The organism is Halobacillus sp. AWH4_228 (assembly GCF_056158365.1).
This window is the reverse complement of sequence record NZ_JBSWTE010000001.1, coordinates 1144048-1201718: the sequence shown is the minus strand read 5'-3', so window position 1 is coordinate 1201718 and position 57671 is coordinate 1144048. Positions and strand designations below refer to the sequence as shown.

The following is a 57671-nucleotide window of genomic DNA, read 5'->3' as shown; positions in this document are numbered from 1 at the left end:
TCACAAAGTGAAGGTTTTTCGGAGCGTTCTCCCCACGGTCATACCCATCAAAATCATCATTGGCAAATGTGCGGGACAGCTGGATGGCACGGTCAGGACGGAAGTTGAAAAAGATGATACTATCCTCGTCCTCCACTTTACCGATCGGCTGACCGTCATCATCCGTAAGAACGACAGGTTCTACGAATTCATCATAGACTTCCTGTTTGTAGGAATCATCAATCGCCTGAATCGGGTCCTGATACGTTAGACCTTCTCCGTAAGCGATCGCATCATAGGCCTTCTGTACGCGTTCCCAGCGATTGTCGCGGTCCATAGCGTAATAGCGGCCGGAAATCGTAGCCATACGGCCGATGCCGATTTCCTCCATAGCTTCCTGTGCCTGCTTCACATAGGTTTTGGCAGATTGCTGACCAACGTCACGTCCATCAAGGAAAGCGTGGAGGAATACTTGTTCCAATCCTTCCTGTTCGGCCAGTTTCAGCGTGCCTTTCATATGCTCGATATGGCTGTGAATTCCACCATCAGACAACAAGCCGAAGATGTGAAGGGCCTTACCTTTTTCCTTTGCTTTTTTAACAGCATCCTTGAGAACTTCATTATCAAAGAAGTCGCCTTCACGGATCGCAAGATTAATACGGGTTAAGCTTTGATAAACCACACGGCCGGCACCAATGTTCAAGTGACCTACTTCAGAGTTCCCCATCTGGCCTGCAGGAAGTCCAACAGCCTCTCCACTCGCCGTGAGCTGAGAATGAGGGAACTGGTTCCAGTAACGGTCAAAATTTGGCGTGTTGGCCTGCTTCACGGCATTTCCGAATTCTTCATCACGGATGGCATAGCCGTCAAGAATGATTAACGCAGCTAAGTTCTGATTACTCATGCTTACCTGCCTCCACAAGTTTTAGGAAAGAATCTGCTTCAAGGCTTGCGCCTCCCACAAGAGCTCCGTCAATGTCAGACTGGGAAAGCAGCTCATCCACGTTTGCAGGTTTTACACTTCCGCCGTACTGGATGCGGACCGCATCAGCAGCATCGGCATTCACGTACTCGCTGACAACTTTACGGATGTGTGTGCACACTTCATTGGCCTGCTCAGAAGTTGCTGTGCGGCCTGTACCAATCGCCCAGATCGGCTCATAGGCAATGATCGTTTCTGCACACTGCTCGTTTGTAAGTCCTTCAAGTGCTTTTTTCACTTGACCTTCTACAACATCCATCGTCTCATTGGCTTCACGCTGTTCAAGGGATTCACCGACACAGATGATTGGAGTCAGGCCGTGCTTGAAAGCGGCGTGGACTTTTTTGTTGACATCTTCATCTGTTTCCTTGAAGATTTCACGGCGTTCAGAGTGGCCGAGAACAACGTGGGACACTCCCAGCTCTTTCAACATAACAGGACTGACTTCACCTGTGAAAGCGCCGTTCTCTTCAAAGTGCATGTTCTGTGCACCGATTTTCAGACTCGTTCCTTCTGTTTCCTCTACAAGCTTTTGTAGAAAAGGGAATGGAGCTACAACGATGGATTCCACCTGTTCGGCAGATGGCACTTCGTTTTTAGCTGTCTGAATGAAATCTTCCGCTTCACGGTGCGTTTTGTTCATTTTCCAGTTACCTGCGATTACTTGTTTACGCATGACTGCTTCACCTCTCCTTTTTACTTATCGTTTAGTAGAGCAACCCCTGGAAGTTCTTTACCTTCCATAAATTCAAGGGAAGCACCGCCGCCGGTGGATACGTGGTTCATATCAGATGCATAGCCGAATTTCTCAACAGCTGCTGCTGAATCTCCACCGCCGATCACGCTGTAGCCTTCTGTCTCGGACAGAGCTTCAGCAACGGCTTTCGTACCATTGGCAAAGGATTCAATTTCAAATACGCCCATAGGTCCGTTCCAGATGATCAGGTTGGATTCCTTGATGACGTTGGCGTATTTTTCTCTCGTTTTCGGACCGATATCAAGCGCTTCCCAGTCTGCAGGGATGCTGTCAATCGCTACTTCTTTTTTATTGGCAGAATCAGAGAAGTCATCAGCAACGATAACGTCTTCCGGCATGTAGAAGTTCACGCCTTTTTCTTCTGCCTTCTTCATGTACTCTCTGGCAAGATCCATTTTGTCTTCTTCAAGAAGGGATTTACCGATTTCGTGGCCGAGGGCTTTTACGAATGTATAAGCCAGTCCACCGCCGATGATCAGATTGTCCACTTTATCAATCAGGTTATCAATCACGCCGATTTTGTCTTTCACTTTCGCTCCACCAACAATGGCTGTGAAAGGGCGCTCAGGGTTGGATAAAGCTTTGCCGAGTACATTGATTTCCTTTTCCATAAGGAAACCGGCAACGGCCGGGATATGTTCAGCTACACCCGCTGTTGACGCATGGGCACGGTGGGCAGCACCGAAGGCATCGTTAACGAAAAGATCAGCCATGTCTGCGAAAGCCTTCGCAAGTTCAGCATCGTTCTTTTCTTCACCAGGATGGAAGCGTACGTTTTCAATAAGAAGCACATCACCATTGTTCAATTCTGAAATGGCCTGATTGACTTCATTACCGAATACTTCATCTGTTTTAATAACCGTCTGTCCAAGAAGATCACTTAGACGGTCAGCTACAGGATCAAGTCGAAGCTCCTGTACCGCTTCTCCTTTAGGTCGTCCCAGGTGACTGGCAAGAATGACTTTCGCTCCGTTTCCAGTCAGGTGCTGGATTGTCGGAAGAGCAGCTTTAATTCTTGTGTCATCTGTTACCTCTCCATCGCTCATTGGTACGTTGAAGTCTACGCGGCAGAAGACCGTTTTTCCATTCACTTCAACGTCGCGAATCGTTTGTTTATTCATAGAATGACAACCTCCTTGGTTTTGGTCGTTAAACATCTGCCCTTATGTACGTTTCCACACCTTGAAGGAACAGAAACGCAGACAAGCAGAAAACAGAAAAACAAGGATAAAGGAGGAGGACATGAGACCTCCTCCTTTCCTTCTTTTCCTAGTATTTTCTAAAAAGACTCAGATATTACAAGCCTTGGTTTTTAAGGTATACAGCCAAGTCTACGCAACGGTTGGAGTAACCAGTTTCGTTGTCGTACCAAGTGACAACTTTAACCATGTTGTTTTCAAGAGTTGCTGTAGAAAGACCATCAATGATGGAAGAGTTCGTGTTGCCATTGTAGTCAGAAGATACAAGTGGCTCGTCGCTGTAAGCAAGAACACCTTTAAGGTCGCCTTCAGCAGCTTCACGAAGTGCTTCGTTTACTTCTTCAGCTGTTACGTCTTTTTCAAGTTCCGCAACGAAGTCAACGATAGATACGTTCATTGTTGGTACACGCATCGCCATTCCGCTTAGTTTACCATCAAGGTGTGGAAGTACTTTTGCAACAGCTTGTGCCGCACCAGTAGTTGTTGGGATAATGTTTTGACCTGCAGCACGCGCACGACGGTAGTCTTTGTGTGGAAGGTCAAGGATTTGCTGGTCGTTTGTGTAAGAGTGGATCGTTGTCATCATACCACGCTTAAGACCGAACTTCTCATCAAGAACTTTCGCTGCTGGAGACAGGCAGTTCGTTGTGCAGGAAGCGTTGGAAATAACGTGATGGGAATCCTTATCATACTGATCTTCGTTAACACCCATAACGATTGTAAGGTCTTCCTGCTTCGCTGGAGCAGAGATAATGACCTTCTTAGCACCGGCGTCGATGTGTTTCTTCGCATCTTCGCGCTGAGTGAAGCGTCCTGTAGATTCGATCACAACATCTACTCCAAGATCGCCCCAGCCAAGTTGTGCTGGATCTTTTTCAGATAGTACTTTGATTTCTTTGCCGCCAACAATCAGGTTGTCACCGTTTGTTGTTACTTTTTCAGAAAGAGCACCGTGTACAGTGTCATACTGAAGAAGGTGTGCAAGCATATTCGCATCTGTTAGATCGTTAACCGCCACTACTTCTACATCATTGTTGTTAAGTGCAGCACGGAATACGTTACGTCCAATACGTCCAAAACCATTAATACCAATTCTTACTGTCATGCAAAATTCCTCCTTGAATGATAAAAATCATTTTATTTAAAGGGAAAAATCCCTTATTAACTCTTGTGCAGCCCCTTCATCTGTGATGAGGACATTACTCTGTCCGGGCTGGAAATAAGAAGCGATTGCCTGAGCCTTTGACCGGCCTCCGGCAACGGCAATGACATGCCGGGATCTGTTCAGATCCTCAAGCTGCAGACCAACGGTGCGAACCTTATGAACGATTTCACCCATACGATTGAAATAGTATCCAAATGCTTCTCCCACGGCTTCATACTGCTGGATCAGCTCCAGCTGCTCCGGAGATGTCTTTCTCCGTTGTGCCATGGTCATTGCATCTCCAACACCATGGATAACGATGTCGGCATGACGGATAATGTCGAGAACTTCTTTGATGGAAGGCTCTTCTTTTATCGTTTTATAGGATTCCTCGCTCAGCGGGTCGGGTACATATAACAAACGGTAGTCGCCCTTTGCTTTTTTTGCCATCTCCGCACAAATCGTATTGGCCTGATTTTCCACTCTTTCACCCAGCCCGCCTCTGGCAGGTACGTACAGGCATTGATCGGCGCCCTTGAATGAGGTCATCATCTGGGCAACGGATGCCATCGTTGTTCCACCTGTAATGGCAATGGCCTGTTCAGGACTCATATGGCCTTTCAAATACTGGACACAAGCTTTTCCCATCTCTTGTTTTACCCAATTGAGCTCATCACTATCACCAGGAACAACAACAACGTAATCCAGATTTAATTTATCCTTTAACTGTTGCTCCAAAACCTTAATGCCTGTAACTTCCTTTATAAATTCAGCCAGCTGCTCAAGGATGTTCTGCCCCTCATAGCTGAGATGCATGCCTCTTGATGTAATTTCAACAGCTCCCTGCTGATTTAAGAAGTCCACCTCGCTGCGTACCGTCCGTTCGGCAAGATTGACGTTTTCAGCCAATGCTCTTCTTCCGACGGGCTGCATGATCTGGATGTAATGAAGCAGCTGATAGCGCCTCTGAATAACGTCCAGGACATCAGGGAATAATTTTTTTTGTAGATCGATGAACGCTCGCATGGAAAAAGCCCCTTCTTTGAAAAAACTGCCGACTGGGATGAATTACGTCCCAGGTAGTCATATTATGTCCCGCTAGGAGCAAAAAAATATCTCATTACATTTTTTATCTTAACAGTGAGGGGGTACGGGTGCAAGCAGAAAACCCATGGTTTTTTATTGTAAACGCTTTTGCAGCTCAAAGTAATCAATGGTCCGATAGTCCAGTTCCTCTTCATTGATCCTCACGACTGGTATTTCGAGAAAATACTTCTCATGGAGCTCCGGGTCTGTTTCGATATCTACTTCTGACACTTCCACAGAAAACAAAGACAACAGGGCCCTCACTTCATCACACAACGTGCATCCGTTCTTCCTATACAGAACGGCTGTCTGCATGCCATCCCCTCCCCTTATCCTATCTTTTTTGTACAGGACTTGTTCCTACCTCACAATAAAAAGGACACACATTCAAGATGCGTGCCCTTTTTTATCATAAAAGCCATTATCGATTTTGAGTTTTCTGCGATGTAAAAATTCCGCCAACCCTTCGCCTACATAGTTTTCCGGAGTTCTTTTCAGTAACTCGTAATTAAACGACAACTTCTGCTGCTTCTGCATATCAAACACGTGAATCCGCCGGTCTTCAGACACTTGTTCGGTCGCCAAGATTTTGTAACGGATTAGGTTTGTCATAGATACCCCTCTTCTAAATAAAGCGAAAAGTCCTACAGTACATAAAATAATCATAACATACGACGCCTCATTTAGAAACTACATTGGAATAACTTACCCAAATAAACGTTCGTATAACTGCCGTAAGATTACTGTTCATAAGATGTTTAAATAACATGCATGTAACTGTCTACTTTATCCTACTATTATTGTACCATAATAATAGAAGGAATAAAAAAATAGACCTTCCAAAAGGAAGGTCTATTTTAGACAGCGCGCCTGAGAGGATTCGAACCCCCGACTGACGTAGAACCGGAATCTACCGCTCTATCCGACTGAGCTACAGGCGCAGAAGCGACATGCAAATACTATTATAATGAATGACCACTGATTACGCAACCCGTTTTTGAAAAATAATTTCTTTTGGTACGTATACTTATGATAAAACGATCCGCCGGGACCCTGGAACTCCGCGGACCCTTCCTGCACAGTGACCAGGAAATGAGATCTTTAAACATGTACATAGAAGGTCATCGGATGTTCCACGGATTTTTATATCCTACGTTTATTACAGACAATTAAGGGTATGATGGTAGAAGGAATCCGTGTCTTCCGTCTGATTTAACGGCTGCGGATATCGTCGATTGTTTTTGTTTGACCTTTATTGACCTTAAAGGTATGATGAATGTATCTCAAAGATAATCAAGTGATGATAAGGAGGAACTTACAATGAATTTAGTCCCTACAGTTATTGAACAAACAAACCGGGGAGAGCGTGCTTATGACATCTACTCCCGCTTACTTAAAGACCGGATCATTATGCTCGGCAGCCCGATCGATGACAACATCTCGAACTCTGTTGTAGCTCAGCTGTTGTTCCTTGCAGCAGATGACCCTGAAAAAGATATTTCCCTATACATTAACTCACCAGGTGGTTCCATTACTGCAGGAATGGCGATCTACGATACGATGCAGTTCATCAAGCCGAACGTATCTACCATCTGCACAGGTATGGCAGCATCTATGGGTGCCTTCCTTCTGAACGCTGGTGAGCCTGGGAAGCGTTACGCTCTTCCAAACAGTGAAGTCATGATCCACCAGCCACTAGGCGGTACACAGGGTCAGGCCTCTGACATTGAAATCCACGCAAAGCGTATCATCAAAATGCGCGAGAAACTGAACCAGATTCTTGCCGAACGCACAGGTCAGCCGTATGAGGTCATCGAACGCGATACAGACCGTGACAACTTCATGTCTGCACACGAAGCTGTTGAGTACGGACTAATCGACAAAGTGATGGAAAAGAACGTTTAATGACATCTCTTGAAAATCCGCTGGAGTTCCAGCGGATTTTTTATGTTTTATATGAGAACGTTCTCTTATTCGACACGTTCATTGATTCACATAATGAAGCTTACGCAGGCTGCACAAATGCCGTTAACATTTGAATGGCCTGTTCTTCATCAGACCCGTCTGCGATAATTTTCACTTCTTCGTCGGTGCCTACCGCAAGACTCATTAACCCCATGATACTTTTTGCATTCACACGTTTTTCCTCTTTTTCAATGAAGATGTCCGCGGAAAATTTATTAGCTTCCTGAACAAACAAGGCAGCAGGTCTTGCCTGAAGGCCGGTTTCCAATTCGATTTTAATCGTTTTTTCCAACACTGGTCATTCTCCTTTCTTGTTCACACCACTTTTGTAAGCGTTATCAAATGGGTGAAAAAAGAACGCTCTCCTTACGAAAGCGTTATAATTGTCTTTTATTATAGCACGAATGAATCCGAAGATGAATCAGTTTCTGGACTTTTCTGTGACTTCACCTTTTCTAACCCGGTCAGCGAATTCATCAATTTTTCTCAGTCTGTGGTTAATGCCGGATTTACTGATTGTTCCGCCTGAAACGTATTCCCCTAGTTCCTTCAGTGAAACTTCCTGGTACTCAAGACGAAGGGAAGCAATCTCCTGAAGCTTATCCGGAAGAGCCTCCAGTCCTACTGTCCGTTTGATGAATTTTATATTCTCCACCTGGCGGAAAGCCGCCCCAATGGTTTTATTCAGATTGGCCGTCTCGCAGTTCACCAGACGGTTTACGGAATTTCTCATGTCTCTTACAATCCGGACATCTTCAAACTTGAATAACGCCTGATGGGCGCCGATGTTGCTGATCAGCTCTGTGATCTTATCGGCTTCTTTCAAGTAAGTGATGTATCCTTTTTTCCTGCTCAGCGTGCGGGCATGCAGGTCAAAGCTGTTCATCAGCTTACACAACGCCTCGTTGTGTTCCTCATCAGCAGAATAAATTTCCAGATGATAAGAAGAAGTTTCCGGATTATTGACAGAACCTCCGGCAAGAAAGGCCCCTCTCAAATACGCCCGTTTACAACTCGTATCTTTCAAATACTTCTGGGGAATATTGGGGTTTATGGATAACGGTCCTTTTAGTATTTCAAGGTCCTCCAAAACAACATCCGCCTTTTCCGCAAGTCTTACAATATATACATTATTCTTCTTCAAACGCATTTTTTTACGCACAAGAAGTTCAACAGGGTATGGGTAAATCTTCTTGATCAGTGTATAGATCCTGCGGGCAATAGCCGCGTTTTCCGTCTGCACATCCAGAATGTACTGGCGGTTCGATAAGGAGAACGTTCCATTCATCCGTACGAGCGCAGCCAGTTCCGCTTCCATCGATCCCATATCTGCTTCTACGTTGGTCAGCTCTTTCTTAATTTCTGATGCAAAGGACATTCCGATCCCCCCTTTCCTAACAACAATCTCTTTCTTAGAGCATGGAATGTAAAAGACGCGCCAATTTAGCTGTATCATGGCGCAGCATCACTTTATCATGATCAATAATATCTTCTTCAATCACTTGGACACCCATCGATTTGATCCGGTCAATATCATAAATCACCGGTTCAGCATTTTCTTCGGCATACTTTTTACGGACGTGCTGATCAATCGGTCTGTTGTGCACAATTACTGACTGTACCACGTCACGGCCGATATGATCAACCAGTGCCTGGATATGATCACCTGCAGAATAGCCGGATGTTTCGCCTTCCTGGGTCATAACGTTGCAGATATACGTTACTTTTGCCTTCGTTTCTTTCAGCGCATGACCGATTTCAGGAATGATAATGTTCGGCAGGATGCTCGTATATAGACTGCCCGGAGCGATGACAATTAAATCCGCCGATTGGATGGCTTCCACGGCTTCCGGAAGCGGCTGGACCGGTGTAGGACTGACAAACACCCGTTTTATTCGTTTTCCTTGTTTGGGTATGCTTGATTCGCCGGTTACGATCGTCCCGTCCTCCATTTCCGCGTGAAGGTTCATGCTGTGGTTGGCAATGGGATAGATATTTCCACGGACATTCAACACCCGGGAGATTTCCTTAATCCCTTTATAAAAATCCCCTGTCATGGACGCCATGGCTGCCAGAAGGAGATTTCCCATAGAATGGCCGGAAAGACCGTTGCCGTTGGAGAAGCGGTGCTGAAACAAGTCGAGCAGCATAGGCTCTGCATCTGACAGAGCAGCTACCACATTTCGGATATCTCCCGGAGCAGGGATGGCCATTTCCGTTCGGAGTCTTCCTGAACTCCCCCCGTCATCAGCAACCGTTACGATGGCTGAAAGATCAACAGGTAATTTTTTCAGTCCCCGCAGGAGCACGGGCATTCCGGTGCCGCCTCCGATGACGACGACACGCGGTTTCGTCTTTGAATCCATCTATTACAAACCCTTCCTTTTTTCGATATCCCTGTGGGTTACGTGGGTCACGAAATCGCTTGAAAAATATTCGGATAGATGCTCCGCCAAAGCTACAGAACGGTGCTGGCCTCCGGTACAGCCGATGGCGACAACAAGCTGACTTTTGCCTTCCCGTTTATACTGGGGAAGCATGAACTGAAGCAGATCCTTCAGCTTTTCCAGAAACTTCTGTGTATCGCTCCATTTGAACACATAAGAGGACACCTCTGAATTCAGACCTGTCATCGGACGCATCTGCTCCACGTAATGGGGATTTGGAAGGAAACGCACGTCAAACATTAAATCCGCGTCAATCGGCACCCCGTATTTGAAGCCGAAGGACACCATCTGAACCGAAAACACCTGCTGCTCTTTCTGTCGGTAGCTTTCAATAATGCGCTCCCGCAGTTCCTTCGGTTTCAATGAAGTGGTATCAATGATCGTCTGGGAACGTCCCCTCAGCTCATCAAGCATTTTTCGTTCTTTACGGATTCCCTCAAGAGGAAGCCCTTCTTTGGCAAGCGGGTGGGAGCGGCGTGTTTCTTTATACCTTGAAACGAGGGATTGATCCTCTGCATCAAGGAAAAGAATATGCTCCTGCAGCCAGTTTTCTTTCCCCAGTTTGTCCAGGGAATCAAAAAGCGCATCGAAAAATTCCCGCCCTCTCAAATCCATGACAAGCGCCACATTCTGTATGTTGTTGCTCGAGTCCTTCATCAATTCCAGGAATTTAGGCAGTAGGGCAGGCGGCAGGTTGTCCACACAAAAAAAACCGAGATCTTCAAAGCTTTGAACAGCTACGGTTTTCCCTGCCCCTGACATTCCAGTAATAATTACCAGCTGAGTTTCGTTTGCATCTACATGCATCTCCATCGCTCCCCATTCGTCAGGTCATGACGGATCCAGATCCTGATCGATCAGTTTGAAATCCGTCGTATATACAAATGTTCCATAAAGTTGGTGATCACTGCTTAGAATATGTCTGAATATCTCACGGTCACCCTCAGCCATGGGCTTGTTCAGCACTTCATCGACAGGGACCCATTCCAGTTCACCTTCTTCACTTTCCTCAAGCAGTTCACCTGTATAACTCGTTGTATAAAAGGTGAACATCATCCATTCCTGAGCCGTCTTTTCCTCTTCCCTCATAATAAAAGTAAAAGATCCCCTCAGTTCAGGGTTTTCAATATCAAGTCCTGTTTCTTCTTTAAACTCACGCACAGCTGAATCCTTAATGTTTTCTCCTGGTTCCATCTTTCCTCCAGGAGCTACATACCAGCCTCTGCGCGGTTTTTTAAGCATCAATACTTTGTCTTTTGAACGTAAAACACAATTGGCTACACGCTGCATCGTTCGTCGTCACCTCATTTTCTGTCAGGAGGGCATCTCTCCCCATTATACAATGAATACACACAAGGCAACAATATTATGAGCTGATTTTCCGAAAGGACCTCTTTGTGAGAAAGACAACGTTCAAGACTTGATCATAAAAAAAAGACACAGATGAGGAGCACCTGTGTCTTATAGAGCGAACTCTATTAAAAGGGGGTCAATTAATTATCTTCAGCGTAACAAAAGAATGTTTCACAGATGTTACATCAGCGTTAAAATATAATATCTTTAATTGACGACTTTTAATTCCTCTAGAAGATTCTCAATATAGTGCTGTGCAGACTGGGCTGCAATACTGCCGTCACCTGTTGCTGTGACAATCTGACGCAGTTCTTTTTCACGGATGTCTCCAGCTGCGAAGACGCCCGGCACTTTCGTTTCCATAGTTTCGTCCGTTTCAATGTAGCCCTGCTCGTTTGTAATACCAAGGCTTGTGAACGGCTGGCTCAACGGGATCATTCCGATATAGATGAAAGCTCCGTTGGTATCGAAATCATATTCTTCATCCGTTTTTCTGTTATGAAGCGTGACACTGCCGACCTTCCCATCTTGATCATTGATGGTCTTGACAACTGTATCCCAGATGAAATCAATTTTGTCATTATCAAAGGCACGATCCTGAAGAATTTTCTGAGCGCGCAGTTCGTCACGGCGGTGCACAATCGTTACCTTGCTCGCAAAGCGGGTCAAGTACACGCCTTCTTCAACGGCAGAGTCTCCGCCGCCGACCACGACAAGCTCTTTATCCCGGAAGAAAGCCCCATCACATACGGCGCAGTAGGATACACCGCGTCCACCAAGCTCTTTTTCACCAGGGACGCCGAGTTCTTTGTACTGGGCACCTGTCGTTACGATGACCGCACGGGCTTTGTACTCTTTATTGCCTGCCTTCACTGTTTTATATTCTTTCCCGTCGATCACTTCTTTAATATCGCCATAGGCATATTCTGCCCCGAACTTCTTCGCATGGTCGAACATTTTATTAGAAAGGTCCGGTCCTAGAATGCTTTCATAGCCCGGGTAGTTTTCTACATCTTCTGTATTGGCCATCTGTCCGCCCGGAATTCCGCGCTCGATCATGAGCGTATCCAGATTCGCACGAGATGTATAAACGGCTGCTGTCATACCAGCGGGACCGGCGCCAGCGATAATTACATCATAAATACGTTCTTCACTCATCTATCTTCAACTCCTTATGATTCCAAATCACTTGTTGTTTCCTGTACATATCATAGTAAATCATACGAAAACCGTCCATTAATGTGCTTATAAGAGGAGCGGGAGGCTCTTAAGCCGCAGCAGGACAGGGACAGACCGCATCCTATCATGGCAGCACATACATACGAAAACAGACCTTCGAAGAAAAGTTTCTCCTCTTCAGCAAAGATCTGCTTCAGCGTTTCCGGTCAGAGAGAAAGACCCTGCTGTTTCCTCTACCCGTGGTTGTTATACCTGATCCGACCAGGGCCCGCCTTCCTCAGCCATGGAAGGGAACTGCCTGCAGCCCTTTTCCCACATTTGAAGAGCCTTCGCCGGCTGCCCCGTATGATAAAGTGCGATGCTGTACCATTTGTAGTACACCCGTCTTCTCACAACCTGTCTATCCTTCAGTGCCCGGAACCGTTCGATGGATTCCTGATAAAACCCTGCGCGCGCCAGTGTCTCGGCTACGGCCAGCTTCTGCTGATCGTGCATAGGAAAGACGTTGCGCAGCTGATGGATATGATGCATCGCTTCTTCCTGCTGCCCATTTTTCAAATGGAATACGGCAAGATTCACGTGGCTGTGAATGTCAGAGGGGTCCTCAGCTAAAATCGAGCGCTCGAGGTTCACCGCTTCTTCCTCGCTGCCGTTCATATAAAGAGCGAAGGCATATTTATGCTTCGCCATCGTAAACTCAGGGAACATGTCCATCATTTCTTCAAGAAGCTGAAGCGCCTGCTCCCACTCTTCCTGTTCCAAATGATAAAAGGCGGTTTCCTGATAAATCAAAAGCTCATCTTCATCTTCGAAAGCCCACTCGTCCTCATCCTCTTCTTCCTCTTCCTCAAGCGAATCCAGCATTTCCTTTAACTGTTCAGCTGCTTCCTCAAATTCCCCATCACCTGGTTGTTCGAGGTACGTGTCCACGTATTTTTTCGCATCACTGAGCAGACCAAGATGAGCGTAATTGTTCGCCATCAAGTAATAGCAGTCGACGTATTCCTTACCGAAATTGGCGAGCACTTCCGTCAACACCTGGTTGGCCGCATGATAAGAGCCAACTTCCGTGTAGACCACTGAAAGCTGGCATGGGTATAGAGGTTCTTCGGGAGAGGCTTCGATAGCTTTCTTCAGCCACTTGACAGCGGCATTGAAACGACGCTTTTGGAAAGCCTGGATCCCATGGGTAAAATAAAACTTACCTGAAGGCAGAAATGGGATAACATTCGTATTCTGTCGTGCCGCTGTCCCTTTTACTGATGTTGTCATGACTGTCCCCCTAATACGTATCAAATCTCACTAATTATGCAGTATAACATAAATAGGAAGATAGAAATAGGAGAAAAAAGGAATCCCTCTTAGGAATGTCTTTCCTCCAGCACACGCAGGACATCATCTAGCGGTACACCTCGGTCTGTCAGAATCATAAGCAGGTGGAAAATCAGATCGGCAGATTCCAGTGCCATCTCAGCCGGGTCATCGTTTTTAGCCGCTATGATCACTTCTCCGGCTTCTTCCCCGATTTTCTTGGCAATCCGGTCCACACCTTCCTGGAAAAGCTTGGACGTGTAAGAGCCTTCTGGTAGAAGAGATTTCCGCTCGGCAAGTACCGACTGGAGCTCATCAAGAATGGCGTAGCGGTTTTCTTTTGCTTCTTTCTGGTCACCGGTCAGTGTTTCAGAAAAACAGCTGTAGCTTCCCGTATGACAGGCTGGTCCGGCCGGAATCACCTGCACGAGCAGAGCGTCCTGATCACAGTCGTACTTGATCTGTTTCACCTGCTGCGTATTTCCGGACGTCTCCCCTTTGTGCCACAGTTCTTTTCTGGAACGGCTGTAAAAGACCGTTTCTCCAATCTCCAGTGTTTTTTCGAGAGATTCCTTATTCATATAAGCGAGGGTCAATACTTCTTTTGAGCGCTCGTCCTGGACAATCGCCGGTACCAGGCCCTGCTCGTCAAATTTCACTTCATTGATGTTCATCGGATCGGCACCCCTTTATCTTTTAAGTAACGTTTCACGTTTCCTACAGAAGTTTCTTTATAGTGGAAAATGGAAGCCGCGAGGGCCGCATCCGCATCCACCTTTGTAAACACATCATAAAAATGCTCACTGGAGCCGGCACCACCGGAAGCAATGACCGGTACGCTTACGACGTTTTGAACAGCTTCCAGCATCGGCAGGTCAAAACCAGTCTTCTCTCCATCCTTGTTCATGGAAGTGAGCAGAATTTCACCCGCTCCACGCTTCACCGCTTCCTGCGCCCAATCGGTGAGAGACCACTCGGTCGGCGTCCGGCCTCCGTGGGTATAAACGACCCAGTTATCGGATGGTTCGTCATATCTCGCATCAATCGCGACGACGATGCACTGGCTGCCAAAATAATCGGCACCTTCGGTAATTAATTCAGGACGCTGGACGGCAGATGAATTCAAGGACACTTTATCGGCTCCGTTTCTCAATGTCTCTTTAATATCCTCAAGTGTACGGATACCACCACCGACAGTAAAAGGAATGGCAAGCTCGGAGGCGACCGAGCGGACGACATCAATCATCGTTTTCTTCCCTTCGTGACTGGCCGATATATCAAGGAAAACGAGCTCATCGGCTCCCTGCTCATCATAGACTTTGGCGAGTTCAACTGGATCCCCGGCGTCTCTGATATCGACAAACTGGATCCCTTTGACGACCCGCCCTTCTTTTACATCAAGACATGGAATAATTCGTTTGGAAAGCATTACTCCACCTCCAAATCGAGGGCATCTTCCAAGGTGAACTGGTTCGTATAAAGCGCCTTCCCTACGATCGATCCTGCTACATTCCGATCACGGTACTGTTTTAATTCCTGAAGATCACCAAGGTCCTTGATGCCTCCGGAAGCGATGACATCCACCCCGGCTTCCTCAGCCAGACGGACGATTTCCTTTGTATTCGGTCCTGCCAGCATTCCGTCTTTAGCTATATCTGTATAGATGAATGTGCGGGCGCCGGCTTCCACAAGCTCTTTCGCCAGATCGACCGCCTTGATTTCCGACTGCTCCAGCCATCCGGCTGTGGAGACATACCCATCTCTTGCATCAAGCCCGATGGCGATGCGGCTGCCGTATTCGGCCAGCAGCTCTTTCGTTGTTTCAATATCACTGACAGCAAGGGAACCTATAATGACGCGGTCGACACCCTGGTCCAGATAATATTTCACATCTGCTTCAGAACGAATACCGCCGCCAATTTGAATGCGGCTGTTCAGTTTTCCGGCTGCCTGGAGCACAAATTCAGCATTCTGTCTGGATCCTTCTTTCGCTCCATCCAGATCCACCATATGGATCCATGATGCTCCGGCTTCTGCGAACTGTTCGGCAATCTCAAAGGGATTTTCCCCATAAATGGTCTCTTTATCAAAGTCTCCCTGCTCCAACCGCACACATTTTCCGCCGCGCATATCGATAGCAGGATAAATCGTAAAACTCATCTCGTGCCCCTCCTTATTGTCTGCACATCATCCGGCAGAAGTTTTCCAACAGCTGCATCCCTGCACGACCGCTTTTTTCCGGGTGGAACTGACTGGCCACGACGTGGTCCCGTCCCACTATGGCCGGTACGTCGGTGTGATAATCCGCCGTGGCATATAAAATATCCTCGTCCTCTGTGACGGCCGCATAGGAGTGAACGAAATAGACGTACTCGTTCTCCACATCGGTCAACAGCTCTTTTTCCGGACGGCGGATGTTCATCTGATTCCATCCCATGTGAGGTACTTTGTAGGCCCGGCCGTTTTCATCGATTCCCGAAAAGCGGCGGATGGTCCCTGGGAAAATACCCAGTCCATCTGTCCAGCCGCCTTCCTCACTACTTTCAAAAAGCAGCTGCATGCCAAGACAGATGCCGTACAACGGCACTCCTTCGTCCACTTTCTGGTGGATGAAACCGATAAACTGGTGCTCTGCCAAGGCTTTCATTGCATCAGGGAAAGCTCCCACTCCAGGCAGGATATAGCCGTCACATCCGTGAAGCTGATCAGGTCGGTCCCCGATTTTGTATTCAATATTCAAACGCTCCAGTGCTTTCGAAACACTGAAGAGGTTTCCCATGCCGTAATCAATCACACCGATCATGTTTACAAACTCCCCTTCGTACTCGGCACTCCCTGTACCCGTGGATCAATCTGTGTAGCTTCATCCAGCGCACGTGCCAAGGCTTTGAACATGGCTTCAATAATGTGGTGGGTATTGTGTCCGTGGTGAAGGACGATATGCAGATTCATTCTTGCTTCTACCGCAAGCTTCCAGAAAAATTCATGGACATTTTCGGTATCAAAGGTCCCTACCCGGTCTTTCGGAAGTTCTGCACGCCATTCCAGATGAGGGCGGTCACTTAAGTCAACGGCTACCGTGACGAGCGTTTCATCCATCGGGAGGGTCATCGACCCATAGCGTTTCATTCCGAATTTATCGCCTACCGCCTCCCGCAGCGTCTGGCCGAGGCAGATGCCGATATCCTCGGTTAAATGGTGGTCGTCCACCTCCACATCTCCATAGCCTCTGACCGTCAGATCAAAAAGGCCGTGCTTAGTGAACAGCTCCAGCATGTGGGAAAGAAAGGGAACCTGTACGTCCAAATCCGCCTTCCCTTGTCCGTCGATCGTGAAATCGAGGCTGATATCTGTTTCTCTTGTTTTTCGTTCAATGCTGGCGTTGCGTTGTTCTGTCATGTCCAGCGCTCCTTTCTGATTTCGACGGCCCGCGCGTGGCCTTCAAGGCCTTCCAGTCTGGCGAAACGGGCAATTTTGTCTGCATTCGTCTTCAAGGCCTGTTCACTGTAGGAAATGATACTCGATTTTTTCACAAAATCATCGACATTCAGCGGGCTGGAAAAACGGGCTGTCCCGTTGGTCGGGAGGACATGGTTCGGTCCAGCGAAATAATCCCCCACCGGCTCACTGCTGTAGGGACCGAGGAAGATCGCTCCCGCATGCTTAATCTTCCCGAGGTCATCAAAAGGCGATGCGGTCATCACTTCAAGGTGCTCCGGCGCCATTTCATTGACGGCCGCAACCGCTTCTTCATGATCCCTGCACAAAACGATCATCCCGTAGTCTTCGACGCTCTTTCCTGCAATTTCTTTCCGTGGAAGCTTCTCTACCTGTTCCAGCACCGCTTCTTTGACGTCCTCTGCAAGTCTCGAGCTTGTCGTTACAAGGACACTGGAGGAACGGGCGTCGTGTTCCGCCTGGGACAACAGATCAGCAGCAATTTCTTCTGCTTTCGCTGTCTCATCAGCGAGCACTGCGATTTCACTCGGTCCGGCAATCATATCGATATCGACATCCCCGAACACCTCCCGCTTGGCAAGGGCTACAAAAACATTCCCCGGTCCTGTGATTTTATCGACAGCCGGAATCGTTTCCGTACCATAGGCAAGAGCGGCAACCGCCTGGGCTCCCCCCACTTTATACACATGTTCCACGCCGAGGATGTGGGCTGCAAGCAGCACACCGGCAGGCACCCGCCCGTCTCTCCCGGGCGGGGTTACCATGATGATCTTTTCCACGCCGGCTGCTTGAGCAGGAATGACGTTCATGAATACTGAAGATGGATAAGCTGCTGTTCCCCCCGGCACGTAAACGCCGGCAGCATCGATCGGTGTAATCTTCTGCCCGAGCAGCGTTCCATCTGGATTCGTATCGAACCATGAGGAGGTTTTTTGTTTCTCATGGAAGGAGCGGATGTTAGCCGCCGCTTCTTCCAGGATGCTGATAAACTCTCCATCGACGGATTCATAGGCTTGTTCAAACTCTTCTTTTGTCACTTTCATTTTCTCAAGCGTGACTCTGTCGAACTGTTCTGTAAAGGCATGTACAGCCTTGTCTCCCTCTTGTTTCACGCGGGCAATAATGTTTTGGACAGATTTCCGCTGCTCTTCTGTCCCCTGGTCAACACTGCGCTTTAACGAAGGCAGGTCCGTTCTATTGATGATTCTCATGTCCGGATGCCCTCCATCACTTCACTTAAATTGGTAACCATCTGTTCAATCTCTGTACTTTTCAGCCGGTAGCTGACAGGGTTCACGATCAGACGCGAAGTAATATCGGCAATCTTTTCATACTCGACAAGGCCGTTTTCCTTCAATGTCCGTCCGGTGGATACGATATCGACAATACGATCCGCAAGTCCGATTAATGGCGCAAGCTCAATCGATCCATTCAAGGGAATGATTTCAATCTGCTCCCCCTGTTCACGGAAATAATCGGAGGCGACCTTCGGATATTTGGTTGCAATTTTAGGTGCAATCCGGCTCAGCGGCTGATCCGGAAGACCGGCAACCGCTACGTAGCATGGGCTGATTTTCAAGTCCAGCACTTCATAGACATCCCGGTCCTGTTCCAAAAGGACGTCCTTACCGGCAATGCCGATATCAGCCGCTCCGTATTCTACATACGTGACAACATCCATCGGTTTAGCCATCATGACCCGGATGTTCTGGTCCGGAAACTCAAGGATCAATTTACGGGAATCATCGAGGTCGGCTCCAAGTTCATAGCCGGCCTTTTCCATAAGAGCCGCTGCTTCTTTATAGATTCGTCCTTTCGGCATGGCAATTGTCAAAGGCTTACTCATTCTGATTTCCCTCCTTTTTTCGTTAAATCAACCGTTTTGGAAAGCTCCTGCTGGAAAGCTCGGATATCAGGGATCTGATCCACGTGCTGCAGCAGAACCGCGTACCCTTCCCGTCGGTATTTCTTCGCTTCTTCAATGCCGCGGCTGTGTGAGTCATCGTCCACAATGACAGCCATGCGCTCATCTTCGTCCTCCTGGTCATCCAAGGCTTCCACTAAACGCTCCAAATGAATGGCGAACCCTGTTGCCGATGCATTGAGCTGGAAAGAAGGCAGGAGAGTATCGTAGCGCCCGCCATTGCAGAGCATCGCTCCCAGGTGAGGGGCATAGCCTTCAAACAGGACCCCGGTGTAATAATCCATATGACTGATCAGATTCAAATCAAACTGAATGTACTGCTGCACCCCGTACTGCTCCAGAAGCTTGTGGAGCTGTTTTAATTCATTCACTGCCTGCATGCAGGACTGATTGCGGGCAAGCGAGCGGCTGTATTCAAAGATTTCTTCTCCGCCTTTCAGCGTGAGCAGCTGGAGAAGGGATTGTTTTTTATCCGCCTGGGCATCCAGGGATTTGACGGCTTCTTTATAGCCGACATAATTTTTTCGGTAAAGGTAGTTCAGCAGCTCATCAATCGTTTCCTGATCATCTCCAAGCAGATCGTTGAAAAAGGCTTTGACGTACCCGATGTGTCCGACCGTAATGACAAAGTCGTCCAGCCCCGTCTGCTTTAAGGATTCAACAAGAAGAGCAATTACTTCTGCGTCTCCATAGGAAGAATGATCGCCAATGAGTTCTGTTCCCACTTGTTCAAACTGAGCAGGCTTTCCTCCTTCTGCCTGCTGAGCACGGAAGACCGGACCGTCATAGGCCAGACGGAGAGGGAACTCGCTGTTTTTCAGCTGAGAAGCTGCCACACGCGCAATGGGAGCCGTCAAATCCGGACGGAGCACAAGGGTATGCCCCTGCTGGTCCAGCAGCTTGAACAGCTGCTGATCAAGTGTGGCACTCACCTGACCGACGGTATCGTGATATTCCATAATCGGCGTATCCATAAACGAATAGCCGTAAGATAGGATCGTTTCCGATAAATTTCTTCTTGCTTTTGATTTTTGTTTATAAAAAAAGGGAAGCGTGTCCCGCATTCCCAAAGGTTTTTCAAACATTAGACGTTTGACCAATGGAACCCATCCTTTCATCAAATCCTTTAGCTTGCTAATATGCTAACATGATAAAGATTGCGCGTCAAACAAGAATTCCTACCCGAATACATTCTTCCCTATCATAACAGAATCTTTTGAAAAAAACCGGTTCAGCCGCCCAACGAAAAACAGCCCCCTGTAAGAGGGGACTGTCTGTTTAAGGTTTAACGGCCGTCCGGTATAACAGATCATCTGCATACTGAAGGACCAATGGATGTTCCACGTTTGATTCGCGGTGAAAATGCAGATGGAGATACAAGCCGGCGGCCTTTTCTGTGCGTCCGCCTTCTCTTTTCATCTCCAGCGCGGTGACCCCTTCATAGAGCAGAGCCATCCTTTTGGCGAGGCGTTTGCTGTAAAGGGTCTGCTCCCGTTCCTTCAGCTGCATCATCCGGATGGCTTCTTCATGAAAATCTTCCAAGTATCCGTCGACCGCCCGGACATCCTCATCTTCTACCAAGACATCCATTCGTGCTTTAAGCTCGTCGTAAAACAGCTGGTGGGCCTGATACTTATGGAACAGCCGGAGAACCTCAAGGCCGAGGATGTTCGCCGTCCCCTCCCAGACTGTAAGCACCTGGGCGTCGCGGAGCAGCCGTGGAGTGACAAAATCTTCGATATATCCATTGCCTCCATGAAGTTCAATGGCTTCCTGGGCAAAGTGAACCGCCTGTTCTGCTGATTCCTTTTTTAATACAGCAATCCGAAGCCGGTTCAGCACCGCTTCTTCCGGACGGTGTTCTGGAGCATGAACCATGCGGTCAAAGGCACGGATCATGTGAAACACCGCCCGCGTTTCTACTTCCTGTTTCACTGTCATAGTGGAAAGGGTGTCCTGAATCATCGGGTAGTCAATCAGCCTGCCCCCGAACGCCTCCCGTTCTTTCGCATAGGCAAGGGATTCGGTGACTGAGCGGCGCATAATTCCAATCGAAGCCACAGCATTGCATATCCGGGAAAGGTTCAAGGCTTCCATCATGTAATAAAACCCTCTATCCGCCTCTCCTACTAAGTAAGCCTCGGCTCCTGCAAATTCCACCTCGGCTGATGGAACAGCCCGGACTCCGAGTTTGTCTTTCAAACGGCGGATTTGAATGCCGTTCAACTGTCCATCCCCGCCCCGCCAGGGCACGAGAAACAGACTCAATCCTTTCGTCCCCTTCGGTGCACCTTCCATCCTGGCCAGAACCATAGCGACGCCACAGGCACCGGCATTACTGGCAAAATACTTTTCTCCATAAAGGTGGTAGACGTCCCCCTCCTTCACGGCCTTGACTTCATTCGCCCCAACATCCGACCCTCCCTGGCGCTCGGTTAAGAAAGTCGCTCCTTCAAAAAGGTCCACCTCTCCTGTGGATAGGACGTGAGGCAGATACTCAGCTTTCAATTGGTCATCAGCGTAATGATCGATTAAATAGGCAGTAGCCATTGTAAGGGTGACCGGACAATAAAAGCCGGGCTCTGCCTGGGAGAGCAGGTAACCGAGTGCAAAGGAATACGTGTAATCCCCCGGCACACCCAGTTCCGGAATCTGTTTATGAACAAAACCCACAATACCCGTGTTGTAGGTATCCTGAACAGTCTTCAAGTACCCTTCGTTGAGACGCACATAGGAAATGTCCCGCCCCATCTTGTCATACTTAATCAAAACAGGCTGCCCATCTCTGTCCGTGTACGCCGCGCGCTCATCAATGTCGTGAGCACACAACGCGCCGTAATTTTCCAGCTTGGGGAAGGCCCATTCCTGAAAAGGTTCATTCCAGGATTGCTTTAGTACATGCTGAAGATTTTCGTCATTTACAAAAAAATTCATGACCGGTCCCCCTGAACCTGTTGATTTTCTTCTCGAAGCTTGTGCTTCAACAGCTTGCCTGTGGCATTCCGGGGCAGCTCCTGCACTTCTTCATACAACCGCGGGATTTTATACCCTGCCAAGTGGTCTTCAAGAAACCCCCGGCATTCCTCTTCCAATTCATCGATCCTCCCGTGCGAAACGATAAAAGCCTTCACCGTTTCACCCCAGTCGGGATGAGGGACGCCCGTCACCGCCGCATCCTCAATGAGGGGATGCTGTAAGAGGATGGTTTCAATTTCCCGCGGATAGATATTGACACCTCCCGAGATGATCATATCTTTCTTACGATCGACCACCCACACATACCCCTCCTCATCCCGCACTGCGAGATCACCGGTTTTCAACCATCCGTCCTGAATGACTTTTCTGGTGAGCTCCGGGTCTTTGTAGTAGGCTTTCATAACCCCATCTCCCCGCAGACAGATTTCGCCCACCTCTCCCGCTTCGGTTTCCTGCCCATCGTCACGGGCGATTTTCATTTCACAGTTGAGAGCCGCACGCTGTCCGATACTGCCTGCTTTTCTTTCATGCTCTGACGGAAGCAGAAGAGTACCGTTGGGACCGGCTTCTGTTAATCCATATACACAGTACAGGCTCTCTGTGTCCAACTGTTCTTGTATGAAATCCACCTCCGTACGGGAAAGCGGCGCCCCTCCATAAATCCAGTGTTTCATCCAGCTCATGTCTGTATCAGCAACATCCGGATGTCTCGCTGTCATTAAATAGGCGACAGGCGCCCCGAAGAAATGCGTCGTTTTCTCTCTGGATACGAGTTCCAGCAAAAGATCAGGCGTAAATGATGGGGCTGTAACATGAGCAGCTCCGACATAGGTACCTGCGGTTAAAAACAAGTGAAGCGGAGCGGAATGGCTGAGTGGCATCATATGAAGAATCCGGCTCGAAGCTTTCATCTCCATTTCGATGGCCATCATAATGGAAACGCTTACTATGTTTTTGTGCGTAAATACTACTCCTTTTGGCGTCCCGGTTGTTCCCGACGTATACAAAATGGAAGCCTCCTCCTCTTCAGAGGCATCATTCACGATTTCCACCCCCTCTTCCTGAGCCAGAAGAGCGGAGTAGGAGAGCCAGTTCCCCCGGGACACCCCGGTTTTAATAAAGGTTCCCACTTTGTCTTCTGCAAGCCCTTTGACTTGTGGCCACGTCTGTTCATGTGTAAGCAGGACGACTGCATCACTGTGATCATAAATATAGGAAACTTCCTTCTCTATCAGCCGGGCATGAATGGGAACGACCACCGCTCCCGCCCGGTGAGCTGCAAAGTAGCTCACGATAAACTCGATTGTGTTCGGCATGTGAATGACAATTTTATCCCCCCGTTCTACACCAAGTCTCATAAAGGCGCGGGCCATCTGATTCACCTGTTCATCCCATTCCTTATAGCTCAACCGTCGATCGGGTGAAATCAATCCATCTTTATCCGGGTATTTCCTTGCCTGATAAGCCAGCATTTCTGATACATTCACAGCGATTCTCCTCTCCGCTCCCTCAATTCCTGCTCAAACCTTGCCATCCAAGTGTCCATTTCCTCCTTTAATTCCGATAATTCACGGATCCTGATGTCCACTTCCTCCATCTTTTCCCTCCCGTAAGACATGGTCCTTTCCAACTGGCTCACTCCGGAAGGGTCTTGATCAAATAGTTCGATCATTTCCTTGATTTCTTCCAGATGAAAGCCATACTTTTTGCCACGGAATATGAGTCGGATTCTTGTGAGGTCCCCCGTGGAGAAGACCCTCCGTCCCTGGAGGTTCCGTTCCGGCCTGATTAAGCCGATCTCTTCGTAATACCGGATCGTCCGCTTCGTTACATCAAACGTGTCAGCTACATCCTTAATCGACAGTCCGTCTCTCATCTGCAGCGCCTCTCATTGAATGAATTTTCCAACAATTACACTATACCATTTACGTTAACGTCACCTTCAACTATAAAATTTTGGAAATTAAAAACACCAGCGTTGGCTGGTGTTTAATAATTCCCGTATTGAAATAAAAATAGAAAAGCAACAAGGGAGGAAGGAACCTGCTCCCTTACAGACCATTCTATGATAAAACCCGGCATGTTCCCGAAACGGTCGGCCGCTTCGGTCGGAATAGCTCCCTGCTTAATCTCCGCCCAGATCCTGCCGTTTTCATCTGTCACCTTGTACCAGCCGAGGTAACGGTCTCCTTTAAGCTGCCACCGGAGGTTAGGTCCTTCAATAAAACCGATGATCCGCTTTCCATCCGTCCCTTTCCACTCTTTCGTATAAGCCGTATACCTGCCGGCTTCGTTCTGAATATAACCGCGCCATTGGAAGCCGCCCTTTTTCTCAAGGCGGTACTGGGACGCATCATAATCATCTTTACAAACAAAAGAACCTGATTTAATAGAAGGAAAAGAAAGCCAGCTTGAAATGACAGCGGCCGGTTTATACTTCCAATGGTGTTCTTCCTCCGCCCGTGCATATCGTTCCCCATTCATATCATAAAGACCAGCTTGATCATTTCTAATATCCTGCTGCCCAAGGTACATGCGCTTCGGAAAAAGGGGATAAGTGTATTCAGGACCGAACTCCGCAGTCTGGATTGTCGTATGCCGTAATTTTTTGAAATCCTGTATACCCGTTGCAAACAATCCTGCTCCCGTTACAAAGAACAAGGGGAAGTAAAAAAGAGAAAGGATAAAGGATGCCTCCTGGTATAATAGGATGGAAAAAAGAAAGAACATACCCAAAACCAGCAGAACCCCACCCGTGATCAACTGTCTTCCCGCATCTTTCAATATCAATGACCGAATGTCCATCATACCTTTTCCCCCTTTTCTATGTTCTACGCAGCAAACAAGGAAAAAGTTTCAGAAAAAACTGGTCTTATAAGAGGACAGGAAGAAGAAAGGAGTATGCATCCTCCTCCCCATCTATCAAACAATACGGGAAGATTTTTGAATCCAATGGAAAAATCCTGCGTGACATTTGGCGGAGAATGTACCATAGAATCCGTTTGCTTGTTAGCTTATGAAAATAAGGCCATTCCGAGGCCGTGCATTTGTCGGTTGATGAATTCGCAGCACCGATTTCCCCGAGAACTTGAAAACCCGTCCTCCGGAGAGGACGGGTTTGATTACTTATACATATTCAATAGGCGTAACGGCTTCTTTTAGAAGCTGATCAAGCTGCTCGGTATATTCTTTCTTCTGCTCATCTGTATAGTTTAAGGATTCAGCCATGTAGTCAATAACGCTGTCCTTATGATCGCGTACCCATTGGATGTTGAAGAACAGGGCCGCGGTACGACGGACGAAGAAGTCCACCGGTTTGAAGGTCATTTCCTCTTCAAGCGCGTAAGCAAGCTGAGCAAAGACGATTGGATCGATGCCTTCGTTCTCCGCTTCCTGCTTACGGTTTTGGAAGTTATTGAACACTTTATCCACGTTGGCACCATAAAGCTGGATCAGTTTATCTGCTTCCTCTTTATCGATACCAATGGATTCAGCGATTTTCAAGCGTTCTTCCTTGAACTGCTTGAATCCTTTAGAACCGCCAACTTCTCCTCCGGAAATAGCCATGCGCTTCGTCTCGGAATCAGAATAGCGGACGCCGGTTTCTTCCATCAACTGATCGCGGACAAGATCCACGGCAGTCACAGCCATCTTACGGTAACCTGTCAGCTTCCCACCAGCCATGGAAATCAGACCGGAATCAGAAACAAAAATTTCATCTTTACGGGAAATCTCAGATGGATCTTTGCCTTCCTCATGAATAAGAGGACGAAGGCCGGCCCAGCTGGATTCCACATCTTCTTTCGTCGCTTTGACGGTCGGGAACATATAGTTCATTGCTTTGATAATATAATCGCGGTCTTCTTCCGTCATCGTCGGGTGGGAAATATCCTGATCGTACACCGTATCCGTTGTACCGATATACGTTTTACCGTTTCTCGGGATAGCGAAAATCATACGACCGTCCGGACTGTCGAAGTAAATCGCCTGCTTCAGCGGGAATACAGACTGATCGAATACAAGGTGAACACCTTTGGTCAGCTGCAGGGTTTTCCCTTTCTTGGAGCCATCGATTTCACGAAGCTCATCCACCCATGGACCGCCCGCATTGATGATTTTCTTCGCTTTCACGTTATACTGTTCTCCTGTGATTAAATCCTCCACTACTGCTCCAACGATTCTGCCTTCATCACTATAGATAAAGTCCACGACTTTGGAGTAGTTGGAAGAGTTGGCACCATATTCGACTGCTTTTTTCATGACTTCAAGAGTCAGACGGGCATCATCTGTCTTGTACTCTACGTAATACCCAGCACCTTTTAAGCCGTCCTGTTTAATGAGAGGTTCACGCTTAAGGGCTTCTTCCGCACTCATCATGGAGCGGCGTTCGGATTTCTTAACACCAGCAAGATAATCATAGACGCGCAGGCCGATGTTCGTAGAGAACGGGCCGAAGTTTCCGCCCTGGTGGAATGGAAGCAGCATCCATTCTGGAGTGGTTACGTGCGGGCCGTTTTCATATACGATCTCCCGCTCTTTTCCTACTTCTGCCACCATTTTAACTTCAAACTGCTTCAAGTAACGCAGGCCGCCGTGTACGAGCTTCGTGGAGCGGCTGGATGTTCCGGCTGCATAGTCCTGCATTTCAACAACCGCTGTTTTCATGCCGCGGCTGGCCGCATCCAGTGCGATTCCAGAGCCGGTAATTCCTCCCCCGATGACGAGTACGTCCCACTCTTCCTGAGTCAAGCGTTCAAATTGACGTTGTCTTTCCAAGCTTGAAAATGATTGCATATCGATCTCTCCTTCTTCCGTTGTCTTCATTTAATGGTCTGGTACGGATATTCCCGAAAATGTCGAAAGTTATGTGTGGGAATGTTCTTTAGACACTGTGGCATAAAAAAAGAGACCACGAAACTCCTTATGCTGTGCATAAAGCTTCGTGGTCTCTCCGCGTCTCCGACCGTGTCCATCAACTTGTACTTTTATTATATCAGAGAGCGGACACGTGTCAAAGATTTATTCTTCAGGCTTGAAGACCCGGGTAGCTTCCACAGCTTTCTGCCATCCTTTATATAGTGTCTGCGTTTTCTTTTCCTCCATACTTGGCTGGAATTCACGCTCCACCTTCCATTGATTTTCGATTTCACGGCGGTCTTCCCAGAAACCAACTGCAAGACCGGCAAGGTAGGCAGCTCCAAGCGCTGTCGTTTCATTGATTTCCGGACGTTCCACGTTCACATCAAGCAGGTCACTCTGGAACTGCATCAGCATATTATTTTTCACAGCACCGCCGTCCACCCGGAGCGTTTTCAATTCAAGACCGGAGTCTTCCACCATAGCATTGACCACATCTTTCGTTTGATAGGCCAGCGAGTCGAGCGTTGCTCTTACAAAGTGGGCTTTGGTTGTTCCCCGTGTCAGACCGAAGACAGCTCCGCGCGCTTCACTGTCCCAATACGGTGTTCCAAGACCAACAAAGGCCGGCACCACATACACACCGTCAGCAGAATTCACTTCTCCTGCAACCTCTTCACTTTGAGGAGAAGATTCGATCATCTGCAGACCGTCACGGAGCCACTGGATGGCTGAACCAGAAACGAAGATACTGCCTTCCAGAGCATATTCGACTTTACCATCCAGCCCCCAGGCCAGTGTTGTAAGCAGACCGTGATTGGACTTGACAGGTTCTTCCCCGGTATTCATTAACATGAACCCACCGGTGCCATAAGTATTTTTAGCCATTCCTTTTTCAAAGCAGGCCTGTCCGAACAGAGCCGCATGCTGGTCCCCGGCAATCCCTGCGATCGGTACTTCTTTTCCGTAGAAATGATAATCAATGGTATGAGCATAGACATCAGAGGACTCTTTCACTTCAGGAAGCATGCTTTCTGGAACGTTCAGCAGTTCCAGGAGCTCCTTGTCCCATTCCAAATCATAAATGTTGTACATAAGCGTACGGGAAGCGTTGGAATAATCCGTAACATGGGCCTTCTGGCCGGACAGCTTATATACGAGCCACGTATCGATCGTTCCGAACAGCAGGTCCCCGTTTTCGGCTTTTTCTCTTGCTCCGTCCACATTGTCCAAAATCCATTTCACTTTCGTTCCTGCGAAGTAAGGATCAAGGAGAAGACCTGTCTTTTCACGGAAGGTATCTTCCAGTCCCTTCTCCTTCAATTCGTTACAAATGCCCTGCGTCTGTCTGGACTGCCAGACGACGGCTTTGTAGATCGGTTTTCCTGTATGTTTATCCCACACGACGGTCGTTTCCCGCTGGTTTGTGATACCGATTCCAGCAATGTCCCCGGCGTCTACATCCGCAAGGCGGAGCACATCGGAAATACAGGCAAGCACAGATGTCCAGATTTCATTGGCATCATGCTCCACCCATCCTCTTTTTGGAAAGTATTGTTGAAATTCCTTCTGTGCGGTTTCAACAATTTCTCCATCGCGGTTGAACAGGATGGCCCGCGAGCTCGTTGTACCCTGATCAATTGATAAAATATAGTTTCCCATGGTAAATCTCTCCCTTTATGCTTGTTTCACTTTTTTTAATTCTATGTTCATGGAACTGAGAAGGACAGCGGCAACAACCGCGGATCCTATCCAAAACCATATGGTATACTCCGCCTGGAAAATGGCTTGATAAAATAATCCGCCATACATTCCGCCGATAGCCGGGCCGGCCACAGGAATCCAGGAGTACCCCCAATCAGATCCTCCCTTACCGGGGATAGGAAGAACCGCATGCGCCACTCTCGGCCCAAGGTCCCTCGCAGGGTTGATCGCATAACCGGTTGTAGAACCAAGGGACATCCCGATGGCCACAATCAACAAGCCGACGATCAACGGATTCAAGCCGTCTGTGAAATCATTGGCCCCAATAAATAATAACCCCATCACGAGTACAAAAGTACCGATCATTTCACTTACCAGATTGGAAATAGGACTGCGTATGGCCGGATCCGTACAAAAGATGGATTTGATAGCCAGCTGATCCTCCGTATCTTTGAAATGAGGCAGGTAATGGAAAAACACGATGGCTGCTCCGATAAAAGCCCCCATCATCTGCGCGGTGATATATAGTGGGACTTTCGCCCACGGGAAATCTCCGACAACAGCAAACCCAAGTGTTACTGCCGGATTGATATGAGCGCCTGTAACGCTTCCAACCGCGTACACGCCCATGGCAACAGCAAGGCCCCAGGCAATTGTAATAAGCACCCAGTTCCCTTCCGCTTTTGTAGCTTTCAAGTTCGCTCCGGCTATGACACCGCCTCCAAAAATGATTAAGATCATCGTACCGATCAGTTCACCCATAAATTCCGTCATGTGCCCGCTCCTTTCCGATCTTCAGCGGATCCCTGCCAAAAACGCACAACTATTAGCGTCTCTTCTAATCTCTGTGCGTTTTCAGGCTCCTTTTTTTACAAAGGGCGTCTGGATCATCTATTTGGAAAACTTCCATAAGTCGGTACGAGAAGTAGAAACGGCAGAAGCCCCGGAGGCCAGTGCCTGCTCCACGTCTTCTTCCGTACGGACGAGTCCTCCAGCGATGACAGGTACCCCGATCCGCTCTTTAATCTCTTTTATCATTCCCGGCAGGACACCAGGCAAAACTTCGACGTAATCAGGCTCCGTTCTTTGAATGAGCTTCACATTGTGCTCAATGGCCTGACTGTCAATCAGAAACAACCGCTGCACAGATAGGATATTATATTTTTTCGCCTGATGAATGACATGTCCTCTTGTTGAAATCACTCCGTCGGGTTTCACTTCCTGACCGAGGTATTCCATACCGTAATCATCCGCTTTCAAGCCTTGGATCAAATCCACGTGGACGAGGACTTTTTTCCCCGCCTTCTGCCCGAGACGGACGAGCTTTCGAAGCAGTCCGAGACGGCTTTCAAGAAGGATGATATACTCCGTATCCGATTCCAGCAGGGTTTCAAAATCCTTGATTTTCTTTACTGCCGGTAAAACCGTCTGTGTAAAACTCATTCTTCCGCCTCCCGCTGAGCCATCTGCTCTTTCGTATAAATGACCTTCATCGGGTTTCCCCCGACAAAACTGCCGGGTGGAACATCTTTATTCACCAACGTGCCGGCCGATACGACCGCCCTGTCCCCAATCGTGATTCCCGGGAGGATTGTCGTATTGGCTCCGATCAGAACTTCATCTCCGATGATCACCTCACCCAGCCGGTATTCATCGATCAAATATTCATGAGCTAGGATGGTTGTATTGTACCCAATTACCGTATTATACCCAACTTTGATCTTTTCGGGAAACATAATATCAACCATGACCATCAAGGCAAAGGCTGTCTGGTCACCCACCTTCATGTTCAAAAACGTGCGGTACAGCCAATTTTTCATTCCGAGAAAAGGGGTGTAACGTGCCATCTGAATAACGATGAAATTTTTTACGACTTTAAAAAACGGCACGGTTTTATAAATATGCCACAGGGAATTCGCACCCTCGACGGGATAGCGGTCTGTCTTTCTCATCGATTATCTCCCGGTAATCTGCAGCAGGTCACGCATGTTATCCAGCATGTAATCCGGACTTAACTCGTCCAGTACATTTCTGCCCTTGACAGTCCACACAACGCCGGCTGTTTTCGTTCCGGCATTTTTTCCTGCTTCAATATCGTGGGTATTATCACCGACCATGAGAGCTTCTGATGCCGGCGTATCCAGTTCTTGAAGCGCCCGCACGATCGGCTCCGGGTGAGGTTTGGCATTGGTCACATCATCAAGAGTGACAACCGTTTCAAACAAGCCGTCCAGATTCGTGAGTTCCAGCCCCATATGAACGGTGTTCTTCATCTTTGTCGTCACAACACCAAGACGGAATCCCTGCTTCTTCAAGGTATGCATCGTTTCGACAACCCCTTCATAGGCAGTCACATAACGGTCATGGTTTTCCACATTATGTTCGCGGTAGGTTTCCACCATCTCCTCCACTTTGTCCGGGTTGATCTCAGCCAGGCTTTCCACAAGAGGGGGGCCGATAAAATCCAAGATCTCTTCACGCGTATAGTCTCTGTCCCCATATTGGGCGATGGTGTGAGTGAAGGATGCGATAATCAGTTCATTCGTATCAATCAGTGTGCCGTCTAAATCAAAGAGAATGGTACGTATGCTCATGTGATGTATCCTTTCTATTATGTTGTAATTTGTTCCAAACAAACCCTACGGACGCTGTTAACAGCACAGCTGTCGTTAACCGGATGATGAGAAGCGGCCAGACAGGGATGCCGAGTGGAATGAATACGAGCGTATCTTCGACAACAGCATGACAGGCGACAAGGAAAATGACGGCCAGATACATATCCTTTTTCGATACACCGTCCTCTTCCACGGCCTGAATCATCAAACCGGCGCCGTAGGCAAGACCGATCGTCAAGCCGGCGGCCAGCGTCATGGATGTATTCCGCTCCATACCTAAAAACCTGGTGCAGGGAGCGACCCATTCCGAAAATTTGTCGAGCCATCCTTTTTCTCTCATAAACTGCATAACGACCATCAATGGGATGACAATGAAGGCAAGCTGGATAATCCCCATGCCGGCCGTCTGCACCCCCTGGATGATGATTTCCGTCCATCCCTCCGGTTCCACAGGATTAGAGGGGGCAAGGCCGTACTTCGCCTGTTCCCCTCCCCCGTCCCAGAACAAATGGATGACAAATGCGGAAAAGAAGGCAAGGGTAAGGCGGACACCAATAACGATCCACCAGCTGACCCCCACTTTTTTAGCAACGGTCGATTCAATCAGCAGGTTATGGGAGAACGACAGCATGACAGCTAAAATAAATACTTCTTTCACCGTAAAATCAAAGGAGAGAATCGCAGCGATGCCGGCATACAGGTTCAAAAAATTCCCAACCACTAAAGGGACAGCCGCCTGGCCTGGAAGACCGAGCCACCCCATCAGAGGTTCCAGTTTGTCCATCACCCATGGCAGGACAGGCGTATACTGGAGAATCGTCACAATCAGTGTTACGGGAAAAATGACTTTCCCCAGTGTCCATGTTAAATCCAGGCCCTTTTTCCCACCACGCAGCCACGTTCCTTTCATGCTATCGGCTCCCTTATTTTACTTTCTTTCCGTTATAATATTTATCTGCCATTCCGCTCTTTCTGCGGTAATACATGAGTACGGCACTACCGATCACCAGGACAATGGAAATAAATTGAGCCATACGAATATCTCCGAACAAGTAGAGACTGTCCGTACGCAGTCCTTCCACGAAGAAACGGCCGACAGAATACCATATGACATAGCTTAAGAAAACTTCCCCACGACGCGGGTTGAATCGGTGGCGGAGAACGAGCAGAAGAGCGAAACCGATGATATTCCAGACGGATTCATAAAGAAACGTCGGGTGATACACCGTTCCGTCAATGCACATCTGCTGGTTGATAAACGCGGGCAGATACTGCATGAAATTCTCGTAAAAAGCCTGTGAGACAGGTCCACCGTGGGCTTCCTGGTTCATGAAGTTCCCCCAGCGCCCGATCGCCTGACCAAGAATAATACTCGGGGCAGCGATATCTGCCATCATCCAGAAGAAGATGCCTTTTACTTTTGTATAACTATAGGCGGTCAGCACCGAACCGATCAAAGCTCCGTGGATGGCGATTCCGCCTTCCCAGACAGCAAAAACCTTCCACAACGGGCCGCCGGCATACCGCTCCCATTCAAAAATCACATAATAAAGGCGGGCACATAAAATGGCCGCAGGGATGGCGAAGACCACAATGTCCACCATATAGTCCTTTTTCAATCCCAGTCTTTCTGTTTCTCTTGTCGCAATCCATAATCCTAAAAAGGCTCCTGTAGCAATAATCAAGCCATACCAGTAAACAGAAAGTGGACCCAGCTGAAGAAAGACGGGATCAAGAGGCTGTGCTTCACATGTCTGCATCTTGTTTCCTCCTTATTTTCCCGTTTGATCCTGATCGATCACTTTGGTTAACCGCTCGGAAAACTCTTCTGCGGCATTAACGCCCATCCGCTTCAGGCGGAAGTTCATCGCTGCCACTTCAATAATGACGGCAAGGTTACGCCCCGGACGGACAGGGATCGTCGCTTTCGGCACATGAACGTCCATAATTTTCATCGTCTCTTCCTCGAGGCCCAGGCGGTCATACTGCTTGTTCTTATCCCAAATTTCCAGGTTGATGACAAGGGTGATGCGTTTGAAGCTGCGGACAGCACCAGCGCCGAACAGCGTCATCACATTTATAATACCGAGACCCCGGATTTCAAGAAGATGTTCAATCAGAGGCGGACTGTTTCCGATCAGCGTATCGTAATCTTCCTGCCGGATTTCCACGCTGTCATCAGCAACGAGGCGGTGACCACGCTTCACCAGTTCAAGCGCTGTTTCACTTTTACCCACGCCACTCTGACCGGTGATCAGTACACCAATACCGTAAATATCTACAAGGACACCGTGTATAGCTGTAAACGGGGCAAACTTGGACTCCAGGAAATTGGTCAGCCGGCTGATGACTCTCGTTGTCTTATATGGAGAGATCATCAGCGGGACGCCAGCTTCTTCAGCGGCTTCAAACAACTCTTCCGGAATATCCATACCCCTCGTTATAACGATCCCCGGGGTAACATCGGTGCAGAGCTTTTGCGCCCGCTCCTGACGCTGTTCCTTTGTCAGTTCATTGAAATAGGACAGCTCTGTCTTCCCGAGAAGCTGCAGTCTGTCTTTCGGGTAAAACTTGAAATACCCGGTCATTTCTACACCGGGGCGGGAAATATCACTCATATGTATTTCACGGTGAACTCCATCTTTTCCGGTTACTAATTCAAGCTGAAACTGTTCCAGTAAATCTTCTGTGCGGACCTTGCTCATCTTTCCAACAACCTCCATTCATCAATCACTGTCCCCTATTGTAGCATGTTTTGCTGAAATCTTGGATAGGTCTGTATCAACCAGGGGTCCCTATCAGTATAGACATAAAATACGTCCTGCGCATAAAAAAACCGTACGGATTTCTCCGTACGGCTGCATCAGGATGTCTTCATATCTTTCAAAAGACTGTTTAGTACCAGGTTCAAGAAAGAAATGATGACCGCGGCAAGGATGGTCATGCCAAATCCATCAATATCGAATGTACTTCCAAGGAACAAGTCGGTCAGAGCCAGTGTGATGGCGTTGATCACAAACAGGAACAGTCCGAGCGAGACAATCGTAATCGGAAGAGTCAAAATGACAAGAAATGGACGGACGACCGCATTAAGGATCGAAAGGATAAAAGCGGCAAGCAAAGCACCGCCGACACCGTCAATCTGGACACTGTCGAGCAGGGCTCCGACAGCAATAATGGCAACAGCATTCACTAGAATATGCAGCAGCCAGTTTTTCATAACATTCACCTCATTTTCCCACTGTTTTAAAGCTGGACAGGGGGCTGTATCTTCACTGAACCAGTCTTCGTCTCTGCTTCTATATGATAAACATCTTCAAATTGTTCATACGCTTCGAATTCCAGCGTCTTATTCATTACGTCTTTCCGGTCTTTCAGGATTTTATAATTATCAAGGCTGCACTGAAGGGAACCGAATTTCGTTTTCAGAATCCCGTCGATTCTACGTTCCACAGGAAGAGAGACCTGAATGGCCCCTGCGGTCGTTTTCAAAAAGGCGGTATGCGCTGTGCTTCCTTTATGGTCTACGGTGATCCCTCCGCTCACAGAGGACCCATCAATTTTACCGAATGTCCCTTCGAGGGTCACCGGCCCGTTGATCGTATCTGCTTCCAACTGATCGAACACGCCTTCTTCAAGCTTGATCAATCCGTTGGCTGTATAAATTTTGCAGCTTCTCCCTTTCAGGCGGGCCCCTTTCACAGGACCGTTGGAGGTTTTCAAATGGAAATGCTCTCCTTCCAGGCCTTCCGCGTGCAGGGAGCCGTTCTGAAGCTGAGCTTTAATAAATTCATAGGAGCGTTTCGGTAAGTAAAGATCTGTATGCATTTTGATTTTCTTGGAAGGACTGGCCAAACGCAGCAGGCCATATTTGATGTCGAATTGAACATCTCCGTACACACGTTCCTTCGCCTCTTCCTCTGTGGCCGCCTGATACACTTTCATTCTGGAGGATGCCTTCACCTGATCCTCCTCCCAGGAGTAGACATGGAGGGAACCGTTGGCAATCATTAGATCCACTTCCTTCAAGTCTCCGGCATCAAGCAGGGAATCCTCTTTAATCTCCACCGATTCTCCAAAAGCAAGATCAAAGTCGGCGTTCTTGATTTTATCCACCGCGTCATCAAGAAAGTTCACAATGCCATACTTTTTCTTCTCCGGCGGTTCCTCTCCTTCACGTTCAAGAGCACTTAAAAGCTTCGCTCCTTCTTCTGCATTGATCGTACCCTTTTCAATCATCTCCAATATTTTCATACGTTCTTCATTTACCGGCATATATTCACTCTCCTTTACCTATCTATGTACGTTGTTCCCATAAAAAAAGATTCAAAAACAAAAAACCATGGATCGGACGTAAGGTCTGATCCATGGCTGCTATCTTAAAAGTGCCAGCGGTAAAACCGCTCTGTTTTCAATCGTTCCAGCTGTTCAGCGGCCTGATCATGATTTTCGATCAAACTCATCATTCCGTCCGCCTGGGAAAGGTGGGCCTGAATGGCTGCAAGCTTCTTTTCCCAATAAGGGCGGATATCATAAACGATATCCGGTTCCCCTAATACATCCGCATGGCCGTTGGAAATGGCGTGCATCCATACATCCGGGCGCGAGGCCTCTTTCATCGATTTGACGGCCTCGACCGCTGCGGCTCCGAGAGCATCATGATCCGGATGGACCGCGTACCCCGGATAATGGGTGATGACCACCGTCGCCTCCAGCTCTTCCAGTCTCTTCTTCAAATGAGACGCTACCTGATCACGCGGTTCAAATTCAAGTGTCTTATCGCGGTAGCCGAGAAACTCCACTTTTATATCGAGTTGTCTGGCTGCTTCCTTCAATTCCTGTCTGCGGAATGTGGACAACGTCTCTCTGTTAGCAAAAACCGGGCTTCCCATATTCCGTCCCATTTCCCCCAGTGTTCCACAAAGGTATGTGACTGGAACTCCTTCATCCCTGAATTTAGAGATGGTGCCGGAAGCACCAAAGGACTCATCATCCGGATGTGGGAAAATGACGACCACATGCCCTTTACTCATCAGGATCCGCTCCGTGTGAAAATGGGGTCTCGCTGATTTCCAAAGCGACCATCAAGCGGCCTTCACGGTCATGCCCCGCCATCAGAAGACGGCCTTTTTCATCGATTTCATAATCGCTCAGCCCTTCGGCGTACACCCATCCGAGATCAAGTTTAAGACCTACACGGTAGCTGCCGCCTGTGCTGACGATTTTTCCGTGTTGATAAGAAACTTCCGCATTACGGATGAAAGCTCCCACGTTATAGGCATTCTCATCGAAGTGACTGGCGTACGCACCATTGGTTGTTTCCAAATGCACGTATACCGTTTTATTGGCTAACTGGTTGATTTTATCCTGAACTTTGTTCGGTTGTATTGATTCCACTCATATTCCTCCCGTCCAACCATTCTTGGTTAACGATACTTAATTTGGCGGCGGGCGTCAAAACATCTACTTGCCGGCCACTTGTTCGCGACTGTCCATCTGCTTTTCCATACGCTCACGGTCTCTCTCCAGAACGGGCTTCAAATACCGCCCTGTGTAGGAATCCTCCTGCTCAGCGACGTGTTCAGGCGTGCCACTTGCAATAATCCGTCCGCCATTTCCGCCGCCTTCCGGTCCTAGATCAATAATGTGATCTGCTTCTTTGATGACATCAAGGTTGTGTTCAATGACAAGCACCGAATCCCCATTATCAACGAGACGCTGGAGAACTTTCAGGAGACGGGAAATATCATCGACATGAAGACCGGTCGTCGGCTCATCCAAAATGTAGAAGGATTTTCCGTTGGACCGGCGGTGCAGTTCACTCGCCAGTTTCACACGCTGGGCTTCCCCGCCGGACAATGTGGTAGCCGGCTGGCCGAGTTTAATATATTCCAGACCGACATCGGCAACCGTCTGCAGTTTGCGCTTAATTTTCGGAATGTTGGCGAAGAACTCCAGCGCTTCTTCAATCGTCATTGCCAGAACATCGGCGATGCTCTTGTTTTTATACTTCACTTCCAGCGTTTCTCTGTTGTACCGTTTACCGTCACAGACTTCACAGGGAACATAGACATCGGGAAGGAAGTGCATTTCAATTTTAATGATTCCGTCTCCGCGGCAGGCTTCACATCGTCCACCCTTGACGTTGAAACTGAAGCGGCCTTTTTTGTACCCGCGGATTTTCGCTTCATTCGTCTGTGCAAACACATCACGGATATCATCAAAGACGCCTGTATAGGTCGCTGGATTGGATCTTGGTGTTCTTCCAATTGGTGACTGGTCGATATCAATCACCTTGTCCAGGTGCTCTATGCCTTCGACAGCTTTATGCTGTCCAGGTTTCTGCTTTCCGTTATGAAGCTTCATAGACAGCGTCTTATAGAGGATTTCGTTGATGAGTGTACTTTTCCCCGACCCGGAAACTCCTGTCACAGCCGTGAAGACCCCGAGCGGAATATTGGCATTCACTTTTTTCAGGTTGTTTTCTTCCGCTCCTTTCACTTTCAAGGAGCGCCCGTCGGATTTCCGCCGTTCAGAAGGCAGGGGGATAAACTGCCGGCCGGATAAATACTGGCCTGTCAGGGACTTGCGGTTTTTCATGACCTGTTTCGGTGTCCCCTGAGTGACGATATTTCCGCCGTGGGCACCTGCACCTGGTCCGATATCGATCAAGTAGTCCGCAGCGAGCATGGTATCTTCATCGTGTTCCACGACAATCAGAGTATTGTCCAGGTCGCGCATCCGCTTCAGCGTATTGATCAGACGATCATTATCCCGCTGATGCAGACCGATGGAAGGCTCATCCAGAACATAAAGAACGCCTGTGAGGGCGGAACCGATCTGAGTCGCCAGCCTGATCCGCTGGGCTTCACCGCCAGACAGCGTACCCGCAGAACGGGACAGCGTTAAATAGTCCAGGCCGACATTGGCAAGGAAGCTGAGTCGTTCACAGATTTCCTTCAAAATCATCCGGGCGATCGTTTCTTCTTTTTCCGTCAGTTCCACAGACTCAAAAAATTCTTTGGCCTCTGTTACGGAAAAATCAGTGGTTGTACCAATATGGCTGCCGTTGATCAAGACAGACAGAGCCTCTTCATTCAAGCGGTTGCCTTTACATTTCGGACACGGCTTCTGCGCCATGTATTTCTCCATCTGTTCACGGATATAATCGGAACTCGTTTCTCTGTACCGGCGGGAAATGTTCGGAATGACACCCTCGAAGAAAATTTCGTTCTCACGTACTTTGCCGAAGTCATTTTCATAGCGGAAGTAGACTTTTTCATCGCCACTACCATAAAGAATACGTTCTTTATGCTCTTCTGGAAGGTCACGGAACGGTTTGTCCATATCAATGCCGTAATGGTCCGCTACGCTTTTCAGAAGCTGCGGGTAATACTGGGAGCTCTGAGGTTCCCATGCAGCAATCGCATGTTCATTCAAGGAACGTCCCCAGTCCGGAATGACAAGATCAATGTCGACTTCCAGCTGAGTGCCGAGTCCATCACAGCGGCTGCAGGCACCATACGGACTGTTGAAGGAGAACATCCTCGGCTCCAGTTCACTGACGGAGAATCCACAGATGGGGCAGGCATGATGCTCGCTGAATGTAAGTTCTTCTTCTCCGATGACATCGACAATCGTGTTCCCATTCCCAAGATTCAACGCTGTTTCCAACGAATCTGACAGACGTCCTTCGACACTGTCTTTAATGACAATCCGGTCAATGACCACTTCAATGGAATGCTTTTTGTTTTTTTCGAGTTTTATTTCCTCGGAAATTTCCCGCATTTCCCCATCGACACGAAGGCGGATATACCCTTCCTTCTGGAGCTGCTCAAACACTTTCACATGCTCACCCTTACGACCGGAAACGACCGGGGCAAGAATCTGCATTTTCGTGCGCTCCGGATATTCCATCAAACGATCCACCATCTGCTGGACGGTCTGGGAACTGATTTCAATGCCGTGGTTCGGACAGGTCGGGCGTCCGATCCTGGCAAATAACAGACGGAGATAGTCGTAGATCTCCGTTACGGTTCCGACCGTGGAACGCGGATTTCGGCTTGTCGTTTTCTGATCGATGGAAATGGCCGGCGACAGACCTTCAATCGAGTCTACATCCGGCTTGTCCATCTGTCCGAGAAACTGACGGGCATAAGCACTTAAGGACTCTACATAACGACGCTGTCCTTCCGCATAAATCGTATCAAAAGCCAGTGATGATTTTCCGGACCCGGATAAACCCGTCATGACGACGAGTTTATTTTTCGGGATATCAATATCTATATTTTTTAAATTGTGGGCACGGGCTCCCCGAACGCTGATATGTTTACTGGGCATACTCCATCATCCCTCCGCTTTTAATTCCAGCAGAATGTCGCGCAGCTCAGCGGCCCGTTCAAAGTCGAGGTCACGCGCAGCCTGCTTCATTTCTGTTTCCATATTGTCGATCATTTCCTGACGTTCCTTCTTCGTCATTTCTGAAGGCTTCTTGCCTGTCTCATAGCTGATATCTTCTTCAGCGACGGCGGTTGCCTTAATCACATCACGGACCTCTTTCTTAATGGTCTGTGGTGTAATGCCGTGCTCTTCATTGTAAGCCATCTGTTTTTCACGACGGCGGTAGGTTTCATCGATAGCATACTGCATGGATTTCGTCATCTTATCCGCGTACATGATGACTCTGCCTTTTTCGTTACGTGCAGCACGGCCGATCGTCTGAATCAGAGAGCGGTCGGAACGCAGGAAGCCTTCCTTATCCGCGTCCAAAATGGTAACGAGTGACACTTCAGGAATGTCCAGACCTTCACGCAGCAGGTTGATTCCTACAATGACATCGTATTTACCGACCCGCAGATCACGGATGATTTCAATACGCTCCAGTGTTTTAATCTCCGAGTGAAGATACGCCACCTTAATCCCGAGGTCCTTCAAGTACGCCGTCAGATCCTCGGACATTTTCTTCGTCAGGGTCGTAACAAGGACGCGCTCGCCCTCATCTTTCCGCTTATTAATCTCCCCGACAAGATCATCAATCTGACCGTGGATCGGGCGTACTTCAATTTCAGGATCAAGCAGTCCTGTCGGCCGGATGATCTGTTCGATCATTTCAGGGGTATGTTCAATCTCATAAGGTCCAGGTGTTGCCGATACATAAGCGATCCGGTTGATATGCTCCTCAAATTCAGGGAACATGAGCGGCCGGTTATCAAGAGCCGATGGAAGTCGGAACCCGTGATCAACCAGCACCTGCTTACGGGCACGGTCCCCGTTGTACATCCCTCTTACCTGGGGAAGGGTCACGTGCGACTCATCAACCATAATTAAGAAATCGTCGGGAAAGAAGTCAAGCAGCGTATAAGGTGTCGCGCCTTCTTCGCGGAACGTCAAGTGACGGGAGTAGTTCTCGATACCGGAACAGAATCCCATCTCTCTCATCATTTCCAGATCATAGTTCGTCCGCTGCTCAAGACGCTGGGCTTCCAGCAGCTTTTCCTGGTCACGCAGTTCTTTTACACGCGCTTCCATTTCTGCTTCAATGTTGGCAATGGCTTTTTTCAATTTTGCTTCACGTGTGACGAAGTGGGAAGCCGGGAAGATGGCGACATGCTCTCGTTCACCTGTCACTTCACCCGTCAGCACATCCACCTCACGAATCCGGTCGATCTCATCTCCGAAAAACTCCACACGAATGGCATGCTCTTCTCTGGAGGCGGGGATGATTTCTACAGAATCTCCGCGGACACGGAACGTTCCGCGTTGGAAATCGATGTCGTTACGGGCATATTGAATATCTACAAGCTCGCGGAGAAGCTGATCTCTGTCCTTTTCCATACCGGAACGGACGGAAAGCACCTGGCTCCGGTATTCTTCTGGAGAACCGAGGCCGTAAATGCAGGAGACACTGGCAACGATGATGACATCATTGCGCTCGAACAACGATGAGGTAGCCGAGTGTCGAAGCTTATCAATCTCATCATTGATGCTGGCGTCTTTTTCTATGAAGGTATCGGAAGAGGGAACATACGCTTCCGGCTGATAGTAATCATAATAGCTGACAAAGTACTCGACAGCATTGTTGGGAAAGAATTCCTTGAATTCACTGTACAGCTGTCCAGCCAATGTTTTGTTATGGGCAATAATTAAGGTCGGTTTGTTCACCTGTGCAATGACATTGGACATCGTAAACGTTTTTCCGGTACCTGTTGCGCCCAGAAGTGTCTGGTGCTTTTTCCCGTTCTGGATCCCCTCGACCATTTTTTCAATGGCTTTCGGCTGATCTCCCTGTGGGGAAAATTTCGAAACTAACTCAAACTTCTCATCCACGACGAAAACCTCCGTTCCTTACTAGTTACACATTAGTTTACCACATCAGTTTATCATTCTAACATCCATCGAACAAACATTCGGTTCCGGATGCTCGAAAGATCTTTCTAACCATTCATTATACCCATGTTCAGTCATATAAAAAGCACTCTGCTCAGCGCAGAGTGCTCATTGATTAATTTTCGAATGTCTGGTTGTACTGGTTCACTTCAAATAAATCGGTCAGTTCAATATCCGGATTCTTATCTTTGAACCAACGGAGGGAGAAGTCATTTTTGAACAGGACAAGCGGATTGCCTTCCCGGTCTTCGGCAAGCATGTTCCGTTCATCGAACAATGATTCATCCACCTGATCCTCATTCAACCAGCGTGGGATCCTTTCCCCGAGCTGTGTCAATTCAATATCCACATTGTACTCGTTTTTCATGCGGTATTCGAACACTTCGTATTGGAGTTCACCGACCGCTCCGATGATGTAATCCTCAAAGCGATAGCGTTTGAACAGCTGGATCGCTCCTTCCTGCACGAGCTGCTCGAGCCCTTTACGGAACTGTTTGGACTTCATGACGTTTTTTGCGGTGACCTTTTTAAAGATTTCAGGCGGGAACTGCGGCAGTTCATCATACTGGAACCTGGATTTCCCTGTAACGATCGTGTCACCGATCCGGTAGACGTTCGGATCATAAATGCCGATGATATCTCCGGCGTAGCCCTCTTCAACCGTTCCTCTTGAGGAAGCAACAAACTGTTGGGACTGGGCAAGTTTAAAGGTTTTCCCTGTCCGGGAGAGTGTCACGTTCATCCCACGCTCGAACTTGCCTGAGCAGATACGCACGAAAGCTACACGGTCACGGTGCTGCGGGTTCATATTGGCCTGGATTTTAAAGATGAATCCGGAGAACTCTTCATGATCCGGTGAAACGACGCCTTCTGTCGACTTCCTTGGCGCAGGCTCCGGTGCCATATCAATGAAGCTGTTGAAGAATGTTTCCACACCGAACGGGGCCAGGGCACTCCCGAAGAAGACAGGGGTCTGTTCACCGCGCATGACTTTATCCATATCGAAATCTTCCCCGGCTTCATCCACAAGCATCATTTCTTCTTCCGCTTCCTTATACGTGGCGTTTTCGGTCAGCTCAGGATGCTGATCAAGTTCAGCATAAGGAATATATTCTTCTTCCTCATTCCCTGTGTACTGGACAAACTGCTCGTTCTGGCGGTCAAACACACCAAGGAAACGCTTGCCCATTCCGGCCGGCCATGTCATGGGATAGGTTTCGATATTCAGCGTTTCTTCGATTTCTTCCATCAGTTCAAACGGCTCGCGGCCTTCCCGGTCCATTTTGTTAATGAAAGTGAAGATCGGAATCCCACGCATCTTACACACTTTAAACAGCTTCAAGGTCTGCGCTTCGATTCCTTTTGTTCCGTCAATAACCATGACCACACTGTCTACGGCTGTCAGCGTCCGGTACGTATCCTCACTGAAGTCTTCGTGACCAGGTGTGTCGAGGATATTGACTTGATAGTCTTTATAAGGGAAGTTCATCACACTGGAAGTTACGGAAATTCCACGCTGTTTCTCAATTTCCATCCAGTCGGATGTGGCGAATTTTCCGGTTTTTTTCCCTTTGACTGTACCCGCAGAACGGATCAAGTTACCCAGTAAAAGCATTTTCTCCGTCATCGTCGTTTTACCGGCGTCCGGGTGGGAGATAATAGCAAACGTGCGGCGTTTTTTCATTTCATTTTGTATATCATTCATCGTGATATCCTCCGTCGTATTAAAAATTTCTATATGAATGGGGTGGAAAGGATATACGTCCTACATGATCTGATTCACTCCATAAAAAAAGCGCTCAGACTTATAAGCGCCTTCCTCGTATTTTTTATATGATACATTGAAAGTTAGCATAACCAACCATTAAAATCAATCACCCGGACAGGATTCCAAAGGCCGGGGCGTTCTCCTGGACCGCTTAAACCTGTTATAATGAAACTAAAACTGAGAGTAAGGATGCCAAGTATGCAGAGCTACTTATTACAACCGAAAGATATAAAGAAAATTACCGGTGAAGCCTTTTATTCACGAGGAAAACAATATTTTGAATCCGGCAAAGTGTACGGACTTTCCCATAACAGCGCTATCCATTCCTGGCGCGCTGTTGTTGCGGGCACTCATGATTATGAGGTGCGCGTCTTCTTTTTTGAGGATGATGATGTGGAGGCCACGTGTGAGTGTGCCGCCTACTCCACCTATTATACGTGCAAGCACATTGCTGCGGTACTGATTGCCATCCGCGAAAGAGCCCTGGAGGAGCTTGCTCCGAAACTGGCTGACAAAGGCCGGAACCGTTCGCCCAGGACGACAAGCCAGGACCGGATGTTTGCGGTCAGTCTATTCGAAGCCTTCCGTCAAAAACAGGAAAGCCGTACAGGGATGGACACGAAAAAGCCGCTGCGCATTCAATATTCCCTGCATATTCAATCCATTCTCGGCACACGCAGCCTCGGGATTGAATTAAAGCTTGGAGAGAAATACCCCTACGTTATTAAAAATATCCGTGAACTGCTGGAGTACATCCGAAAGCAGCAGCCCTACCGCCTGACCAAATCGTTTACGTACGATCCTGCTGAACATACGTTTTCGGAAGAGGATCAGGCCATATTCCAGCTGCTTCAAAGGGCGTATGAGCAGGAGCAGTTTTTTGAGCAGCAGTGGAATACCGCTGAACAGAAAATCTTGAAAATCTCCCCCGCCCTCGTCCACCAGCTTCTGCCCCTGCTTGAAAAGCAGGAGACGGAGGTCATCGAACGCGGCAGCCAGGCGGGTCCACTCCATTACGAAGAGTCTTTTCCTGATTTAACGTTTTATGTATCGGAAGAGCGCGGACATTTCCACATGCATATGAACCATTTAAAGGATTATGATTATTTATCTGATTACCACCTGCTTTATAAGGAAGGAAACTTCTATCCCGTCGCTCAGGAAAAGGAGGAAGTGATCCGGACGCTGTATTCCATCCTTCCCTACAACTCCAACGGCAGCCATACGATCAGCCATAATGATATGGAAGGGATCGTTTCGTACGTCCTGCCGGAACTGGCAACGATTGCGGATGTGAATCTGGACACGTCCGCCCAGCAGAAAATCAACCAGGAAGATCTCAGGGCTGAAGTGTATCTTGATTTCCAACAGTGGACATTAACGATCGATGTGAAATTTCATTACGGCGACCTTGTCATTGACCCTTTTAATGATAAGGAACGCCCCGGACAGACCATTGTTCAACGCGACTTTGAGACAGAACAGAACATCATGCAGATTATTGAATCCGCCGAATTTAAATTCGACGGGGAGATGGTGTATTTAGAAGACGAGGATCGATTGGAAACGTTCCTCTATCAATACCTGCCTTCTTTAAAGAAATACAGTGACGTATTCTTATCCGGAGCGGTCCGGTCACTGTTTGATGATCAGCAACATGAACTGCAGGCGTCCATTGACCTTGAATCCGATGGCAGCTGGCTCGATATCAGCTTTGCCATCGAAGGCATCAGTACGGACGATGTAACAGAAGCTTTAAAGGCGGTCATTGAACGGAAAAAGTACTACCGATTATCCGATGGGGCGCTGATGTCCTTGACCTCTGATTCATTTGAGCGTTTCCAACGACTTGTGGAGGACTTGAACTTAACCACCGGAGATGTGGAGGACAACCATTTTCAAGTTGCCGCTGCACGAAGCCTGCAGGTGGATGAAACGCTGGACACGAACCTTTCCGACCGCAGCAACCGTTATGAAGAACTGGTCACCCGGCTCCGGTCCCCCCAGTCCTTTGAGATTGATCCACCCGAGAATCTGCAGGCAGATCTCAGGTCGTATCAGCTGACGGGTTTCCGGTGGATGAAGATGCTCAGTCATTACGGACTCGGCGGCGTCCTCGCTGACGATATGGGGCTTGGCAAGACGCTGCAGACGATCTCTTACATTCTCGATGAAAAGCAGGAGGGATCCTTAACCGCTCCAGCTGTTATCGTCGCTCCAGCCTCCCTTGTTTACAACTGGAAAAAGGAGCTCGAAAAATTCGCCCCGTCCCTCACGGTGCAGGTGATGACCGGTGACCCTTCAGAACGCCAGGCCGCCTTTGAACAGGCGGAGGGTAAAGATGTGTGGATCACCTCTTATCCCCTGCTCCGTCAGGATATTAAGCACTACGAAGATAAGGACTTTCATGTCATGGTCCTTGATGAGTCCCAGGCCATCAAAAACGAATCAACGAAAACAGCCTCTTCCGTCCGGTCCTTGCGTGCGAGACACCGGTTTGCCTTGAGCGGAACGCCGATCGAAAACTCGCTGCAGGAACTGTGGTCGCTGTTCCGCGCCATTATGCCCGGATTCTTTACAAGTAAGAAGAAGTTCACGCAGCTGAAACCGGCAAAAATCTCACAAATGACACGCCCGTTTATTCTGAGACGGATGAAAACCGAAGTGCTTGATGAACTTCCGGACAAAATTGATTCGGTTCAATACTCCGAGCTGACCCGTGAACAAAAAGAGGTGTACCTGGCTTATTTAGAACGAATCCAAAACGATATCCAGGAAACCATCGCAACGAAAGGGATTCAGCGCGGAAAACTGGAAATCCTTGCAGGTCTTACACGTCTCAGACAGATCTGCTGTCATCCCGCCCTGTTTCTTGAAAATTACGAAGGACAGTCCGGAAAGCTGGAACAATTGAAAGAACTGGCGGAGGAAATGAAAGCCGGCGGCCACCGGATGCTGATTTTCTCGCAGTTTTCCAGCATGCTGACCCTGATGCACAAAGAGCTGACTGACAACGGCCTGGATGCCTTCTATTTAGATGGAAGTACAAAATCAGAAAAACGGATGGACATGGTCGAAGCCTTCAACAACGGAGAAAAAGACGCTTTCTTTATCTCCTTGAAAGCCGGTGGGACCGGACTCAATCTGACCGGCGCCGATACGGTCATCCTTTATGATCTTTGGTGGAACCCGGCTATTGAAGAACAGGCAGCCGGCCGGGCCCACCGGATCGGTCAGGAAAAAGTCGTCCAGGTGATCCGGATGATATCCGAAGGAACGATCGAGGAGCGGATTTATCAGCTTCAACAGAAAAAACGCGACCTCGTCGATCAGATCATCCAGCCTGGAGAATCAATGCTTACATCACTGAGCGAAGAAGAAATCCAGCAGCTGTTTCAATAAATCCTCACAAAAAAGCACGAGCGGACGCATCCGCTCGTGCTTTTATTCTACCGTTAAGGACTTTTTCTGAAGTTTGAACCAGTACCCGCCAAGGATACAGGCGCCAATGGTCATCGTTATCGTGGAGATGATCATATGGATGGAGGATGCCAGTACGACATTCCCTGTCACTACAATAATGAATCCAACGGCCGCATTCATCAGGATTGAAATCAAATACAACCACGACAGCGAGATGTGATATTTGAACCTGGATGCGTAAATGACAAAGTAAACAGCGGCTACGATAATGACGACCGTCGCCACCCAGTGAAGCGAGTAGACAGCATTCGCCATGGATTCACTCGTAATCAAATACTCCACAGCAGGAATGTCCATCATCACATTGCTGGCACGGCTGTGTTTGAAGAAGGCGCCTAAAATCACCTGCAGGACATACAGCCCATAACCGATCAGGAACGTCCGGTAACTCATCGCAATGGAGGACCAGCGGCTCCTGTCCAGCTCAATTTTCGTCTCATGCAGACTGTAGCTCAGCAGCACAAGGACGACTAAAAGAAGCTGGCTGAATGTGACATCAAAGGTCGTAAATCCAGGCGGTGTTCCAAGCAGCACGTTCAATCCGCCAATAATGGACTGAAGAACGAGCAGCGCCAGGCTGAGAACAGCGAGAACAAATACAGATTTATTTTTTCGGTACTTATAAATGGCTCCTATCGCATTGAGGCCCGTCAGTACAATAAGCAGCGGCACCATCAACCGGTGGGAATATTCGATAATGACGTGATAATCCGTGAAATCAGGAATGATCCGGTCATTACAAAACGGCCATGACGTTCCACACGCATCCCCGGAGTCTGTCGCAACGACAAGATTTCCCAGGATAAGGGCGAGGAACGTGACAAACGTTGTAAGAATAGAAAATTTCTTCATCGTCTTACCCTTTCTCTATTTAGATCATGACATGTAACAGAAGAATTACATGTAAATCATATCATGAAAACAGTGGATTCGATAAAGGAAAGCGCACCCAACTCTCATGAACTTTTTGTGAACGAACGTTTGTCCTTCACTTTTTTCACGAACATATAGAGAAGTGAGAGGACGATGAGCGTCGTATTAACAAGGGAAAAAGCCGCGGCATGGTAGTCATCGTCCCAATAGGAAACAGGTCCACGGAACGTGTAGCTGCTCACTGGGTAAAACATCGGCACAGCATCCTCCACATGGGTGAGCAGGTCCAGAACGATATGCCCGAGCCACCCATAGGCGAGGGCTGTCCATGCGTTCAATTTCCTCCCTTTCCAAACGAGCAGCACGATAAAAACCACTGCCCAGACGAAAACAGAATGACCGGCCTGACGCAGGATAAAGACGACCGGGTGTTCAAATAGATCGTAGACCAGACGGAACAGCGAGCGCATCGGGTTCTCATCATCCGCTACCTCCCAGGCCCTTCTACTTACGCTCAAATATAAAAACATGACATAATAAACGATGTCTGGAAGGATACTGCCGAACACGAACCACCCGGTATATTTCTTTTTCCGGGTGGCGAAAAAGGTCCAGTATCCATGGTGTAACGTGTTCATGCGTTCATCTCCCTTATCTTCTCTCGACCATTGTTTATCCTTTCAGCCGCGAGGGAAACATACAACATGGAAAGGAGTCGAAGTTATGTATAAAGCTTACGTTTTTGACGCGTACGGCACAGTCTTTGACGTGCACAGCGTGATGGAAAAAATTCATCAGTTCTATCCGGAAAAAGGAGAAGCCATCAGTCAGAAATGGCGCAGTAACCAGATTCATTATTTCCTTGTCCGTCAACTGATTCAAGATTACCGTCCTTTTACGGATATTACAAGATGGGCGCTTCTTGATGCCCTGTCCACAAGTGGTGTGGAAGTGAAAGAAGAGGTCGTGAGTGAGCTGATGGAGGAATATCAGCACCTTTCCCCTTATGAAGAAGTTGCTTCTATGAGCGAAAAGCATCCGGACAAGACGTTCACCATCTTTTCAAATGGAACGACATCCATGCTTGAACCGCTCCTTGAAAATAACCAGCTGTCCGATACCTTCCAGCTGCTGAGTGCCGATGATGTCCAGGTGTACAAACCGCATCCGGAAGCTTACGCGTATGCTCAGGAAAAACTCGGACTGAAAAAAGAAGAAATTCTATTCTTCTCCAGCAATCCATGGGACATCACTGGAGCCACTTCCTACGGGTTCCATACCGCCTGGGTGAACCGGAAGGAACAAAAGTGGCCGGAACTTGGCATCGAACCGACTTATATCATTGATAACCTGACAAATATCCCACAATAAAGGAGTCCATTACGGACTCCTTTTCCTATAGATCTTCAAAAAACAGCACTTGGTTTTTCCCTTTCTTTTTACCTTCGTATAAGGCTGCATCAGCAGCTCGGAACAATCCTTCATGCGTTTCCCCGTCCTCCGGAAAGCAGGCCACACCGATGGAAAAAGACGTCCGAATTTCCATTCCTCTGACATAGTAAGGTTCACGAAGCTCATTTAACAATCTATTCGATACATCACGAATCAGACGGCGGTCCTTCAGTTCTTCAACCAGGACGGAAAACTCATCCCCGCCGATTCTCGCCACAGAGTCGCCTCCTCGAATACAGGAACGGAGCCGTTTTCCAACCTCCCTTAGAAATTCATCACCCATGTCGTGGCCATATTGATCGTTGATGCCTTTGAAGCCGTCACCGTCCAAATATAAAATCGCAAACGCCTGGCCTGTCCGCTGCCCCTTTTCAACGGCTTTCCATACGTTTTCCTCGAAAAGAAGACGGTTGGGAAGACCGGTTAAATAATCATAATAGGCGAACCTCTCCAGCTTCTCTTCATAACTTTTCTGTTCCGATATGTCCCGGGCCACTACGACGATGTGACTGACTTCATGATCATCATCAATGACAGGGGTTGCGCGGCACTCAAACCAGACAGGTTCACCGTTGAAGCTTGTCAACTTCACTGTAATGGTGAATCCTTCTTTTGTTCGGCAGCTCTTGATAAAACGGTCCGTCAGACGGCTCAGATCTCCACGTTCAACCTTCTGCATCAGGCTTTCTCTGGACCAGCTCATAGGATCTTCCCCGAAAAACTCCTGTTGGGAAGGCGAGGCGTAGATCAGAGCGCCTTTGGGAGAGAAGACAGAAATCAAATCATTGGAGTAATTAGCGATCAAGCGGAAACTTTCCTGACTCTGGCGCATTCCTTCATAAGCTTTTTCTTTTTCCGTAATGTCATCCAAGATGGCATAGATGCCTTCTTTCTTGTTCTGAATGATAATCGGGACTAAAGAGATCTGGAGGATTTTCTCCTCTCCTCCTACATCCACAACTGTCCGGAACTGACCGCCGGTGTCGAAGAATGAACCATGAATTTCCTTTCGCACAGCGCCTTCCTGTTCTTTGGAAATCAATTCCATAAAGGACGTATGCAGCACCTCATGTCCTTCTTTTTCAAGCATTTCAAGGCTGGCCGGATTCGCTTTGGTTATAGTACCGCGGAAGGTCAGTGTTAAAATGGCCTGAGGATTGTGTTCAAATAAGGAACGGTAGCGTGATCGACTGCTTTCCCGTCTCCGCTCCTGATTCTTCTCCTCTGTCACATTCCGGATGATCGAACTGACCCCGATGGTTTCCCCTTCTTCATTCTGGATGCGGGAAACACTGACAGCCACATCCAGCAGCGAACCATCCCGGGATTTCCGGATTGTTGTCCGGCCCGATGTTCCACTTCCCTCCAATGCCTGTTGGACGAGTTCACATGCTTCATCACTCAATTCTTCCGGCACAAACGGATAGGAGCTTCCAGATAGATCTTCTTTCGAAAAACCGTAAAGCTCCGTAAAAGCCTTGTTCACATCCAGTACGCTCCCATCTGTACCCAGGATGATGACTGCATCCGTCGTATTTGTCATCAACGATTTGTATACCGCATTCATACTTCCAAGCGCCTCTTCCTTTTCCATCACCTCAGTAAGGTTTCGCGTCACCGCCAGAATATGTGTCACGTCCCCCTCTTCGTTCAGCGTTGGTGTCAGCACCGAATGACTCCGGAACACCTTCCCGTTCACCATGATCTGATCTTCGTACGTAACCGGACCCTTTTTCTGAACGGCTTCTTCGTACGCGTCAATAAGTGATGGTGCTGCATTCTCATCCAGTACTTCTTCTATGTATTTTCCTTTCCACACTGCGCCACCGGCCAGGGAACCCTTTACAGCTGACTTGTTCATATACCGGTATTTGAAACGACGAGGGCCTTCTACGTCCATTAAAAATATAAAATCAGAAATCCCGTTCATCAACATGGGAAGCAGATCATCATAGGGAATCTGACCGCTGATCCCCTCCATAGTTCCCATACCTTCTGCTTCTTCTATCTGTTTCACCTAATTCCTCCCTGTTCCCTATACATGAATCTTCCATATATCTAAGGTTTTACTGTCTCTTCTGTACACTTCTATTCAAATGAACCAATCCCCTTGTTCCAAAGAAAAAACAGCCACAAAAAAAAGCAGCCGAACGTCCGGCTGCTTTAAAATCTATACGGTTTGTTTCTGCTGGGCCTGCGCTTCCGCCTGTGCCTGTTTAATCAGACAACGTCCCTTTCCGTGTGGAATACACATCGGGGTGCCGAAAAGAGGGTCTTCCCTCACATCACAGACCATTTCAAATACATGCTGCATCATATCACAGGTCACGACATCCTCGGGACGCCCCTGTGTATAAACCGTCTTATCCTTAACTGCAATAATATGATCCGCATACCGGCATGCCAGGTTAATATCGTGCAGAACCATCACAATCGTCCGGCCATTATCCTGGTTCAAATCGAAAAGAAGATCCAGAATTTCAATCTGATGGGTCATATCCAGATAGGTCGTCGGTTCATCAAGAAGGAGCGTATCCGTATCCTGAGCTAATGTCATGGCAATCCAGGCACGCTGCCGCTGTCCTCCGGATAAGGAGTCCACAGAGCGGTCCTTCAATTCCATAAGATTCGTGTCGTTGAGCGCACGCGTAACCGCTTCTTCGTCATCATCCGACCAGCGCTTAGCAAATCCCTGATAAGGATAACGCCCCTGCTTCACAAGCTGGTACACAGTTAATCCTTCAGGGGTCGTTGGACTTTGTGGAAGAATGGCCATCTTCTTGGCCACGTCCTTCGTCCTCATTTTGGAAATATCCTTCTGATCGAGTACCACCTGACCGGATTTCGGCTTTAACAGCCGTGCCATGGAACGGAGAAGTGTCGATTTGCCACAACCATTCCCTCCGATCAGGACCGTCACTTTCCCTTTCGGTATTTTCACATCAAGAGAGTCAATAATGACCGAGTCCCCATATCCAAGTGTGAGATTGTTTGCCAATAAGGTATCCATGACCTGACCTCTCCTTTTTTTCTCACTAAACCTTTACACCGTCTACTTTATCTAAAGACCTCATTCAACGTTCAGATAGGTCTTCGTGTTCATTCATATATATAGATGTTGAATTTTTTAGAAAACTATCATTTTCCTACTATCTAGTGTATGGGCTTACGTATAGTGTGTCAATGAATTTGAGAATCATTGTCATCTGGTTCATGGAAAAGTGTATGCCTTTTTCCATCGCGAAAGAACCATGGAGGGGGGCGTTTCCCATTTTCCATGTATTAAAAAGAGACCCGCAGCCTCTATGAGCTGCTGATATATTCCTGCCGGATGCCTTCAATAATATCAAGGAGAACCTCGGAGTCCTGATTGTTCTTCATAAGAAGAATCGCCCCTTCAATCTGAGCGACAACCATCCGCGCTTTCTGTCTTGCCTGCTTTTCACCTTGAAGAGCTTCAATCACCTGTGTCAGCTCTTCAATCCAGTCAGAGAAAATACGGTTGATTTTCACACGGAAATCTTCATCATGCTCACTCATCTCGAGCGCAAGATTTCCAAACGGACAACCGTGAAGCTTTTCCGGCGTTTCATGAAACTGAATCGCCCACTGAAGCATTTCTTCCATTTTCCTCGCTGGGGATCGGCCGGATTTTAGAATGCCTTCAATCAGCTCGTCCTGCCACATCTGCGCATAATGATCGACTATGGCCAGCCCAAGCTCTCTTTTCGAAGTAAAATAATGATAAAACTGGCCTTTGCCGATCCCGCACACTGCCAAAATGTCACTCAGCTTTGTCGACTCATAGCCTTTCGCATGAATCAGCTTAGCGGCTGCCCCTATGATTTGTTGTTTTTTTTCACTCATCTTCCTCACCTTCCTGCAGTTATACCAACCAGTTGGTCAAGTTGTATAATAATAACACGCCTGCAGGACAACAGACAACGCTCTGATCCGCACATTGCCCAGGTCTCTGCCATCCTGCTATCATAGAGAAAGATTTCCCTGTCTTAACCATGATTCAATTTCAGGGAAGATATGAGGTGAACACGAATGGATAAGCTGACCCTGCTTTCCCAGATCAGTTTGTTTGAAGAACTATCCAAGGATGAATTAATGAGTATTGATCAAATGAGTGAAATGAGCCCCGTAAAAAAAGGAACGGTGATTGTTTCTCCTGATCACCCTATGGACGTGCTTTTCCTTTTGAAGAAGGGACAGGTGCGCTTGTACCGCATGAACGAAGACGGCCGCCAGTTTACGGTGGATATATTAGTAGACGGCAACATTTTCGGAGAAACCTCCACCATCAGTCTGACGGATGATCAAACCTATGCAGAAGCTATGACCGACACGTATCTCTGTACGCTCAGCCATGAGGACTATGAAAGCTTCATCAAGGAGAATCCGCACGTAGCCTTGAAACTGATCGACATTCTCTCCTCACGATTGAAGGATGTTTACAGCCTGAGTGAAAAAATCGCCCTCAGTGATGTGAAGCAGCGGCTCCTTTACCTGCTGCTCATGCTGAGTCAGAAAACCGGCCGCCGGAAGAAAAACTGGCAGACCATCGAAATGAAACTCACCCACCAGGATCTCGCCAACATGATCGGAGCCACCAGAGAGACGACCAGTGCGATGATGAGTCAATTGAAAAAAGACGGGTATATAAAAAAAGTCCGCTATCTTTCCATCGATGCGGATAAAACAGAGGAATTGCTGCATGGAAACTCTTGAAGCTGAATAATTCCCTTTTATTCCATTCGGTGCGGATGTTCAAATAAAAAGAGGAATTCCCCCATTCGGAAGTTCCTCTTTTCATATCGGCCAGATGCCACTAATGTTTCCTATTTCCATCTAAAAGAGGGATAGGAAAGTGGTTATGTTTTCCTTTTCATTTCCAACAGTACAGGTGCTGTATTCAGTATGATAGAAACAATTGTCAAAGACCACAACGCCTCTTTCATCCCGGGCACGACATCTAATAAAGCAGCCCAGTCTTCCGCTGCCACCCACCGGGATACAAGACTGTATTCAGCGCAGAGGGTTAGTGAAGTGAAAGACAACCCAACTGCCATAGCAAACTTATATTCCTTTCCTGCTATATACAGGTATACGTTGATGATTGTTGCCACTATCGATATAACGGCAAATAGGATCCACATTTAAAAACCCCCCCCCTCAGGACAGAAAAAAACATGTTCAACCTATGTATATGGAGTCAGGAGTTCCTTTCAAATAAAAAATGTATGAATAAAACACCTCCCAATAGTAATGGAAACCCGATGAGTATGTAAAAGATATTCTTTGGAACTTCAAAAATACTTGCTGGATAACTAAACAAAAACATGTAAATGATGATCAAGGGGTATTTACAAAAACTCTTCATTGGAACACTTCTTCCATTTAATCCTTAGTTTAGCGAGTACCTTTATCTGACCAATGGCTCATGAACAATAAATAGTCATTCAATCATATCAAACCTATGCCCAACTAGAAATTGCAACCAAATCTCCGATAAGTATCTCATTCATCTTGAAACATTATAGAAGGGTTACTAAGACACGTTCAGGAACTATTCAAACACAGGATAGCATCTATCCGTAAACAAAATAAACAACCGGACGCTCCTCCTAAGAGTGTTTTATTTTTCTCCTGCCTTATAAAAAATCTGCAAGAGGCCCATGCGCTTGTATGAATGCGCTGCTCATGGAGATTACCCTGTAATACTTACAAAATCCCTCCACTACTTCCTCCTCTAGCATTCCTTACAAAGCCTGCACCTAGGTAAAGTTCAGTCTTGATATTACTAACAATAAGAACTGCTAAAGGGAAGAAAAACATTTTGTGCAGGGATTAATCCCTGCACAAAAGCTGTCTGATATTTACACATCACATGAAATTTTTAAATGAATTTCATCCTTCGTTAAAATTAACGAAGAATGGACTTGGTATACTGTTGATGCATCACATCAGTAAAGGGCGTGTACATATGTTTAAAAAAGCCGGTGTTTTTATCATGAGTGCAAGTTTGATTTTGGGCGCAGGAGTTGGCTGTGTTCAACAACCTGATGCGCAGGAAGGGGACGGAAAAGAAACCCCCGACCAAGCGGGTCCTCCCCAGGAAAAAGTCGACAACGTGATTTTTATGATTCCTGATGGTTTTAACACGGATTACGCTACAAGCTACCGATGGTATAAGGGGGAAGATGCCGTTTGGGATAAACATTTGAAAGGTCTGCACAAAACCTATTCAGATGATTCCAAGGTAACCGACTCCGCTGCTGCCGGAACAGCAATGGCAGCTAGTGTTAAAACGAACAATGGTACGATAGGTTTAGATAAGGACGGAAATAAAGTGAAAACAATCCTAGAGGCTTCAGAAGACAAAGGGAAATCAACAGGGTTAGTTGCAACATCTACGATTACCCATGCGACCCCCGCTGCATTTGCCTCCCATGTAAAGTCACGTGATCATCAGCCTGAAATCGCCAGGCAAATGCTGGATAACGATGTCGATGTTATGCTTGGTGGAGGTAAAGATTTCTTCCTCCCAGCGTCTGAAGGCGGCGAACAGCAAGATGAGAATCTATTAGAGCAAGCGGAGGAAGCAGGTTATAAAAACGTGGAAACGCGCAGCGATTTAATGGAAGGCAAGGATATTGATGTAGAAGAAGGGGAAAAGCTTCTAGGTTTATTTGCAGACGGCCCCTTAAAACCCGAACTGGAGCGTGAAAATACAGAACAGCCAAGTCTCTCAGAAATGACCGAACGTGCAATTGACCTCCTTGAGAAAGACAAGGATGGGTTCTTCCTAATGGTTGAAGGCAGCCAAATTGACTGGGCAGGCCACGATAATGATCCCACTTGGGCATTCAAGGATACAGCAGCATTTGAACAAGCAGTGGAAAAGGCCATGGAATTTGCTGAAGAAGATGGAAACACTCTCGTAGTCATAGCCGGTGACCATGAAACCGGCGGTATGACCGTTGGATCTAATGGCGAGTATGACACCAGGCCGGAGCTTGTAAAAAAGGTTACAGCAACAGGTGCATTCATGGCTGAAGAATTAAACGAAAATCGTTCCAACGTTGAAGAAGTCGTAGAGAGTCATACACCATTTGACTTGTCCGAAGAAGATGTTCAAAAAATCCAGGAATCTGAAGATCCAAAACTTGCCATTAACCAATATGTGAGTGATAAAGCCCTTGTCGGATGGACCAGTACTGGACATACAGGTGTAGACATTCCAGTTTATGCCTACGGACCTCAGTCCAATTCCTTCAGCGGCCTGATCGACAACACCGATCTTCCTAAAATTATGGCAGAAGCCCTGAAAGTAGATTTAGAGGATAAGTAAAATAAAAACAACAGCCCTATGGCTGTCGTCAGCTTGTAGAGAAACCCCATGTTTTTCTGCAAGTTTTTTTGTGCAGTTCGTGCGGTCGAATACCACTCGCTTTCCGCGGACGAACGCCCGAGCCTCCTCGTGAAAACCCACACTGCGGGGTCTCGGGTCGCCCGTTTTTCCGCAGGAGTCTCCTGGTATTCGCCCGCCCTTCACCGAAAAAGACTCTCCTTCACCTATCTCACCCTGGATAGGTGAAGGGCAATCTTTTTCATGTTTTGGCAGGCCGCCGTCAGTAACGCTTGTTCGCGCACATTCTCTTTTCCGCGCAAGCGACAGTAACGCAGCCCGTGCCGTTCTTTTGAATCTGCGAATCTGCATAGGGCACAATCTCTTTCCTCTATAATTCTAACGTCGTCACGAGGAGCGTTTGGTGGTGACACAGCGCGAGCCGAAGATCCACTTGGTCCAGTGGTCTTCTTGACCAAGTCAGCAGAGGCCGTTCCCGCGGCAGGCATCCACCGATAAGCGGAACGTGCCCTCTCAACATGACATACTATGACGAACTGTTTCTACAGACTGTTACAATCGGCTTCGAAAATGTGGATGTATTAGAAAAGGATGGAGGAATGGTTAGTTTTTACATTGAAGCATTCTTACCTTGCCTTTTTAGATATAGAGCCAGCTCTGATCGCTTAATTCTAAATAGAAACCCATAGAAATCAGGAAACCACTCCTGTTTACTTTGACTTCTACTATTATAGATGCTACGTTGACAATAGAATGAACGTTCTATCTAAAGGAGGTTTGCTTAACCATTGAGTGAGAAGCGCAAACAAGTATTAAATACTGCCGAACACCTCTTCTATACTTATGGATTTCATGGAGTTGGTTTAAAACAAATTGTTGATGAAGCAAATGTTGCGACGATGACGTTGTATAATCACTTTTCCTCTAAGAACAAGCTTGTAGAAGAGGCTGTCAAAAACCGTGAAGAGCGGTACTGGGCATACATTTGTTCTGCATCCGAGGACTATTCTAACGATACATTTGTACGGATTGCCCAATTACATGGAGCATTCTTAAAAGAAGTATCCCCTCAAGGTTGTATGTTCCTGCGTGCCATTGAAGTATATCAGGATACAGACAAGAACATAGCAGATATTGCCAAAAAGCATAAATCAAAAGTCCTTGAGTATTTCGAGACACTTGCCATTCGCAGCAATATCAAAGATGAGAAGAACTTTGCTTATGAATTTCTTCTTATTATTGAAGGGGCTACATCCATGGCCCAGATTACAGATCCTACACAAGCCACTGATCATGCAGTTACCATGACAAAAGCTCTTCAATCCCATTTCCTAACGTAAACGGCATCCTTTCGGATACCGTTTTTTCTATAAGTAAATCCTTGCCCCATAAAG

The 57671-nt window shown here is 47.7% G+C and carries 53 protein-coding genes, 1 tRNA gene and 2 pseudogenes (1 of these 56 running past the window's edge); 6 read left to right on the top strand and 50 right to left on the bottom strand.

Features of this window, described 5'->3' with window-relative positions; genetic code table 11:
• The 8 genes from gpmI to ACXADP_RS05825 all read right to left on the bottom strand — a co-directional run.
• Positions 1–883 carry the 5' portion of a 2,3-bisphosphoglycerate-independent phosphoglycerate mutase gene (gene gpmI / locus ACXADP_RS05860; RefSeq protein ID WP_474969366.1) on the bottom strand. The gene continues 656 nt to the left of window position 1, outside the view, so only the first 883 of its 1539 coding nucleotides appear in the window; the start codon lies at positions 881–883; its stop codon lies off the left edge, out of view.
• Positions 876–1637 carry a triose-phosphate isomerase gene (gene tpiA / locus ACXADP_RS05855; protein ID WP_474969367.1) on the bottom strand — a complete coding sequence of 254 codons (762 nt, stop codon included), beginning with the start codon at positions 1635–1637 and terminating at the stop codon, positions 876–878. Before tpiA ends, gpmI begins: the two co-directional genes overlap by 8 nt.
• Positions 1638–1657: 20 nt before the next feature.
• Positions 1658–2839 carry a phosphoglycerate kinase gene (locus ACXADP_RS05850; protein ID WP_474971074.1) on the bottom strand — a complete coding sequence of 394 codons (1182 nt, stop codon included), beginning with the start codon at positions 2837–2839 and terminating at the stop codon, positions 1658–1660.
• 175 nt (positions 2840–3014) lie between these two features.
• Complete coding sequence (gap, locus tag ACXADP_RS05845; RefSeq protein ID WP_474969369.1) at positions 3015–4022, bottom strand: type I glyceraldehyde-3-phosphate dehydrogenase; 1008 nt, start codon at positions 4020–4022, stop codon at positions 3015–3017.
• Positions 4023–4058: 36 nt separating this feature from the next.
• Positions 4059–5087, bottom strand: coding sequence for a sugar-binding transcriptional regulator (locus ACXADP_RS05840; protein ID WP_474969370.1), 1029 nt, complete (start codon positions 5085–5087; stop codon positions 4059–4061).
• 153 nt (positions 5088–5240) lie between these two features.
• A complete protein-coding gene (locus ACXADP_RS05835; RefSeq protein ID WP_474971073.1) occupies positions 5241–5462 on the bottom strand; it encodes a glutaredoxin family protein in 222 nt (73 codons plus the stop codon).
• 72 nt (positions 5463–5534) lie between these two features.
• Positions 5535–5759, bottom strand: coding sequence for a hypothetical protein (locus tag ACXADP_RS05830; RefSeq protein ID WP_474969372.1), 225 nt, complete (start codon positions 5757–5759; stop codon positions 5535–5537).
• A gap of 253 nt (positions 5760–6012) precedes the next feature.
• Positions 6013–6088: transfer RNA gene (locus ACXADP_RS05825), tRNA-Arg, on the bottom strand.
• Positions 6089–6464: 376 nt separating this feature from the next.
• On the opposite strand from ACXADP_RS05825, the pseudogene clpP reads away from it, so the two are divergent.
• A pseudogene (clpP, locus tag ACXADP_RS05820) lies at positions 6465–7052 on the top strand (ATP-dependent Clp endopeptidase proteolytic subunit ClpP); the annotation flags it as partial.
• Positions 7053–7152: 100 nt separating this feature from the next.
• Here the strand turns inward: clpP and ACXADP_RS05815 are convergent.
• The 35 genes from ACXADP_RS05815 to ACXADP_RS05645 all read right to left on the bottom strand — a co-directional run bounded on the left by ACXADP_RS05815 (position 7153) and on the right by ACXADP_RS05645 (position 43028).
• Entirely contained in the window at positions 7153–7407 is a 255-nt protein-coding gene (locus tag ACXADP_RS05815) for an HPr family phosphocarrier protein (protein ID WP_281658455.1), read from the bottom strand.
• Between the two features lie 126 nt (positions 7408–7533).
• Positions 7534–8490 (bottom strand): DNA-binding protein WhiA, encoded by a 957-nt coding sequence (whiA, locus tag ACXADP_RS05810; RefSeq protein ID WP_474971072.1) that lies wholly within the window; start codon positions 8488–8490, stop codon positions 7534–7536.
• Positions 8491–8524: 34 nt separating this feature from the next.
• Positions 8525–9478 carry a gluconeogenesis factor YvcK family protein gene (locus ACXADP_RS05805; RefSeq protein ID WP_474969374.1) on the bottom strand — a complete coding sequence of 318 codons (954 nt, stop codon included), beginning with the start codon at positions 9476–9478 and terminating at the stop codon, positions 8525–8527.
• Positions 9479–9481: 3 nt separating this feature from the next.
• Complete coding sequence (gene rapZ / locus ACXADP_RS05800; protein WP_474971071.1) at positions 9482–10366, bottom strand: RNase adapter RapZ; 885 nt, start codon at positions 10364–10366, stop codon at positions 9482–9484.
• 24 nt (positions 10367–10390) lie between these two features.
• Positions 10391–10849, bottom strand: coding sequence for an NUDIX domain-containing protein (locus ACXADP_RS05795; RefSeq protein ID WP_474969376.1), 459 nt, complete (start codon positions 10847–10849; stop codon positions 10391–10393).
• A gap of 270 nt (positions 10850–11119) precedes the next feature.
• Positions 11120–12070, bottom strand: a complete 951-nt coding sequence (gene trxB, locus ACXADP_RS05790; protein WP_474969377.1) for a thioredoxin-disulfide reductase — start codon at positions 12068–12070, stop codon at positions 11120–11122.
• Positions 12071–12337: 267 nt separating this feature from the next.
• A complete protein-coding gene (locus ACXADP_RS05785; RefSeq protein ID WP_474971070.1) occupies positions 12338–13363 on the bottom strand; it encodes a tetratricopeptide repeat protein in 1026 nt (341 codons plus the stop codon).
• An 89-nt stretch (positions 13364–13452) separates the two neighbouring features.
• Positions 13453–14076 carry a bifunctional phosphoribosyl-AMP cyclohydrolase/phosphoribosyl-ATP diphosphatase HisIE gene (hisIE, locus tag ACXADP_RS05780; RefSeq protein WP_474971069.1) on the bottom strand — a complete coding sequence of 208 codons (624 nt, stop codon included), beginning with the start codon at positions 14074–14076 and terminating at the stop codon, positions 13453–13455.
• Entirely contained in the window at positions 14073–14831 is a 759-nt protein-coding gene (gene hisF / locus ACXADP_RS05775; RefSeq protein ID WP_474971068.1) for an imidazole glycerol phosphate synthase subunit HisF, read from the bottom strand. Before hisF ends, hisIE begins: the two co-directional genes overlap by 4 nt.
• On the bottom strand, positions 14831–15562 hold the full coding sequence (gene hisA / locus ACXADP_RS05770; protein WP_474969381.1) for a 1-(5-phosphoribosyl)-5-[(5-phosphoribosylamino)methylideneamino]imidazole-4-carboxamide isomerase: 732 nt from the start codon (positions 15560–15562) through the stop codon (positions 14831–14833). Before hisA ends, hisF begins: the two co-directional genes overlap by 1 nt.
• 13 nt (positions 15563–15575) lie before the next feature.
• Positions 15576–16205: an imidazole glycerol phosphate synthase subunit HisH gene (hisH, locus tag ACXADP_RS05765; RefSeq protein WP_474969382.1), complete on the bottom strand. Its 630-nt coding sequence runs from the start codon at positions 16203–16205 to the stop codon at positions 15576–15578.
• A 2-nt stretch (positions 16206–16207) separates the two neighbouring features.
• Positions 16208–16801, bottom strand: a complete 594-nt coding sequence (hisB, locus tag ACXADP_RS05760) for an imidazoleglycerol-phosphate dehydratase HisB (protein ID WP_474969383.1) — start codon at positions 16799–16801, stop codon at positions 16208–16210.
• Positions 16798–18072 carry a histidinol dehydrogenase gene (gene hisD, locus ACXADP_RS05755; protein WP_474971067.1) on the bottom strand — a complete coding sequence of 425 codons (1275 nt, stop codon included), beginning with the start codon at positions 18070–18072 and terminating at the stop codon, positions 16798–16800. The genes hisB and hisD overlap by 4 nt, the downstream gene beginning before the upstream one ends.
• Complete coding sequence (hisG, locus tag ACXADP_RS05750; RefSeq protein WP_027956307.1) at positions 18069–18707, bottom strand: ATP phosphoribosyltransferase; 639 nt, start codon at positions 18705–18707, stop codon at positions 18069–18071. Before hisG ends, hisD begins: the two co-directional genes overlap by 4 nt.
• Entirely contained in the window at positions 18704–19885 is a 1182-nt protein-coding gene (locus ACXADP_RS05745) for an ATP phosphoribosyltransferase regulatory subunit (RefSeq protein ID WP_474971066.1), read from the bottom strand. Before ACXADP_RS05745 ends, hisG begins: the two co-directional genes overlap by 4 nt.
• Positions 19886–20063: 178 nt before the next feature.
• On the bottom strand, positions 20064–21719 hold the full coding sequence (locus ACXADP_RS05740; protein ID WP_474971065.1) for an acyl-CoA dehydrogenase family protein: 1656 nt from the start codon (positions 21717–21719) through the stop codon (positions 20064–20066).
• A complete protein-coding gene (locus ACXADP_RS05735; RefSeq protein WP_474969387.1) occupies positions 21716–23248 on the bottom strand; it encodes a class I adenylate-forming enzyme family protein in 1533 nt (510 codons plus the stop codon). The genes ACXADP_RS05740 and ACXADP_RS05735 overlap by 4 nt, the downstream gene beginning before the upstream one ends.
• Positions 23245–23637, bottom strand: coding sequence for a MerR family transcriptional regulator (locus tag ACXADP_RS05730; RefSeq protein WP_474969388.1), 393 nt, complete (start codon positions 23635–23637; stop codon positions 23245–23247). The genes ACXADP_RS05735 and ACXADP_RS05730 overlap by 4 nt, the downstream gene beginning before the upstream one ends.
• Before the next feature lie 113 nt (positions 23638–23750).
• Positions 23751–24569, bottom strand: coding sequence for a hypothetical protein (locus ACXADP_RS05725; protein ID WP_474971064.1), 819 nt, complete (start codon positions 24567–24569; stop codon positions 23751–23753).
• 318 nt (positions 24570–24887) lie between these two features.
• Entirely contained in the window at positions 24888–26555 is a 1668-nt protein-coding gene (locus tag ACXADP_RS05720; protein ID WP_474970432.1) for a glycerol-3-phosphate dehydrogenase/oxidase, read from the bottom strand.
• Positions 26556–26780: 225 nt separating this feature from the next.
• Positions 26781–28280, bottom strand: a complete 1500-nt coding sequence (glpK, locus tag ACXADP_RS05715) for a glycerol kinase GlpK (protein WP_474969390.1) — start codon at positions 28278–28280, stop codon at positions 26781–26783.
• 15 nt (positions 28281–28295) lie between these two features.
• Positions 28296–29096: an MIP/aquaporin family protein gene (locus tag ACXADP_RS05710; RefSeq protein ID WP_474969391.1), complete on the bottom strand. Its 801-nt coding sequence runs from the start codon at positions 29094–29096 to the stop codon at positions 28296–28298.
• A gap of 117 nt (positions 29097–29213) precedes the next feature.
• Positions 29214–29765, bottom strand: coding sequence for a glycerol-3-phosphate responsive antiterminator (locus ACXADP_RS05705; protein WP_474969392.1), 552 nt, complete (start codon positions 29763–29765; stop codon positions 29214–29216).
• Positions 29762–30274 (bottom strand): acyltransferase, encoded by a 513-nt coding sequence (locus ACXADP_RS05700; RefSeq protein ID WP_474969393.1) that lies wholly within the window; start codon positions 30272–30274, stop codon positions 29762–29764. The genes ACXADP_RS05705 and ACXADP_RS05700 overlap by 4 nt, the downstream gene beginning before the upstream one ends.
• A 3-nt stretch (positions 30275–30277) precedes the next feature.
• Positions 30278–30916: a pyrophosphatase PpaX gene (ppaX, locus tag ACXADP_RS05695; protein WP_474969394.1), complete on the bottom strand. Its 639-nt coding sequence runs from the start codon at positions 30914–30916 to the stop codon at positions 30278–30280.
• On the bottom strand, positions 30891–31847 hold the full coding sequence (locus tag ACXADP_RS05690; protein ID WP_474969395.1) for a nucleoside recognition domain-containing protein: 957 nt from the start codon (positions 31845–31847) through the stop codon (positions 30891–30893). Before ACXADP_RS05690 ends, ppaX begins: the two co-directional genes overlap by 26 nt.
• Before the next feature lie 13 nt (positions 31848–31860).
• Positions 31861–32697 (bottom strand): prolipoprotein diacylglyceryl transferase, encoded by an 837-nt coding sequence (gene lgt, locus ACXADP_RS05685; protein ID WP_474971063.1) that lies wholly within the window; start codon positions 32695–32697, stop codon positions 31861–31863.
• Between the two features lie 12 nt (positions 32698–32709).
• Positions 32710–33642: an HPr(Ser) kinase/phosphatase gene (hprK, locus tag ACXADP_RS05680; RefSeq protein ID WP_474969397.1), complete on the bottom strand. Its 933-nt coding sequence runs from the start codon at positions 33640–33642 to the stop codon at positions 32710–32712.
• Positions 33643–33800: 158 nt separating this feature from the next.
• On the bottom strand, positions 33801–34157 hold the full coding sequence (locus tag ACXADP_RS05675; RefSeq protein ID WP_474969398.1) for a phage holin family protein: 357 nt from the start codon (positions 34155–34157) through the stop codon (positions 33801–33803).
• Positions 34158–34183: 26 nt separating this feature from the next.
• Positions 34184–35212, bottom strand: coding sequence for a DUF4097 family beta strand repeat-containing protein (locus tag ACXADP_RS05670; protein ID WP_474971062.1), 1029 nt, complete (start codon positions 35210–35212; stop codon positions 34184–34186).
• 104 nt (positions 35213–35316) lie between these two features.
• On the bottom strand, positions 35317–35970 hold the full coding sequence (bshB2, locus tag ACXADP_RS05665) for a bacillithiol biosynthesis deacetylase BshB2 (protein ID WP_474971061.1): 654 nt from the start codon (positions 35968–35970) through the stop codon (positions 35317–35319).
• Positions 35963–36334 (bottom strand): YojF family protein, encoded by a 372-nt coding sequence (locus ACXADP_RS05660; RefSeq protein ID WP_027956289.1) that lies wholly within the window; start codon positions 36332–36334, stop codon positions 35963–35965. The genes bshB2 and ACXADP_RS05660 overlap by 8 nt, the downstream gene beginning before the upstream one ends.
• Before the next feature lie 66 nt (positions 36335–36400).
• Complete coding sequence (gene uvrA / locus ACXADP_RS05655; RefSeq protein WP_474971060.1) at positions 36401–39277, bottom strand: excinuclease ABC subunit UvrA; 2877 nt, start codon at positions 39275–39277, stop codon at positions 36401–36403.
• Between the two features lie 6 nt (positions 39278–39283).
• The gene (uvrB, locus tag ACXADP_RS05650) at positions 39284–41263 is read right to left on the bottom strand and encodes an excinuclease ABC subunit UvrB (RefSeq protein ID WP_474969402.1); all 1980 of its coding nucleotides are present in this window, start codon (positions 41261–41263) and stop codon (positions 39284–39286) included.
• A 175-nt stretch (positions 41264–41438) separates the two neighbouring features.
• A complete protein-coding gene (locus ACXADP_RS05645) occupies positions 41439–43028 on the bottom strand; it encodes a peptide chain release factor 3 (RefSeq protein ID WP_474969403.1) in 1590 nt (529 codons plus the stop codon).
• A gap of 261 nt (positions 43029–43289) precedes the next feature.
• Here ACXADP_RS05645 and ACXADP_RS05640 point away from each other — a divergent pair, with 261 nt between their 5' ends.
• Entirely contained in the window at positions 43290–46493 is a 3204-nt protein-coding gene (locus tag ACXADP_RS05640) for a DEAD/DEAH box helicase (protein ID WP_474969404.1), read from the top strand.
• 42 nt (positions 46494–46535) lie between these two features.
• Here ACXADP_RS05640 and ACXADP_RS05635 read toward each other — a convergent pair whose 3' ends face one another.
• Together ACXADP_RS05635 and ACXADP_RS05630 are read right to left on the bottom strand one after the other, a co-directional pair.
• A complete protein-coding gene (locus ACXADP_RS05635) occupies positions 46536–47426 on the bottom strand; it encodes a COX15/CtaA family protein (RefSeq protein WP_027956284.1) in 891 nt (296 codons plus the stop codon).
• A 104-nt stretch (positions 47427–47530) separates the two neighbouring features.
• A complete protein-coding gene (locus tag ACXADP_RS05630) occupies positions 47531–48085 on the bottom strand; it encodes a metal-dependent hydrolase (RefSeq protein ID WP_474969405.1) in 555 nt (184 codons plus the stop codon).
• An 85-nt stretch (positions 48086–48170) separates the two neighbouring features.
• Here ACXADP_RS05630 and ACXADP_RS05625 point away from each other — a divergent pair, with 85 nt between their 5' ends.
• The gene (locus ACXADP_RS05625; RefSeq protein WP_027956282.1) at positions 48171–48818 is read left to right on the top strand and encodes a haloacid dehalogenase type II; all 648 of its coding nucleotides are present in this window, start codon (positions 48171–48173) and stop codon (positions 48816–48818) included.
• Between the two features lie 25 nt (positions 48819–48843).
• On the opposite strand, the gene ACXADP_RS05620 is transcribed toward ACXADP_RS05625, so the two are convergent.
• The 3 genes from ACXADP_RS05620 to ACXADP_RS05610 form a co-directional block, all read right to left on the bottom strand.
• Complete coding sequence (locus tag ACXADP_RS05620; protein WP_474971059.1) at positions 48844–50916, bottom strand: PAS domain S-box protein; 2073 nt, start codon at positions 50914–50916, stop codon at positions 48844–48846.
• Positions 50917–51069: 153 nt separating this feature from the next.
• Positions 51070–51909, bottom strand: a complete 840-nt coding sequence (locus ACXADP_RS05615; protein WP_027956280.1) for an ABC transporter ATP-binding protein — start codon at positions 51907–51909, stop codon at positions 51070–51072.
• 293 nt (positions 51910–52202) lie between these two features.
• Positions 52203–52766 (bottom strand): TetR/AcrR family transcriptional regulator, encoded by a 564-nt coding sequence (locus ACXADP_RS05610; RefSeq protein ID WP_474971058.1) that lies wholly within the window; start codon positions 52764–52766, stop codon positions 52203–52205.
• 186 nt (positions 52767–52952) lie between these two features.
• Between ACXADP_RS05610 and ACXADP_RS05605 the strand changes: the two genes are divergently transcribed.
• On the top strand, positions 52953–53636 hold the full coding sequence (locus ACXADP_RS05605; RefSeq protein ID WP_474969408.1) for a Crp/Fnr family transcriptional regulator: 684 nt from the start codon (positions 52953–52955) through the stop codon (positions 53634–53636).
• A 143-nt stretch (positions 53637–53779) separates the two neighbouring features.
• Here the strand turns inward: ACXADP_RS05605 and ACXADP_RS05600 are convergent, their stop codons facing one another.
• A complete protein-coding gene (locus tag ACXADP_RS05600) occupies positions 53780–54064 on the bottom strand; it encodes a hypothetical protein (RefSeq protein WP_474969409.1) in 285 nt (94 codons plus the stop codon).
• A gap of 827 nt (positions 54065–54891) precedes the next feature.
• On the opposite strand from ACXADP_RS05600, the gene ACXADP_RS05595 reads away from it, so the two are divergent.
• Positions 54892–56259 carry an alkaline phosphatase gene (locus ACXADP_RS05595; protein ID WP_474971057.1) on the top strand — a complete coding sequence of 456 codons (1368 nt, stop codon included), beginning with the start codon at positions 54892–54894 and terminating at the stop codon, positions 56257–56259.
• A 224-nt stretch (positions 56260–56483) separates the two neighbouring features.
• Here the strand turns inward: ACXADP_RS05595 and ACXADP_RS05590 are convergent.
• A pseudogene (locus ACXADP_RS05590) lies at positions 56484–56621 on the bottom strand (transposase); the annotation flags it as partial.
• 444 nt (positions 56622–57065) lie between these two features.
• Between ACXADP_RS05590 and ACXADP_RS05585 the strand changes: the two are divergent.
• Positions 57066–57617, top strand: coding sequence for a TetR/AcrR family transcriptional regulator (locus tag ACXADP_RS05585; protein WP_474971056.1), 552 nt, complete (start codon positions 57066–57068; stop codon positions 57615–57617).
• Positions 57618–57671: the final 54 nt, after the last annotated feature.

Excerpts from the sequence above, each read along its gene's own strand:
- hprK (WP_474969397.1), bottom strand. The coding sequence starts at position 33,642 with ATGAGCAAGGTCCGCACAGAAGATTTACTGGAACAGTTTCAGCTTGAA.
- ACXADP_RS05850 (WP_474971074.1), bottom strand. The coding sequence starts at position 2,839 with ATGAATAAACAAACGATTCGCGACGTTGAAGTGAATGGAAAAACGGTC.
- trxB (WP_474969377.1), bottom strand. The coding sequence starts at position 12,070 with ATGAGTGAAGAACGTATTTATGATGTAATTATCGCTGGCGCCGGTCCC.
- ACXADP_RS05795 (WP_474969376.1), bottom strand. The coding sequence starts at position 10,849 with ATGCAGCGTGTAGCCAATTGTGTTTTACGTTCAAAAGACAAAGTATTG.
- lgt (WP_474971063.1), bottom strand. The coding sequence starts at position 32,697 with ATGCAGACATGTGAAGCACAGCCTCTTGATCCCGTCTTTCTTCAGCTG.
- ACXADP_RS05640 (WP_474969404.1), top strand. The coding sequence starts at position 43,290 with ATGCAGAGCTACTTATTACAACCGAAAGATATAAAGAAAATTACCGGT.
- ACXADP_RS05710 (WP_474969391.1), bottom strand. The coding sequence starts at position 29,096 with ATGACGGAATTTATGGGTGAACTGATCGGTACGATGATCTTAATCATT.
- ACXADP_RS05610 (WP_474971058.1), bottom strand. The coding sequence starts at position 52,766 with ATGAGTGAAAAAAAACAACAAATCATAGGGGCAGCCGCTAAGCTGATT.
- ACXADP_RS05670 (WP_474971062.1), bottom strand. The coding sequence starts at position 35,212 with ATGCCGGTAAATGAAGAACGTATGAAAATATTGGAGATGATTGAAAAG.
- ACXADP_RS05635 (WP_027956284.1), bottom strand. The coding sequence starts at position 47,426 with ATGAAGAAATTTTCTATTCTTACAACGTTTGTCACGTTCCTCGCCCTT.
- ACXADP_RS05705 (WP_474969392.1), bottom strand. The coding sequence starts at position 29,765 with ATGAGTTTTACACAGACGGTTTTACCGGCAGTAAAGAAAATCAAGGAT.
- hisG (WP_027956307.1), bottom strand. The coding sequence starts at position 18,707 with ATGAGTAAGCCTTTGACAATTGCCATGCCGAAAGGACGAATCTATAAA.
- ACXADP_RS05645 (WP_474969403.1), bottom strand. The coding sequence starts at position 43,028 with ATGAATGATATACAAAATGAAATGAAAAAACGCCGCACGTTTGCTATT.
- ACXADP_RS05700 (WP_474969393.1), bottom strand. The coding sequence starts at position 30,274 with ATGAGAAAGACAGACCGCTATCCCGTCGAGGGTGCGAATTCCCTGTGG.
- ACXADP_RS05730 (WP_474969388.1), bottom strand. The coding sequence starts at position 23,637 with ATGAGAGACGGACTGTCGATTAAGGATGTAGCTGACACGTTTGATGTA.
- hisIE (WP_474971069.1), bottom strand. The coding sequence starts at position 14,076 with ATGAACATCAATGAAGTGAAATTTGACGAGCAGGGCCTGGTACCGGCG.
- ACXADP_RS05785 (WP_474971070.1), bottom strand. The coding sequence starts at position 13,363 with ATGACAACATCAGTAAAAGGGACAGCGGCACGACAGAATACGAATGTT.
- ACXADP_RS05630 (WP_474969405.1), bottom strand. The coding sequence starts at position 48,085 with ATGAACACGTTACACCATGGATACTGGACCTTTTTCGCCACCCGGAAA.
- ACXADP_RS05605 (WP_474969408.1), top strand. The coding sequence starts at position 52,953 with ATGGATAAGCTGACCCTGCTTTCCCAGATCAGTTTGTTTGAAGAACTA.
- ACXADP_RS05830 (WP_474969372.1), bottom strand. The coding sequence starts at position 5,759 with ATGACAAACCTAATCCGTTACAAAATCTTGGCGACCGAACAAGTGTCT.
- hisF (WP_474971068.1), bottom strand. The coding sequence starts at position 14,831 with ATGCTTTCCAAACGAATTATTCCATGTCTTGATGTAAAAGAAGGGCGG.
- hisA (WP_474969381.1), bottom strand. The coding sequence starts at position 15,562 with ATGAGTTTTACGATTTATCCTGCTATCGATATGCGCGGCGGAAAATGT.
- ACXADP_RS05740 (WP_474971065.1), bottom strand. The coding sequence starts at position 21,719 with ATGAATTTTTTTGTAAATGACGAAAATCTTCAGCATGTACTAAAGCAA.
- gap (WP_474969369.1), bottom strand. The coding sequence starts at position 4,022 with ATGACAGTAAGAATTGGTATTAATGGTTTTGGACGTATTGGACGTAAC.
- glpK (WP_474969390.1), bottom strand. The coding sequence starts at position 28,280 with ATGGGAAACTATATTTTATCAATTGATCAGGGTACAACGAGCTCGCGG.
- ACXADP_RS05840 (WP_474969370.1), bottom strand. The coding sequence starts at position 5,087 with ATGCGAGCGTTCATCGATCTACAAAAAAAATTATTCCCTGATGTCCTG.
- ACXADP_RS05720 (WP_474970432.1), bottom strand. The coding sequence starts at position 26,555 with ATGCAATCATTTTCAAGCTTGGAAAGACAACGTCAATTTGAACGCTTG.
- ACXADP_RS05725 (WP_474971064.1), bottom strand. The coding sequence starts at position 24,569 with ATGATGGACATTCGGTCATTGATATTGAAAGATGCGGGAAGACAGTTG.
- uvrA (WP_474971060.1), bottom strand. The coding sequence starts at position 39,277 with ATGCCCAGTAAACATATCAGCGTTCGGGGAGCCCGTGCCCACAATTTA.
- hisB (WP_474969383.1), bottom strand. The coding sequence starts at position 16,801 with ATGACAGAACAACGCAACGCCAGCATTGAACGAAAAACAAGAGAAACA.
- bshB2 (WP_474971061.1), bottom strand. The coding sequence starts at position 35,970 with ATGAGTAAAGGGCATGTGGTCGTCATTTTCCCACATCCGGATGATGAG.
- ACXADP_RS05595 (WP_474971057.1), top strand. The coding sequence starts at position 54,892 with ATGTTTAAAAAAGCCGGTGTTTTTATCATGAGTGCAAGTTTGATTTTG.
- whiA (WP_474971072.1), bottom strand. The coding sequence starts at position 8,490 with ATGTCCTTTGCATCAGAAATTAAGAAAGAGCTGACCAACGTAGAAGCA.
- ACXADP_RS05835 (WP_474971073.1), bottom strand. The coding sequence starts at position 5,462 with ATGCAGACAGCCGTTCTGTATAGGAAGAACGGATGCACGTTGTGTGAT.
- ACXADP_RS05675 (WP_474969398.1), bottom strand. The coding sequence starts at position 34,157 with ATGAAAAACTGGCTGCTGCATATTCTAGTGAATGCTGTTGCCATTATT.
- ACXADP_RS05615 (WP_027956280.1), bottom strand. The coding sequence starts at position 51,909 with ATGGATACCTTATTGGCAAACAATCTCACACTTGGATATGGGGACTCG.
- ppaX (WP_474969394.1), bottom strand. The coding sequence starts at position 30,916 with ATGAGCATACGTACCATTCTCTTTGATTTAGACGGCACACTGATTGAT.
- tpiA (WP_474969367.1), bottom strand. The coding sequence starts at position 1,637 with ATGCGTAAACAAGTAATCGCAGGTAACTGGAAAATGAACAAAACGCAC.
- hisD (WP_474971067.1), bottom strand. The coding sequence starts at position 18,072 with ATGAGAATCATCAATAGAACGGACCTGCCTTCGTTAAAGCGCAGTGTT.
- ACXADP_RS05600 (WP_474969409.1), bottom strand. The coding sequence starts at position 54,064 with ATGTGGATCCTATTTGCCGTTATATCGATAGTGGCAACAATCATCAAC.
- rapZ (WP_474971071.1), bottom strand. The coding sequence starts at position 10,366 with ATGCATGTAGATGCAAACGAAACTCAGCTGGTAATTATTACTGGAATG.
- hisH (WP_474969382.1), bottom strand. The coding sequence starts at position 16,205 with ATGATCGGTGTGATTGATTACGGCATGGGAAACCTCTTCAGTGTTTCG.
- ACXADP_RS05690 (WP_474969395.1), bottom strand. The coding sequence starts at position 31,847 with ATGAAAGGAACGTGGCTGCGTGGTGGGAAAAAGGGCCTGGATTTAACA.
- ACXADP_RS05625 (WP_027956282.1), top strand. The coding sequence starts at position 48,171 with ATGTATAAAGCTTACGTTTTTGACGCGTACGGCACAGTCTTTGACGTG.
- ACXADP_RS05805 (WP_474969374.1), bottom strand. The coding sequence starts at position 9,478 with ATGGATTCAAAGACGAAACCGCGTGTCGTCGTCATCGGAGGCGGCACC.